Annotated in this window: 50 protein-coding genes, 1 tRNA gene and 1 other RNA gene (2 of these 52 cut by a window edge); 28 read left to right on the forward strand and 24 right to left on the reverse strand. The window is 69.6% G+C overall.

All coding sequences use genetic code 11. The features are described 5' to 3' along the window. Positions 1-156: the 5' end (the start) of a transporter substrate-binding domain-containing protein gene (locus IE069_RS01325; protein ID WP_189348295.1), read on the reverse strand. 771 nt of this gene lie to the left of the window's left edge; the window shows 156 of its 927 coding nt (coding positions 1-156); the start codon lies at positions 154-156; the stop codon falls past the left edge of the window. Positions 157-448: 292 nt separating this feature from the next. Here IE069_RS01325 and IE069_RS01330 point away from each other — a divergent pair, with 292 nt between their 5' ends. Together IE069_RS01330 and IE069_RS01335 are read left to right on the forward strand one after the other, a co-directional pair. Further along, on the forward strand, positions 449-1,219 hold the full coding sequence (locus IE069_RS01330) for a GntR family transcriptional regulator (protein WP_189348296.1): 771 nt from the start codon (positions 449-451) through the stop codon (positions 1,217-1,219). A 55-nt stretch (positions 1,220-1,274) separates the two neighbouring features. Next, positions 1,275-1,853: a DinB family protein gene (locus tag IE069_RS01335; protein ID WP_229790866.1), complete on the forward strand. Its 579-nt coding sequence runs from the start codon at positions 1,275-1,277 to the stop codon at positions 1,851-1,853. Here IE069_RS01335 and recR read toward each other — a convergent pair. The 4 genes from recR to ffs form a co-directional block, all read right to left on the reverse strand. Further along, positions 1,850-2,449, reverse strand: coding sequence for a recombination mediator RecR (recR, locus tag IE069_RS01340; protein WP_189348297.1), 600 nt, complete (start codon positions 2,447-2,449; stop codon positions 1,850-1,852). The genes IE069_RS01335 and recR overlap by 4 nt on opposite strands. Positions 2,450-2,498: 49 nt before the next feature. Continuing rightward, the gene (locus IE069_RS01345) at positions 2,499-6,140 is read right to left on the reverse strand and encodes a DNA polymerase III subunit gamma and tau (protein WP_189348298.1); all 3,642 of its coding nucleotides are present in this window, start codon (positions 6,138-6,140) and stop codon (positions 2,499-2,501) included. 28 nt (positions 6,141-6,168) lie between these two features. Continuing rightward, on the reverse strand, positions 6,169-7,119 hold the full coding sequence (gluQRS, locus tag IE069_RS01350) for a tRNA glutamyl-Q(34) synthetase GluQRS (RefSeq protein WP_189348299.1): 951 nt from the start codon (positions 7,117-7,119) through the stop codon (positions 6,169-6,171). A 36-nt stretch (positions 7,120-7,155) separates the two neighbouring features. Next, an RNA gene (ffs, locus tag IE069_RS01355) (signal recognition particle sRNA small type) lies at positions 7,156-7,252 on the reverse strand. 149 nt (positions 7,253-7,401) lie between these two features. Between ffs and IE069_RS01360 the strand changes: the two genes are divergently transcribed. The 4 genes from IE069_RS01360 to IE069_RS01375 all read left to right on the forward strand — a co-directional run bounded on the left by IE069_RS01360 (position 7,402) and on the right by IE069_RS01375 (position 10,089). After that, a tRNA-Ser gene (locus tag IE069_RS01360) sits at positions 7,402-7,486 on the forward strand. Between the two features lie 234 nt (positions 7,487-7,720). After that, positions 7,721-8,560 (forward strand): Rieske (2Fe-2S) protein, encoded by an 840-nt coding sequence (locus tag IE069_RS01365; RefSeq protein WP_229790867.1) that lies wholly within the window; start codon positions 7,721-7,723, stop codon positions 8,558-8,560. Positions 8,561-8,671: 111 nt separating this feature from the next. Then, on the forward strand, positions 8,672-9,226 hold the full coding sequence (locus IE069_RS01370; protein WP_189348300.1) for a hypothetical protein: 555 nt from the start codon (positions 8,672-8,674) through the stop codon (positions 9,224-9,226). Continuing rightward, positions 9,226-10,089, forward strand: a complete 864-nt coding sequence (locus tag IE069_RS01375) for an SDR family oxidoreductase (protein WP_189348301.1) — start codon at positions 9,226-9,228, stop codon at positions 10,087-10,089. Before IE069_RS01370 ends, IE069_RS01375 begins: the two co-directional genes overlap by 1 nt. On the opposite strand, the gene IE069_RS01380 is transcribed toward IE069_RS01375, so the two are convergent. The 3 genes from IE069_RS01380 to IE069_RS01390 form a co-directional block, all read right to left on the reverse strand. After that, entirely contained in the window at positions 10,086-10,583 is a 498-nt protein-coding gene (locus IE069_RS01380; protein WP_189348302.1) for an SRPBCC family protein, read from the reverse strand. The two genes, IE069_RS01375 and IE069_RS01380, sit on opposite strands and share 4 nt — an antisense overlap. Beyond that, positions 10,580-10,924, reverse strand: coding sequence for an ArsR/SmtB family transcription factor (locus tag IE069_RS01385; protein ID WP_189348303.1), 345 nt, complete (start codon positions 10,922-10,924; stop codon positions 10,580-10,582). Before IE069_RS01385 ends, IE069_RS01380 begins: the two co-directional genes overlap by 4 nt. A 64-nt stretch (positions 10,925-10,988) precedes the next feature. Beyond that, complete coding sequence (locus tag IE069_RS01390; RefSeq protein WP_189348304.1) at positions 10,989-12,014, reverse strand: isopenicillin N synthase family dioxygenase; 1,026 nt, start codon at positions 12,012-12,014, stop codon at positions 10,989-10,991. A 265-nt stretch (positions 12,015-12,279) separates the two neighbouring features. Between IE069_RS01390 and IE069_RS01395 the strand changes: the two genes are divergently transcribed. Further along, the gene (locus IE069_RS01395; protein ID WP_189348305.1) at positions 12,280-12,915 is read left to right on the forward strand and encodes a LytR C-terminal domain-containing protein; all 636 of its coding nucleotides are present in this window, start codon (positions 12,280-12,282) and stop codon (positions 12,913-12,915) included. Positions 12,916-13,082: 167 nt separating this feature from the next. Continuing rightward, positions 13,083-14,519 carry a sugar porter family MFS transporter gene (locus IE069_RS01400; protein WP_189348306.1) on the forward strand — a complete coding sequence of 479 codons (1,437 nt, stop codon included), beginning with the start codon at positions 13,083-13,085 and terminating at the stop codon, positions 14,517-14,519. A gap of 65 nt (positions 14,520-14,584) precedes the next feature. Here the strand turns inward: IE069_RS01400 and IE069_RS01405 are convergent, their stop codons facing one another. Continuing rightward, on the reverse strand, positions 14,585-15,316 hold the full coding sequence (locus IE069_RS01405; RefSeq protein ID WP_189348307.1) for a DsbA family oxidoreductase: 732 nt from the start codon (positions 15,314-15,316) through the stop codon (positions 14,585-14,587). A gap of 322 nt (positions 15,317-15,638) precedes the next feature. On the opposite strand from IE069_RS01405, the gene IE069_RS01410 reads away from it, so the two are divergent. Next, positions 15,639-17,810: a S1 family peptidase gene (locus IE069_RS01410; protein WP_189348308.1), complete on the forward strand. Its 2,172-nt coding sequence runs from the start codon at positions 15,639-15,641 to the stop codon at positions 17,808-17,810. Between the two features lie 74 nt (positions 17,811-17,884). Next, complete coding sequence (locus IE069_RS01415; protein ID WP_189348309.1) at positions 17,885-18,454, forward strand: hypothetical protein; 570 nt, start codon at positions 17,885-17,887, stop codon at positions 18,452-18,454. A 93-nt stretch (positions 18,455-18,547) separates the two neighbouring features. On the opposite strand, the gene aceB is transcribed toward IE069_RS01415, so the two are convergent. Both aceB and aceA read right to left on the reverse strand, forming a co-directional pair. Then, positions 18,548-20,185, reverse strand: coding sequence for a malate synthase A (aceB, locus tag IE069_RS01420; protein ID WP_189348310.1), 1,638 nt, complete (start codon positions 20,183-20,185; stop codon positions 18,548-18,550). A 76-nt stretch (positions 20,186-20,261) separates the two neighbouring features. Further along, a complete protein-coding gene (aceA, locus tag IE069_RS01425; RefSeq protein WP_189348311.1) occupies positions 20,262-21,566 on the reverse strand; it encodes an isocitrate lyase in 1,305 nt (434 codons plus the stop codon). A gap of 141 nt (positions 21,567-21,707) precedes the next feature. Here aceA and IE069_RS01430 point away from each other — a divergent pair, with 141 nt between their 5' ends. Next, positions 21,708-23,189, forward strand: coding sequence for a helix-turn-helix domain-containing protein (locus tag IE069_RS01430; protein WP_229790868.1), 1,482 nt, complete (start codon positions 21,708-21,710; stop codon positions 23,187-23,189). Here IE069_RS01430 and IE069_RS01435 read toward each other — a convergent pair. Further along, positions 23,186-24,106, reverse strand: coding sequence for a LysR family transcriptional regulator (locus IE069_RS01435; RefSeq protein WP_189348312.1), 921 nt, complete (start codon positions 24,104-24,106; stop codon positions 23,186-23,188). The genes IE069_RS01430 and IE069_RS01435 overlap by 4 nt on opposite strands. 237 nt (positions 24,107-24,343) lie before the next feature. Between IE069_RS01435 and hisD (IE069_RS01440) the strand changes: the two genes are divergently transcribed. The 5 genes from hisD (IE069_RS01440) (at position 24,344) to IE069_RS01460 (ending at position 29,801) form a co-directional block, all read left to right on the forward strand. After that, positions 24,344-25,663: a histidinol dehydrogenase gene (gene hisD, locus IE069_RS01440; protein ID WP_189348313.1), complete on the forward strand. Its 1,320-nt coding sequence runs from the start codon at positions 24,344-24,346 to the stop codon at positions 25,661-25,663. A gap of 287 nt (positions 25,664-25,950) precedes the next feature. After that, positions 25,951-27,261 (forward strand): ABC transporter substrate-binding protein, encoded by a 1,311-nt coding sequence (locus tag IE069_RS01445; protein ID WP_189348314.1) that lies wholly within the window; start codon positions 25,951-25,953, stop codon positions 27,259-27,261. 64 nt (positions 27,262-27,325) lie between these two features. Further along, the gene (locus IE069_RS01450; RefSeq protein ID WP_189348315.1) at positions 27,326-28,195 is read left to right on the forward strand and encodes a carbohydrate ABC transporter permease; all 870 of its coding nucleotides are present in this window, start codon (positions 27,326-27,328) and stop codon (positions 28,193-28,195) included. Then, positions 28,192-29,076, forward strand: a complete 885-nt coding sequence (locus tag IE069_RS01455) for a carbohydrate ABC transporter permease (RefSeq protein WP_189348316.1) — start codon at positions 28,192-28,194, stop codon at positions 29,074-29,076. The genes IE069_RS01450 and IE069_RS01455 overlap by 4 nt, the downstream gene beginning before the upstream one ends. Further along, positions 29,076-29,801 (forward strand): alpha/beta fold hydrolase, encoded by a 726-nt coding sequence (locus IE069_RS01460; protein WP_189348317.1) that lies wholly within the window; start codon positions 29,076-29,078, stop codon positions 29,799-29,801. The genes IE069_RS01455 and IE069_RS01460 overlap by 1 nt, the downstream gene beginning before the upstream one ends. 129 nt (positions 29,802-29,930) lie before the next feature. Here the strand turns inward: IE069_RS01460 and IE069_RS01465 are convergent, their stop codons facing one another. From IE069_RS01465 to hisD (IE069_RS01475), 3 genes are read right to left on the reverse strand one after another with little or no spacing between them, the layout of a single operon-like run. Beyond that, complete coding sequence (locus tag IE069_RS01465; RefSeq protein ID WP_189348318.1) at positions 29,931-30,701, reverse strand: HpcH/HpaI aldolase family protein; 771 nt, start codon at positions 30,699-30,701, stop codon at positions 29,931-29,933. Next, on the reverse strand, positions 30,701-31,459 hold the full coding sequence (locus IE069_RS01470) for an SDR family NAD(P)-dependent oxidoreductase (protein ID WP_189348319.1): 759 nt from the start codon (positions 31,457-31,459) through the stop codon (positions 30,701-30,703). The genes IE069_RS01465 and IE069_RS01470 overlap by 1 nt, the downstream gene beginning before the upstream one ends. Then, a complete protein-coding gene (hisD, locus tag IE069_RS01475; protein WP_189348320.1) occupies positions 31,456-32,781 on the reverse strand; it encodes a histidinol dehydrogenase in 1,326 nt (441 codons plus the stop codon). Before hisD (IE069_RS01475) ends, IE069_RS01470 begins: the two co-directional genes overlap by 4 nt. Positions 32,782-32,977: 196 nt before the next feature. Here hisD (IE069_RS01475) and IE069_RS01480 point away from each other — a divergent pair, with 196 nt between their 5' ends. The 5 genes from IE069_RS01480 (at position 32,978) to IE069_RS01500 (ending at position 38,606) form a co-directional block, all read left to right on the forward strand. Next, entirely contained in the window at positions 32,978-33,973 is a 996-nt protein-coding gene (locus IE069_RS01480; protein ID WP_189348321.1) for a nuclear transport factor 2 family protein, read from the forward strand. 27 nt (positions 33,974-34,000) lie between these two features. After that, on the forward strand, positions 34,001-35,200 hold the full coding sequence (locus tag IE069_RS01485; protein WP_189348322.1) for a cupin domain-containing protein: 1,200 nt from the start codon (positions 34,001-34,003) through the stop codon (positions 35,198-35,200). 7 nt (positions 35,201-35,207) lie between these two features. After that, positions 35,208-36,041 (forward strand): nitrilase-related carbon-nitrogen hydrolase, encoded by an 834-nt coding sequence (locus IE069_RS01490; RefSeq protein ID WP_189348323.1) that lies wholly within the window; start codon positions 35,208-35,210, stop codon positions 36,039-36,041. Positions 36,042-36,174: 133 nt separating this feature from the next. After that, positions 36,175-37,191, forward strand: coding sequence for a LacI family DNA-binding transcriptional regulator (locus IE069_RS01495; RefSeq protein ID WP_189348324.1), 1,017 nt, complete (start codon positions 36,175-36,177; stop codon positions 37,189-37,191). A 527-nt stretch (positions 37,192-37,718) separates the two neighbouring features. After that, on the forward strand, positions 37,719-38,606 hold the full coding sequence (locus tag IE069_RS01500) for a hypothetical protein (protein WP_189348325.1): 888 nt from the start codon (positions 37,719-37,721) through the stop codon (positions 38,604-38,606). Positions 38,607-38,745: 139 nt separating this feature from the next. On the opposite strand, the gene IE069_RS01505 is transcribed toward IE069_RS01500, so the two are convergent. After that, positions 38,746-39,681, reverse strand: coding sequence for a LysR family transcriptional regulator (locus IE069_RS01505; RefSeq protein WP_268245162.1), 936 nt, complete (start codon positions 39,679-39,681; stop codon positions 38,746-38,748). A gap of 277 nt (positions 39,682-39,958) precedes the next feature. Between IE069_RS01505 and IE069_RS01510 the strand changes: the two genes are divergently transcribed. The 3 genes from IE069_RS01510 (at position 39,959) to IE069_RS01520 (ending at position 43,018) form a co-directional block, all read left to right on the forward strand. Continuing rightward, positions 39,959-41,287, forward strand: a complete 1,329-nt coding sequence (locus tag IE069_RS01510; RefSeq protein WP_189348462.1) for an MFS transporter — start codon at positions 39,959-39,961, stop codon at positions 41,285-41,287. A gap of 149 nt (positions 41,288-41,436) precedes the next feature. Beyond that, positions 41,437-41,658, forward strand: coding sequence for a PLDc N-terminal domain-containing protein (locus IE069_RS01515; RefSeq protein WP_189348327.1), 222 nt, complete (start codon positions 41,437-41,439; stop codon positions 41,656-41,658). A gap of 88 nt (positions 41,659-41,746) precedes the next feature. Beyond that, complete coding sequence (locus IE069_RS01520) at positions 41,747-43,018, forward strand: M20 metallopeptidase family protein (RefSeq protein ID WP_189348328.1); 1,272 nt, start codon at positions 41,747-41,749, stop codon at positions 43,016-43,018. A 36-nt stretch (positions 43,019-43,054) separates the two neighbouring features. On the opposite strand, the gene IE069_RS01525 is transcribed toward IE069_RS01520, so the two are convergent. After that, the gene (locus tag IE069_RS01525; RefSeq protein WP_229790893.1) at positions 43,055-44,059 is read right to left on the reverse strand and encodes a LacI family DNA-binding transcriptional regulator; all 1,005 of its coding nucleotides are present in this window, start codon (positions 44,057-44,059) and stop codon (positions 43,055-43,057) included. A 214-nt stretch (positions 44,060-44,273) separates the two neighbouring features. Here IE069_RS01525 and rhaI point away from each other — a divergent pair, with 214 nt between their 5' ends. Genes rhaI through IE069_RS01540 form a run of 3 tightly spaced genes read left to right on the forward strand, consistent with a single transcriptional unit; the run spans position 44,274 to position 49,034 of the window. Then, positions 44,274-45,440 carry an L-rhamnose isomerase gene (gene rhaI / locus IE069_RS01530; RefSeq protein ID WP_189348330.1) on the forward strand — a complete coding sequence of 389 codons (1,167 nt, stop codon included), beginning with the start codon at positions 44,274-44,276 and terminating at the stop codon, positions 45,438-45,440. A gap of 44 nt (positions 45,441-45,484) precedes the next feature. Continuing rightward, entirely contained in the window at positions 45,485-47,521 is a 2,037-nt protein-coding gene (locus IE069_RS01535) for a bifunctional aldolase/short-chain dehydrogenase (protein WP_189348331.1), read from the forward strand. A gap of 10 nt (positions 47,522-47,531) precedes the next feature. Beyond that, a complete protein-coding gene (locus IE069_RS01540) occupies positions 47,532-49,034 on the forward strand; it encodes a rhamnulokinase (RefSeq protein ID WP_373287778.1) in 1,503 nt (500 codons plus the stop codon). Positions 49,035-49,138: 104 nt separating this feature from the next. Here IE069_RS01540 and IE069_RS01545 read toward each other — a convergent pair whose 3' ends face one another. From IE069_RS01545 to IE069_RS01555, 3 genes are all read right to left on the reverse strand, one after another. After that, positions 49,139-49,966 (reverse strand): endonuclease domain-containing protein, encoded by an 828-nt coding sequence (locus tag IE069_RS01545; RefSeq protein ID WP_189348333.1) that lies wholly within the window; start codon positions 49,964-49,966, stop codon positions 49,139-49,141. A gap of 231 nt (positions 49,967-50,197) precedes the next feature. Then, positions 50,198-50,794, reverse strand: a complete 597-nt coding sequence (locus IE069_RS01550) for a DinB family protein (protein ID WP_189348334.1) — start codon at positions 50,792-50,794, stop codon at positions 50,198-50,200. A gap of 22 nt (positions 50,795-50,816) precedes the next feature. Further along, positions 50,817-51,419 (reverse strand): DinB family protein, encoded by a 603-nt coding sequence (locus IE069_RS01555; RefSeq protein ID WP_189348335.1) that lies wholly within the window; start codon positions 51,417-51,419, stop codon positions 50,817-50,819. Between the two features lie 61 nt (positions 51,420-51,480). Here IE069_RS01555 and IE069_RS01560 point away from each other — a divergent pair, with 61 nt between their 5' ends. Beyond that, the gene (locus IE069_RS01560; protein ID WP_189348336.1) at positions 51,481-52,482 is read left to right on the forward strand and encodes a helix-turn-helix transcriptional regulator; all 1,002 of its coding nucleotides are present in this window, start codon (positions 51,481-51,483) and stop codon (positions 52,480-52,482) included. Between the two features lie 44 nt (positions 52,483-52,526). On the opposite strand, the gene IE069_RS01565 is transcribed toward IE069_RS01560, so the two are convergent. The 4 genes from IE069_RS01565 to IE069_RS01580 form a co-directional block, all read right to left on the reverse strand. Beyond that, positions 52,527-53,858, reverse strand: a complete 1,332-nt coding sequence (locus IE069_RS01565) for an MFS transporter (RefSeq protein ID WP_189348337.1) — start codon at positions 53,856-53,858, stop codon at positions 52,527-52,529. 60 nt (positions 53,859-53,918) lie between these two features. Further along, entirely contained in the window at positions 53,919-54,284 is a 366-nt protein-coding gene (locus IE069_RS01570; RefSeq protein ID WP_189348338.1) for an L-rhamnose mutarotase, read from the reverse strand. A 249-nt stretch (positions 54,285-54,533) separates the two neighbouring features. Next, positions 54,534-55,166: a LutC/YkgG family protein gene (locus IE069_RS01575; RefSeq protein WP_189348339.1), complete on the reverse strand. Its 633-nt coding sequence runs from the start codon at positions 55,164-55,166 to the stop codon at positions 54,534-54,536. Then, positions 55,163-56,393, reverse strand: the 3' portion of a protein-coding gene (locus tag IE069_RS01580) for a LutB/LldF family L-lactate oxidation iron-sulfur protein (RefSeq protein WP_189348340.1). 254 nt of this gene lie beyond the right edge of the window; only the last 1,231 of its 1,485 coding nucleotides appear in the window; its start codon lies beyond the right edge, outside the window; the stop codon is at positions 55,163-55,165. Before IE069_RS01580 ends, IE069_RS01575 begins: the two co-directional genes overlap by 4 nt.

Here is a 56,393-nt window from a genome sequence, read left to right on the forward strand (position 1 = left end):
CTGCAGGGCGGCGAGCTTGCCCTCGCCCGCAGGCGCGACGCTCTCGCCGGCAGGTGCCTCGTCGGTGGTGGTTACGCCGCAGGCGGTCAGGGCCAGTGCCCCGGCGGCCAGGGTGGCGCTCAGAGTGATTGCACGGCGCTTCATCAAGGTACTCATGCGATTCCTCGTCTCAGTTGTTCCGTCGGGCCGGACCACTCGAGATGCCGGAGGGCGCCGGCCGACCGTGTTGTCCAGCTCACACTAGCGAGCTGGAGAACATCCCACAATCCGATTGTCCGCTCGTCTTCTTGTCGACAATCCCTGCTGATAGCATCTGATGTCACTGCACGGCCGGTGGGGCGGACCGGTCGATCTCCCGGTGCGACGCCCGTGTCCACCGGTTTGCGAAGCGGAGTCGGGGGACGAGCGGGCAGCCGGTGCGGGCTGCCGACGAAAGGTGGAGACGGCCATGGAGTGGGCTGGGCAGGCGAAGGCCCCCGTCGTCGGACGGGTGCAGCGTTCCTCGACGGTCGACCTGATCGCGATCGAGCTGCGCAACGCGATCTACAACGGCCTGATCAAGCCGGGCGCCCCGCTCCGGGAGGTCGAGATCGCCGGGCAGCTCGGCGTCAGCCGCGGCCCGTTCCGCGAGGCGGCGCAGCGGCTCGTCCAGGAGGGCCTCCTCCATGCCAGCCCCGGGCAGGGCCTGCGCACGGTCGCCATCGGGGTCGACGACCTCGAGGATCTCTACCGGGCGCGCCTCGCCGTCGAATCCGCCGCCATCCGGCGGCTCGTGGCCCAGTTCGACGGCGCCGCCCGCGCCGCCGCACTGTCCGGGGCCGCGGAGATCCTCGCCCGCCTGCGCGACCTGGCGGACCGGGACGACACGGACGCGGTCGCCCGGGCCATCGGCGACACCGACCTCGACTTCCACTTCGAGGTGGTCCGGGCGGCCGGGGCGCCGCGGTTGGGCCGCTACATGTCGACTCTCGTGATCGAGACCCGCATCGCCAGCCTGAGCCACCCGGCCGGCTACGTCGTCCGGACCGACACCTTCGACACGCACCGCAGGCGGCTCGACCTCATCCTCGCCGGGGAGGCCGAGGAGGCCGTCGAAGAGCTGAGCGGCCACTTCGACGAGACCATGGAGCGTCTGCGCGGGCAGCCGTCCGCCGGCGTGCAGACGACGACGGTCGACCGCGTCGAGGGCACCTACGCGATCGAGCCCATCCGGATCTGACGGTCTCCGTCGGCGGGCCCTTCCTCGGCCTCATGCGCCGCACTAGTCTTGGCACATGATGTCTGAAATGGAGATGCTCACCCGTTATCTGCGAGACCAGCGCAACGCGCTGCTGTGGAAACTGGAGGGGGTCGGCGACTACGACTCCCGCCGGCCGATGACCGGCACCGGGACCAACCTGCTCGGCCTGGTCAAGCACGTGGCCAGCATGGAGATCGGCTACTTCGGTGAGGTGTGCGGACGCCCGAACGCCGTCGAGATGCCGTGGCTCGGCGATTCCGCCGAGGACAACGACGACATGTACGCGACGGCGGATGAGAGCCGCGAGTGGGTGGTCGGCCTCTACCGGACGGCGTGGGCGGATACCGACGCCGCGATCGCGGAGCTGGGTCTGGAGGCCGAGGCGGTCGTCCCGTGGTGGGGCGAGCGGACCCGGCGGACGAACGTCCGCCGGCTGATCGTGCACATGATCGCGGAGACTGCCCGGCACGCCGGGCACGCGGACATCATCCGCGAGCAGATCGACGGCTTCGCGGGGCTGTACGACGGCAACGGGAATCTGCCGGACGGCGAACGCGGGTGGTGGGACGCCTACCGGGCGAAAGTGCAGGCGGCGGCCGACGCGTTCGCCTAGCCGATCGCGCTGCGGCGCCCCTCGAACGCGCGGCCGAGCGTGACCTCGTCGGCGTACTCGAGGTCTCCGCCGACCGGCAGGCCGGAGGCGAGCCGGGTGATCTTGATCCCGAGCGACTTGAGCATCCGCGCGAGGTAGGTCGACGTCGCCTCGCCCTCGAGGTTCGGGTCGGTCGCGATGATGACCTCTTCGATCGTGTCGTCGTGCAGCCGGTTCAGCAGCTCGCGGATGTGCAGCTGCTCCGGCCCGATGCCGGCGATCGGATTGATGGAGCCTCCGAGGACGTGGTAGCGGCCGCGGAAGCTGCGGGTCCGCTCGACCGCCATGACGTCCTTGGACTCTTCCACGACGCAGAGCACGGTCTCGTCCCGCTTGGGGTCCCGGCAGATGTTGCACAGCTCCTGCTCCGAGACGTTGAAGCAGACCGCGCAGAACTTCACCTTGTCTTTGACCGCGCGGATGGCGTCGGCGAGCCGGTCCATGTCCGCGCGGTCGGCCTCCAGCACGTGGAACGCGATGCGCTGCGCGGACTTCGGGCCGATGCCCGGAAGCCGACCGAACTCGTCGATCAGATCTTGAACTGCGCCTTCGTACACGAAACCTCACACTCGATTCGGATGCCGTCCGGCACCGTTGCGGCGGGCCCTAGCTGATGGGGGTCCCGTCGTTGTTGCGTTCCTCGATCAGCCGCCCGTTCAGGATGTGCTCGATCGCGGCGCGGCCGATCACGGTGGAGTCCTCGATCGCGATGTCGTCGTCGCTGGGAACGAAGTCCGCGTCGGTGCCGGCACCGTAGGACGAGTTTACGGGTTGCCCGCCCTGGTTTGGGTTCGCACCCGCGGGCCGAGCGTTCTGCGGGTACGACGGCGGCGCGCCCGCACCCGGTGCGTCCCGGTCTGCGGCCGGACCCGGCGCGGGTGCGGTCGGCGCCGCTCCCGGCGCGGCCCCGCCGCCCTGCGCCTGGGCGAGCAGCTGCTGGTACCGGCTGAGCTTCTTCGCGGGGTCCTGGCGCTCGGGCGCCGGGGCTGCCGGGCGCTCCTTGGCCGGATCCGGCCGCATGGTCGCCGGCAGGGCCGATCCGGCCCACGACGGCGGCGGGGGAGTCGGCCCGGCCGGTGCCGGCGGCACGACGCGGGCCGGAGCGGGCGCGGGAGCGGCCGCCGCCTGCTGGTGCTCCGGCTCGGGGCCGGGGTCGTCGAAGGGCGGGGGCTCCTCGGGCGGGACCCACCCGTCGTCCGGTTCGTCCCAGTGCTGGTCGTCCCACTCGGATGCGGGCTTCTGCACGGCGGAGCCGGCGGGCGCGGAAGCAGAGGCGGGCGACGGATCCGGTGCCGGGGACGCGGTCGGCGTCTCAGCGGCGGGTTCGGCATCTGGCGCCGAGGCTGCGGACGGAGCGGAATCGGCCGAGCCCGCCGACGGGGCCGAGGCCGCGGAACCGGCGGTGTTCGCGGACGGCGACGAGGCCGCGGAGTGGGCGGAGTGGGCCGAATCGGCGGAGACGGCCGAACGCGAGGAGTGGCCGCGGGGGCCGGCTGCTTCGACCGGGGACACGGCGGAGCCGCGGTCCCCCTCGAAAGCGGGCGGCGCCGGGGCGGCGGCCTGTGCGGTTCCCTGCTCCGCGACCGGCACCGGTGCGCCGGCCGTCGGCACCGGTCCCGCCGGTCCCGCCGAACCCGCCGAACCCGCCGGGGTCCCGGAGGATGCGGTGGTTCGTCCGGTTGCATCGCCCGGTTCAGCCGGTTTGTCCGATGCGGCGTTCTTGGAGCCGGCGGTCTCGGCGGGCGGGAATTCGCTCCACTCGGGCGCGGCGGGACGCTCGTAGTGCTCTTGTCGCTGGGGCGCCGGGCGGAAGGGTCCCGGAGCCTGCTGCGGGGCTACGGGAGCGGGGCCTGCGGACGCCGGCTGGGGCCGGCGTTCAGCTTTTGGGCCGGAACCACCCGCCGGGGCGGAACCTCCCGCGACGATGTCCACGTTGACCTGCATGCCGAGGACCTGGTTGATCGCCCACTGGAGCATGGCCACGTTGTCCGGGCGGTTCAGGAAGTTCGTCTGCGCTCCCGGGTTCGAGAAGGAGACCGCCAGGGACCTGCCGTCGAATCCGGCCAGCGTGGCGTTCTGCTGCAGGTTCATCCAGACGGCCTTGCGCTCGTTCTTGACGAGCTCGAGGACCTCTGGCCAGGCGCGGCGGAACATCTCGATGGATCCGGTGCCGCCACCGGTTTCCGGTGCGGCGGGTGCCGGAGCCGGAGACTCCTGCGGCGGAGGCGTCGGAGCTTCCGGCCGGGCCTGCGGCCGCTCCGGCTGCGACGGTTGCGCCTGGTCCCGGGCCGGGGCCGGTGCCGCCGGGCGGTCGGCGCCGGGCGCCGGGGGAGCGGGCTGCTGCGTGGCGGGCGTTGCCGGGCCGTCCGCTTCCGAACGCGCGGGGGCCGTCGGCTGGGCGTGCTCTGTGGTCGGCGGTCCCGCCTGCTGCTGCGGTGGCTGCGGTCGGGCCTGTTGCGGCTCATTCGCCAGTGCCGGACCTGGCTGCGGTTGCGGCGCAGGGGCGGCACCCTGCTGGGGCGGTCCCGCCAGCGGCGCGTCGGCGGGGGACGATGGCTGCTGGGATCCTGCCGGCTGCGCGGTGCCCGACTCGTCCGGATCGGGAACGGTCCACGTTCCGCCCCAGTCGGCGGTCGGGTCCTCGCCCGGGGTGGCCGGCTTTCGGGCCGCCGAGGGCAGACGCGCGGCGAGTTCGGCCGCGGTCTTCGGGAAGGCGGGACCGTCCTTCGGCGCGTCTCCGGCCGGCTGCTCCGCGTCCGCGGCAGTGCTCGCTGCGGCAGGCTCGGGCGCAGCGGCGACCTCGGGCGCGGGGTGCTCGGCCGGGGCGGGGGCCGGCGCCGCCGAAACGGGCTCGGCCTGCGGCGCCTGCGCCTGGGAGGCGGGTGCGGGCTCAGCCGGTTCGGCCGGCTGCGGCTGGGGTTCCGGGTCGCCGTGGCGGGCCTTGCGCAGGGCCTCCCGGACGGCGGCGGCTCCGGAGGCGCCGTTGGCGTCGATTCCGCCCATGCCCGGATCGGCGGCGGGTGCCGCACCGGTGCCGGCGTCGTGGTCCGCGGGGGCGGGGCCGGCGGCCAGCGGGGCATCGCCGCCGTGGGTGAGGCGCCGTTCGATGCGGTCGACGCGGGCGCCGATGCCGCGCTCGGTGGTGTCCGACGCCGGCAGCAGCAGCCGGGCGCACAGCAGCTCGAGGTGCAGTCGCGGGCTCGTCGCCCCGGTCATCTCGGTCAGCGCCTGGTTGGTCACATCGGCCGAGCGGCTCAGCTCGGCCTGTCCCAGGAGGACGGCCTGCTGCTGCATGCGGGCCAGCTGGTCGGCCGGGAGGCCGCGGATGATCTGCGCGGCGTTGTCCGGCATCGCCTTGACGATGATCAGGTCGCGCAGGCGCTCGAGCAGGTCCTCGACGAAACGGCGCGGGTCGTGGCCCGTCTGGATGACCCGGTCGACGACGCCGAAGACGGTCGCGGCGTCCTGGGCGGCGAGCGCATCGACGACGTCGTCCAGGAGCGTGGCGTGGGTGTAGCCGAGCAGGGAGACCGCGAGCTCGTAGTCGAGGCCCTCGGCGCCGGCGCCGGCCATGAGCTGGTCGAGGACGGAGAGCGTGTCGCGGACGGAGCCGCCGCCGGCGCGCAGGACGAGCGAGAGGACGCCCGGGGCGACCGGGACGTTCTCCTGCTGGCAGAGGCGCTCGAGGTACTCGATCAGCGTCTCCGGCGGGACGAGCCGGAAAGGGTAGTGGTGGGTGCGGGAGCGGATGGTGCCGATGACCTTGTCCGGCTCCGTCGTCGCGAAGATGAACTTGATGTGCTCCGGCGGCTCCTCGACGATCTTGAGCAGCGCGTTGAAGCCGGCCGACGTGACCATGTGGGCCTCGTCGATGATGAAGATCTTGTAGCGGTCGCGGGTCGGGGCGAACGTGGCGCGCTCCCGGAGGTCGCGCGCGTCGTCGACGCCGCCGTGGCTGGCCGCATCGATCTCGATGACGTCGAGGGAGCCGGGTCCGCCCGTCGCCAGGTCCGTGCAGCTGGCGCAGGTCCCGCACGGGTTCGCGGTGGGGCCCTGCTCGCAGTTCAGGCAGCGGGCCAGGATGCGCGCGCTGGTGGTCTTGCCGCAGCCGCGCGGCCCGGAGAAGAGGTAGGCGTGGTTGACGCGGTTCTTCTCGAGAGCCGCCATCAAGGGCGTGGTGACATGCTCCTGTCCGATGACGTCCGCAAAGGTGTCCGGCCGGTATCGGCGATAAAGGGCTGTACTCACGGGACAACCCTACCCAACGCGGCCAACCTTACGCATGCCGGGGCGTGGTGCCTGTGGAGGAATCCCAGTGTGTGGACGGAGAGTCGAAAATCCACGGCTCGCGGGGCAGTGCGGCCGGCTCGAAAACCTCGAGGGCCTGCTCGAGCGGCCCGGCCGGAAGGCCCAGCGATGCCAGGAGGACATCGCGCACCGCGGCCGGCGCGACGGCGTCGTACTGGTTGCCGTCTGCCGCGAAACCTGTCGACAAGTCGCCCAGCGTTACGGCCCCGTCGCGCTTGGCCAGGCGCTTGCCCATCGGATTCAGGACGAGCGGGACGTGCGCGTACCCGGGCAACTGCGCCCCCAGAAGTGCCGCCAGATGCGCCTGTCGCGGAGTGGAGGACAGGAGGTCGTCGCCCCGGACGACCTGGTCGATCCCCTGCAGGTCGTCGTCGACGACGACGGCGAAGTTGTAGGCGGGGACGCCGTCGTTGCGCCGGATCACGAAGTCGTCGACGACGCCCGTGTAGTCGCCGGCGAGGGCGTCGGCGACCGTGAGCTCGTCCACCGCCGACCGGAGCCGCAGGGCGGCCGGGCGCTCGGACCGGCGCCGGGCGCGCTCTCCCTCGGTGAGGTCGCGGCAGGTGCCCGGGTAGGCGCCCGGGGCCGCGTGCGGGGCGCGGGGTGCGTCGGCGATGTCGCGGCGCGTGCAGAAGCACTCGTACAGCAGCCCGTCCGCGCGCAGCTGCTCGAGCGCCCGGTCGTATCCGGCCGTCCGCTCGGTCTGCCGCTCGACGATGCCGTCCCACGAGAGGCCGACGGCCTCTAGATCGCGCAACTGGACCTCTTCGGCTCCGGCGCGGGCGCGGTCGAGATCCTCGACGCGGAGCAGGAAATCGCGGCCGGTCGAGCGCGCGAAGAGCCAGGCCAGGATCGCGGTGCGGAGGTTGCCCAGATGGAGTTCGCCGGACGGGCTCGGGGCGAAGCGACCTGCTCCCATGAGGGGCCCTCCTGCACGAAGATTCGGGGCGGGAAAGTAGAAGACCCCTCATGCACCTGCCAGAGCCCGCCTACCCTTGCTACCTTCCGGTCCTGGGGGAGTTCGGCGAGATGACACCACATGAGGGGCCGAGAAATAAGTGTAGCCCAGAACCGGCCGCCGTCCAGAATCGGGGCGGGCCGGCGGTGGGCGGATGTGGCGGGCACCACGTGGCGAGGCGCCGATTGGCGCAATGGTCGAAACGTCGGGTATGGTGAAACCTGCTCAATTCTGAGCTTGCATGGAGGATTCGCCTAGCGGCCTATGGCGCACGCCTGGAACGCGTGTTGGGTTAACGCCCTCAGGGGTTCAAATCCCCTATCCTCCGCCGATCCGATGTCCCGGTTCGTGGCTTGCGCCACGGCCGGGACATCGTCGTTTAACGAGCTCGCGGCTCGGGTCGCGGGTTGGGCCGCAGTCCGTTGGCGTGTGTCAGGCCCGGCCCGCCGACTGTGTGCTTGCCGCGCATTTGCGCCGAACCATTGCCTTCCGCGCCGTCAGCGGAGAAACTCACAGGTGACGGCCCTTTCCGAGGGCGCGCCTGCGAGAAAGGACGACGTTCGTGGCAAGCATCGAATCCCTCCTGTCCAAGCTGGAGCAGTGGAAGGAGCTCGACCGCTGGTCGGGCCCCCTGGCCGCCAAGGTCGAGGCCGCTGTCTCCCCGAAGCCCGTCCGCAACCTCCTCGGCGGCAAGTCGCTCGGGCATCCGCTCCATCCCGCCCTCGTCGCCGTGCCGATCGGTGCGTGGGGCACCGCCGCCGTCCTGGACGTCTGCGGCTACGACGACGCCGCGGACGCGGCCGTGGCGACCGGCATCCTCGGCGCGCTGCCCACTGCGGCGGCCGGCCTGCACGACTGGTCCTACACCATGGGCGCCGAGCGCCGCGTCGGGTTCGTGCACGCCGCCGCGAATTCGGCGGCGACGCTCCTATACGTCGGATCGCTGGTCAGCCGGTGGGCCGGCCACCGGGGCCTCGGCCGCTGCCTCTCCTTCGCCGGGCTCGGGCTCGTGGGCGCCGCCGGTTTCCTCGGCGGCCACCTGTCCTACGTCCAGGGTGTGGGGGTGAACCGCGCCGGCTGGCGGGAGCCCGCCGAGGCGTGGGTCGACGTCGGCCACCTCGACGACTACGACGACGGCGCGCCCACCGTGGTGGAGGTCGACGGCGAGCCCGTCATGGTCCTGCGGGACGGCGACGAGATCCGGGCGCTCCACAACACGTGCAGCCATCTGGGCGGACCGCTGGCCGAGGGCGAGCTGCGCGACGGGTGCGTCGTCTGCCCGTGGCACGGCAGCGAGTTCGATCTCCGCACGGGAGCGGTGCAGGCCGGGCCGGCGAGCGTCCCGCAGCCGCGGTACGAGGCCGAGGTCTCCGACGGCCACGTCCGACTCCGCGCGGCCTGACCCGGCGCCGTCGCGCGTACGCACTTCGGCTGAGGCCGTCGGCGCGGCCGGGCCCGGGAGTCACCCCGCAGGGGGACGCGCCGGGGCCCGGCACCTCCTAGCGTGGAGAGCATGAACCGCACTCCGAGCCCCGCATCCCGTTTCGATCCCTACTCGCCGCTCTCCGGCGTGGTCCAGACCGTGGCGACCGGCGTGTTCACGCTCATCGACCCGGCCGCCTTGAAGCCGTGCACAAGGCAGGTGCTGCGCACCTCGATGGCCGTCGCCACCGGTGCGTTCACCGCGGCCGTCTTGAGGTACGGCATGAGCAGGGGTTTCGCCGAACAGCCCGCAGAAGCGCTCGACACGTCGGATGCGGTGTCGGATTCGGGCGCACCGGCACCCGCGGCTGCGGCCGAGGAGCCGGAGAGCGCACGGCGTGCCAGCACCACCATGGCCATCGGCATCGGCGGCGGTATGGCCGCGGTGACGTACGGGTGGCTCGTCGTCGGCGAGAAGATCGACGCCGGCATCCACCGGGCGCTGGCCGGTCGCGGGGTCGAGCGCCCGCGCGTCGTCATGGCGCTCGGCGCCGCCGGCCTCACGTGGGTCCTCTTCGAGATCGACCGCCGCACCCGGGACGAGAACGGCGACGTGCCCGCCGCGGGCGACGAGACGCCGTCGTAGTGGAGACCGTCCTCGTCGCCGGCGCGACCGGATACGCGGGCCGGCACCTCGCGGCCGCGCTGCACGCCGGCGGGTACCGGGTCCGGGCCGTCGTCCGCGACGTCGAACGCGCCCGGGGGCCCGGGGCGTACGGGGCGCCGGCGCTCGCCGGACTGGTCGACGAGTGGGTCGAGGCCGACGTCGCACGCGTGGGGCCCGGCGTGATGGAGGGCGTGGAGAGGGTGGTCTCCGCGCTCGGGGTGACGCGGCAGAAGGCCGACCCGTGGGACATCGACTACGCCGCGAACCTGCGCCTGCTCGAGCTGGCGGAGGCCGCCGGGGCCGCCTCGTTCCTCTACGTGGGCGTCATGAACGCCCAGGACGGCACCTCCGCCCTGATGCGGGCGAAGGCCGCGTTCGAGCAGGCGCTGCGGCGCAGCGACCTCGAGGCCCAGATCGTGAATCCCTCCGCGTACTTCTCCGACCTGACCGCGGTCCTCGACCTCGCCCGCCGCCGCATCGCCGTGCGTGTGGGCGCGGGGGACACCCGGATCCGGCCGATCCACGGGGCCGATCTCGCCGGATTCTGCGTGGACCGGATGGGCGCCCGCGGCACGTGGGACGTCGGCGGGCCCGACGTGTTCACGTATCGCGAGGTCGTCGAGCTGGCCTTCGACGCGCTCGGAGCCGACCCGCGCTGGATCGTGGTGCCGCCGGGGGTTCTGCGCGCCGGGGTCTGGGCCGCCGACCGCATGGGGCCGCGAGTGTCCTCGCTCACCCGCTTCTTCGCCGAGGGCCTCCAGCACGACGGCGTCGGCGCCGCCACCGGGACGCGGCGCCTGCGCGACTACTTCGGTGAGCTCGCGGGGCCGGGCGGAGGCTAGGCGCGGCCCCCGGGTTCGTGCCTCGACTCGACGAGGTCGGCGAGCTGTGCCACGACCGTGCCCCATCCGTCGTGGAAGCCGAGCCGCACGTGCCGGTCGCGGTCGGCCGCGTTGCGGTGCATCGCCGTCGCCGTGTACTCGGTGCCCTCCGGGTGGTCCGCCATGGTGATGATCGAGGTGACGAACGGCGCCTCGGCGGGCCGCCACCCGGCGACGAGCGCGTCGGTGAACACGAGCCGCTGCTGCGGGTCGACGGCGAGAAAGCACCCCGTGATGTGCGGGCCGAATCCGCCGTCGGGCTGGAGGAGCTCGGTCCGGAACGAGCCACCGGGGCGCAGCTCCATATCGCGGACGCGGCACACCTCCGGTGCAGGGACCCACCACTGCTCGAAGCTGGCCGGATCCGCCCACGCGTCCCAGACCGCCGACCGCGGCGCTTTGATGACCCGCGAGACCGTCAGGTCGAACTTGTCGTGAACTGCTGATGCGTTCATGCGGGTGACTCCTCGTTGCTGGTAGCGGTCACGAAGCGCTCGAGCCGGTCCGTGCGCTCCTCCCAGATTCTCCGCTGCTCGTCGAGCCAGGATTCGACGACGTCGAACCGGTCCCTCTCGAGCGTGCACGTCCGGACCCGGCCCGTTTTGCAGGTGCTGATCCAGCCGGCGTTCTCGAGATGGTGGATGTGTTTCATGAACGACGGCAGCGCCATGGCGAACGGTGCTGCCAGTTCGCCGACGCTCGTCGGCCCCTGCCCGAGCCGTGCCAGCACCGCGCGGCGGGTTGGGTCGGCGAGGGCCTGGAAGGCATCGTCGAGGGGCGTCGAATACTGAGCCATACGCCTAAGTATAGGTCGCGCGCCGGCGGGTCTCAAGGGGAGCGGGCGGGGGCCGCGGGTCTCGTCAGCCGGCGGCGAGCTCGGGGTAGTGCTTGGCCGCGGTCTCCGGGTGCGCGCGCAGGAAGCCCTTGAGGACGTTGGCCCCGTACGAGGAGAGCATCGGGTTCGCCGGGTCGTCGGAGACGCCCCGGGCGTCGGCGGCCAGCTCCGCCGGCAGGTCCACCTCGTCGATGACCGCGTCCAGGCGCGGGGACCAGAAGAAGGGGACCGAGTAGCGGTCGACGCCGGGCGGCGGCGCGGTGACGCGGTGGATGGTCGCCATCAGGTAGCCGTTCGTAGCGACCTCGAGCATCTCGCCCAGGTTCACCACGAGCGCTCCCTCGATCGGCTCGACCGTGATCCACTCGTCCTGGCCGTACGGCTGGACCTCGAGTCCGCCGATCGCGTCCTGCAGCAGCATGGTGACGAATCCGTAGTCGGCGTGCGCTCCCACGCCCTGGGTGCCGGCCTCGGGGACCTGCCCGCCCACGTAGTGCACGAGCTTGCCCATCCAGGCAGGGGTGCCGGCGAACGGCTCGTCGAAGTAGTCCTCGGGCAGGCCGAGGGCCACCCCGATCGCGGAGAGCAGCTCGGCGCCGACACGGCTCATCAGGTCCGACCACTCCATGGCCGCGCGCTCCAGCTGCGGGAACGACTCCGGCCACTGGTTCGGACCCTGGAGCTTCATGAAGGACCGGCCTTCGGCGGCGGAGCCGACGGCGGTGCGCTCGGGTCCGTAGTCGATCTGCTCCCGGGAGTCCGCCCGGCCCTGCGTCATCTCCTTGCCCAGGCGGGTGTAGCCGCGGAACTGGGCGGAGTTGCGGTTGTCGAGCTCGAGGCGCTGTTCGAGCGGCAGCCGGAAGAACCGGGCGACCGTGTCGAGGAGCTCGGCGGCCTGGCCGTCGCGGGCGCCGTACCCGGTGATCTGGAAGAATCCCACGTGGTGCGCGGCGTCGCGCAGGGCGTCGATGAAGTCCGGGTTGAAGCGGCCGTCCGCTGTCCGGGCGGCGGAGAGGTCGAGGACCGGGACGGACGTGCGAACTGTTGTCATAAAAGACACGCTAAGACGGATTGTTTCGTCGCCGCGAACGAATGTGACGCTCGATTGACGGATGTTACCCCCGGTTTCGGCGGCCTTGACTCGAATGCGTTATGGGGATTCGTGCGGCGGGGTGCGGGCCTGTGGCCCGCGACACGTCACGATTGCGGTCATCGTCTGGCGCTCGACCTAAACTGGCGCGCAGCGGCAGGCGCCTTGAAACGGCCTGCTGCGCGACGACGTCGTACGCCGCGGCTTGCGAGCGCTAGGGGAGTGAATGAAGAGCGAGGACCCACACCGGTGGCAGGGTCAGCGGATCGTCACCGAGGACGAGCTGTTGGAACTGAAGGCCGAGACGAACGACCCGGAGCTGGTCGACAGCCCCGAGCACTTCCGTCGCCGGCTGTGGCACGGCATCGTCCTGACCTTCGTCCTGCTCCTCGTGGCCGCGGTGGGGGTCACCGCCTACCTCGTGCTCGCGCGCAAGATCGAGCTGCCGTTCCTGCCGATGGGGCCCGAGGAGACGGTGGCCGCCGAGGACGACACGGCGTGCCCGGCCGGCGACTTCGCCTACCTCGACCCGGCCGAGGTGACGGTCGACGTCTACAACGGCACCCTGCGGCCGGGGCTGGCCGGCGATGTGCGCGACGACCTGATGGCGCGCGGCTTCGTGGAGGGGCGCGTGGGCAACCAGCAGCTCAGCAACCGCGGAGCCGTGACGGCGCTGGTCGTCAGCGGCAGCGAGGGGCACGACGAGGCGCTCACCGTGCAGCGCCACTTCCCGGGGGCCGGGTACGCGTTCGAGCCGCGGCTCGGCGACGGGCACATCGTCGTCCTGCTCGGCGAGGGATACGAATCCCTCACACCCGACGGCGACCTCGTGCAGGAAGCCGGCCCGCTGACGTGCGATTAGAACGTTTCAGACCCTCGAATGCGTCGAGGTTGCGACATGATGACGCCGGCGATGGCGTCGCCGGCGCGCCCCGGCTCCCCCGCAGCCCCTAGTCGGAGCGAGACCGGCCGTCGAATGGCGAGGTGGAGCCATTCTCAGGGCGGCAAAACATCGGTAGCATTGCCGCCATGTCTGACGCATTAGTTTCGAGCCCTAACAAAACGCCGAAGAAGGTGATCGGCGTCGCGATCGCGGCCGCCATCGGCGGTTTCCTCTTCGGCTTCGACAGTTCCGTGATCAACGGTGCCGTCGATGCCATCGAGGGCGAATTCGCCCTCAGTCCCGTCCTGTTGGGCTTCGCCGTGTCCTGCGCGCTGCTCGGCGCGATGACCGGCGCCTGGATCGCCGGCCCGTTCGCCGACCGCCAGGGCCGCGTGCGCGCGATGGTCCTCGCCTCCATCCTCTTCGCTGTCTCCGCGGTCGGCTCCGGCTTCGCTTTCGGCGTGACCGACCTGATCATCTGGCGCTTCATCGGCGGTGTCGGCGTCGGCATGGCCTCCGTGCTCGCCCCCGCCTACATCGCCGAGGTCTCGCCGGCGCACAGCCGTGGCCGCCTGGCATCGCTCCAGCAGCTGGCCATCGTGACGGGCATCTTCGCGGCGCTGCTCAGCGACACCGTGATCGCCAACGCCGCCGGCGGCGCCTCCGAGGCCAGCTGGTTCGGCCTCGAGGCCTGGCGCTGGATGTTCCTCGCCGAGACCGTCCCCGCCGTCGTCTACGGCATCCTCGCGCTCCGCCTGCCCGAGTCCCCGCGCTACCTCGTCGCCAAGAGCGACTACGCGAAGGCCGGCAAGGCGCTCGTGGAGGTCGTCGGCATCCAGACCCAGGAGGGCGTCGACAAGAAGATCGCCGAGATCAAGGAGACCATCAACGTCGAGACCAAGCAGGGCCTCCACACTCTCGTGGGCGGCCGCCGGTGGCTGCTGCCGGTCGTCTGGGTCGGCATTCTGCTCTCGGTGTTCCAGCAGTTCGTGGGCATCAACGTGATCTTCTACTACTCCACGACCCTGTGGCAGTCGGTGGGCTTCGCGGAGGACGATTCCTTCACGATCTCCGTGGGCACGTCCATCCTCAACATCGTCGTCACGATCATCGCGATCCTGCTGGTCGACAAGATCGGCCGGAAGCCGCTGCTGCTGATGGGATCCGCCGGCATGGCGGTCGGCCTGCTGGCCATGGCCATCACCTTCGCGCAGGCCATCGTCACGCCGGCCGCGGAGCCCGGCGGCGACCCGGTCGTGAGCCTGCCGGACGGCTGGGGCGTCGTCGCGCTGATCGCGGCCAACCTCTTCGTCATCGCGTTCGGCATGTCCTGGGGCCCCGTCGTCTGGGTCCTGCTCGGCGAGATGTTCCCGAACCGCATGCGCGCGGTCGCCCTGTCGGTCGCCGCGGCCGCCCAGTGGCTGGCGAACTTCCTCATCACGACGTCGTTCCCGCCGCTCGCCGATGTCAGCCTGGTTCTGGCGTACGGCATCTACGCGGGCTTCGCCGTCTTGTCCTTCCTCTTCGTCTGGCGCTTCGTCGAGGAGACCAAGGGCAGGGAACTGGAATCCATGCACGCCTAGGCGGACAGGCGAAAGGCCGGTCGACGCAACTCGCGTCGGCCGGCCTTTTTCGATTCCCGCCTCCGTCAGCTGCAGCCGTCGGGGCCGCACGCGGCCCCGTCCTCGCCGCCGCCGGCCTCGGCGCCGACCATGGTCAGCGGCGAGAGCTCGTCGTGGGCCCGGGTCAGGGCCTGGGCGAACACCTCGACCGGCTGCGCCCCGGAGACCCCGTACTTCATGTTCAGCACGAAGAACGGCACCCCCGTGACGCCGATCCGCTGGGCCGCCGCGACGTCCTGGCGGACGGACTCGGCGTGCTCGTCGGAATCGAGGACGCGGACGACGTCGTCGCGCGCCACGCCGGCGCGTGTCGCCAGGTCGACGAGCACCTCGCGCTCGCCGATGTCCCGCCCGTGCTCGAAGTGCGCGGAGAGCAGCGCCTCCTTCAGCTCGCCGGCACGGCCGTGCTCGGCCGCCAGGTGCAGGACTCGGTGCGCGGTGAACGAGTTGGCGACCTTGAGGGAGTCGAAGTCGTAGTGCAGCCCCTCGGCGGCGGCCTGGCCGGCAACGTGCTCGAACATCTGCGCGACCTGCTCGCGGGCCATGCCCTTGCGTTCGGCCAGGTAGTCCAGCTCGGTGCCTTCGTAGTGCGCGGGCAGATTCGGGTCCAGCTGGTAGCTGTGCCAGGTGATGTCGACCCGGTCCTTGAAGGGGAGCGAGTCGAGCGCGGATTCGAAGCGGCGCTTGCCGATGTAGCACCACGGGCAGGCGATGTCGCTCCAGATGTCGACGGAGAGGCGGTCGGGGGTTTCGGTCATGACGTCTACAACCCGCGGGGGTGGCGGCGCATTCCCCGCTGTCCTGGAGGTGAACTCCAGATGAACGGAGAATCCGACCCGTACACATGGTGTCGTGCGGTTCCGGGAGCCGGCCCGCGGTTCTTCCCCGGTGGGCGGAGAACCGGTCCGTGATCAGGCCTTGCTTGGATGCGCAAGGAAGCGAAAAGTAGCGTCAATGTCTTGCTGTGCGGCCTATATTTCCAATAGGGTGCAAAACGCAGGGACGATCATCACTCGCAGGCCCGCACGCACAGGTGGCCACCGACTGTGCCGCGAGACGACACGGAAAGAGACAGTGCCGATGCACGCCTCACGCAATACCTGGAAGCGCGCCAGCGCCGCCTGTGCCGCCACCGCGCTCGTCCTCGGGGCCGCCTTCACGGCTGCCCCGGCAGGGGCGGTCGTGCTCGAAGACTCGAAGGGGGTCTCGGCTCCCTCCGATCACGACCCGGGTGTCACCCCGGAGCTGGTGCAGATCTCCCCGGAGGCCGGCGACGGCGCCGCGCTGCCGGATCCCGAGGGGCTCGAGGACGCGGTCGAGCGGGACCTGGGCAAGTCGCTGGACGCCTTCCTGGCGGCCGGCGACCTCGTCAAGGTGGCGTCGACGCTCAAGGCCCAGCTCGCCGAACAGGACCTGACGGCGGCGATCGTCGTCGAGGGCGGGGGGCTGCTGGCGTTGACCGGAGCAGACCAGGTCGAGGCGGTCGAGGTCGCCTTGGCGGAGACGACTGCCGATCTCGACGTCGTCGTCGAAGTGAAGAGCGCCGAGCAGGCCGCTGACGCCGCGGGGGCCGAACCGGAGCCGGTCGAGACCGAATCCGCCGACGCCGAGCCGAGCGACGCCGAAACCGCTGAGGACGACGCGGCCGAGGTCGACGCCGAGGCTGCGGAGGCGGCTCAACAGGCCTCCGCCGCGGACTCCGTCGAGTCGCTGCTCGCCGCGTACACCGCCGATTTCGGCCTCGAGAACCTCCAGTCCGTCACGACCGACGGCAGCCGGTTCGTGATTCGAACCGGCGACGACGCGTCCGGTCCCGCCGAGATGTCGGCGAAAGAAACGGACGGCTCGGAGGGCCCCTCCCTCCAGGACTTCGTCGAGCAGTACACGAACGTGGCGACCGAGACCGCGACCGGTCCGGCCGAACCGTTCGCCGCCGACGACCTCGTCGGCGGCATGCCCTACGGCTGGTCCTCCGACGGCGGCACGACGTGGGACGTCTGCTCGACCGGCTTCACCGGATTCGACGCCGACGGCAACGACGCGGTCGTCTCCGCGGGACACTGCACGCAGGACGGCGACATCGTCGGTCCGCTGCAGCTGCTCGACCAGCAGGGCGAGCCCGACACCCTCCAGGACGTTGCGCAGGAGCTCGGCAGCTTCGGCTTCTCCCAGTTCGGCGGGACCGGCAACACCCCGTCCTCCCAGCCGGAGCCGGACAACGTGGGCACCGACATCTCGGTGATCGACGACATCAACCCGCAGCTGAACCCGCTCCCGATGGTCTCGGACTGGATGACCGCCCCGGACATCACCGAAGCCGGGCCCAGCGTCACCGACGTCGCCGAGCCGGTGGTGGGAGCCGACGTCTGCAAATCCGGCCGGACCACGGGGTGGACCTGCGCGCAGGTCGACGAGACGGGGGTCTTCTTCGTCGGGGGCCACAACTACGTGGAGGACGAGAACGATGTCCGCGCCGTCGCGGGCTTCGTGTCGGAGGGCCTCGAATCCGCGCAGGGCGATTCGGGAGGATCGATGGTCTCCGGCAGTGTCGCCATCGGCGTGCTCAGCGCTGGAAGCGATGGCACGACGTTCGGAACGGGCCTCGTCGACGCACTGGGCTACACGGACGGCTACACGGTGCGCATCCACCTCGAGGCGCCGGAGATCACCTCCGTCGACGACGCAGGCGACGTGGAGTCGGGCGGGGACATCTCGGGTGTCGTCGACGGCGCGGCGTCCGGAACCGAGATCGTTCTCCGTTCCACGGGTCAGGCTCCGGTTGCGTACCCCGTGGGAGACGACGGGACGTTCACCTTCCCGGCCCCCGACGAGGAGGGCGCCTACCGCTTCTCCGTGCAGGCGCGCAACGGATTCAGCACCTCGGCGATGACCGCGCACTCCGTGGTCGTCGTGCCGGCGCCGGCCACGCCGACGCCGACGCCGACGCCGACGGACGAGCCCTCCGTGACGCCGACCCCGACGCAGACGCCGACCTCGTCGCCGAGCCCGACGGATGAGCCGACGGAGTCCGCACTGCCGACCGAGAAGCCGGCGGCGTCCCCGACGCCGTCCGACGACCCGGGCACCGCGGCTCCCGCGCCGGAGCCGACCGAAGACGACGACGCCGGAGCAGGACGACTGCCCGACACCGGTGCCTCGAACGGACTCAAGGCGGCCGCATCGGTCGGCGCCTCGATGGCCGTCGTCGGCGCGCTGCTGCTGTTGCTGCGCCGCCCGGCGCGACGTCACTGACAACTGAATCCGCCGCCTCGGCGCCCGGCAGCTACGAGCCGTCGCACCCGGGACGCCAGCCGAGGAGGACGAGCATGAGACGCTCCGCCGCCACCGGGGCCGTTGCCCTGGTGGCCGTGATCCTGACCGCGGCGGTGTCCGGGTGCGGCGGCTCCGCTGCTGCCGGCGAGAGCCCGCTTCATCTGCCGGCCGCCGACGTGCCGCCCGCAGAATCCGGGGAGGCAGGCATGGAGGAGTCGCACGAGCGCAGCGGCGAGCTCACCGTGTTGAGCAGCCGGATCACGGAGGCCGTCGGCGTCGAGGACTTCGGGCAGAGCTGGATCGAGGACGGCGCCCTGCACGTCGCCGTCACGACGGAGGCTGCCGCCGCGACCGCCACGGAGGCCGGCGCGATCGCGCACGTCGTACGCTTCAGCGAGGCGGACCTCATGGAGGCGGCCCGCTCCGTCGTGGCGTGGACCGCCGCCCACCGGACGGCCACTGGAGGGCTCGGCAGGATCACCCTCGATGCCCTGGGCGAACGGATCGTGGTGGGCGTCGACCCCGGGCGCAGGGACCAGGTCGCCACGGCGTTCGACGCGACCGTCGCCGGCGGCGTGGAGGTCGTCTTCGAAGCCACCGGCGGCCCGGCCGGCACCCGCTGAGTCCCGTACTGCGCCGGACACACTGATGGCGGCGGGTCCCCGGCTCTGCCAGAAGAGGGGACCCGCCGCCACGTTCGTGTCGTGCGGTGCGCGTCAGGCGTTCTGCCACTGCTGCTTGCGCGACCGGCACAGGTACTTGTTGTACGCGGGCAGGGTCAGGAAGTCCGGGAAGTCCTCCGCCAGGGCGGAGGCTTCGAAGATCTCCCGTGCCTCGCCGAAGCGGTCGCCCTCGAAGCGCTCGATGCGTGAGAACTCCTCCTCGGTCCGCTCCTCAACGTACTCCCGGGTGACAACGTCGCCGTCGTCGGTCACGGCACCCTGCTGGATCCACTGCCACAGCTGGGAGCGCGAGATCTCCGCCGTCGCGGCGTCCTCCATCAGGTTCTGCAGGGCCACGGCGCCGTTGCCGCGCAGCCAGGACTCGATGTAGCGGATGCCGATCTCGATGTTGCTGCGGACGCCGTGCTCCGTGATCAGGCCGGGAGTGCTGGCCACGTCCAGCAGGGCCACGTCGTCCGGGGTCACGTCCTCGCGCTGGCGGGACCCCTGGTTCGGCGCCGAGCCGAGCACGCCGTCGAACACCTCGCGGGCCACGGGCACCAGGTCCGGGTGCGCCACCCAGGAGCCGTCGAAGCCGTCGTTGGCCTCGCGGGTCTTGTCGGCGGTCACCTTCTCGAGGGCGACGGCGTTCGCCGCCTCGTCCCGGCGGTTCGGGATGAAGGCGGCCATGCCGCCGATGGCCAGCGCACCGCGGCGGTGGCAGGCCCGCACCAGCTGCTCGGTGTAGGCACGCATGAACGGGGCCGTCATCGTCACCATCGACCGGTCCGGGAGCACGAAGCGCGGGCCGCGCTCACGGAAGTTCTTGATCACCGAGAAGATGTAGTCCCAGCGTCCGGCGTTCAGGCCGGCCGCGTGGTCGCGCAGCTCGTAGAGGATCTCCTCCATCTCGAACGCCGCCGTGATGGTCTCGATCAGCACGGTCGCGCGGATGGTGCCCTGCTCGATGCCGACGTAGTCCTGGGCGAACACGAACACGTCGTTCCAGAGGCGCGCCTCCTGGTGGCTCTCCAGCTTCGGCAGGTAGAAGTACGGGCCGCGGCCCAGCTCGATCAGCCGCTTGGCGTTGTGGAAGAAGTGCAGGCCGAAGTCCACCAGCGCACCCGCCAGCGGGGCGTCGTCGACCGACAGGTGCTTCTCCGGCAGGTGCCAGCCGCGCGGGCGGACCACGATCGTCGGCAGGTCCGTCAGCCGCTCGCCGGAGAGCTTGTACTCCTTGCCGGCCTCCGTGGTGAAGTCGATCTCGCGGTCGAGCACGCGGCGCAGGTTCAGCTGGCCCTTCATCATGTTCTTCCACGTCGGCGTCGAGGAGTCCTCCATGTCGGCCAGCCAGACCTTGGCGCCCGAGTTCAGGGCGTTGATGGTCATCTTGCGGTCGGTCGGTCCGGTGATCTCGACGCGGCGGTCCTCGAGGCCCGGGGCGATCGGGGCGACCTGCCAGGAGGCGTCCTCGCGGATGTGCTTCGTCTCGGGCAGGAACTTCGGGTCCCGGCCGCGGGAGATCGCGCGGCGGCGCTCCTCACGGGTCTGGAGCAGCTCCAGGCGCCGGCCGTCGAACCGGGTGTGCAGCTCCCTGAGGAAGTCGATGGCCTCCGGGGTCATGATGCGCTCCTGGTCGCACACCGGGGGGCCGGACAGGGTCATTCCGTTGATGGTGATGGGGGAGTTCATGATGAAAGTCCTTTGAAAGAAACGGGGGAGACGACGGCGGCGGCCGCGGCGCCGCCGTCGTGCTCGGGGAGAAAGATCAGTGGAACTGGCCCTCTTCGGTGGATCCCACCAGGGCGAGGGTGGACGCTTCGGGGTTGAGCGCCGTGGAGATGGCGTCGAAGTAGCCGGTGCCGACTTCGCGCTGGTGCTTGGTCGCGGTGTAGCCGCGGGCCTCGGATGCGAACTCGCGCTCCTGCAGGTCGACGTAGGCCGTCATGCCGTTGCGGGCGTAGCCGTGGGCCAGGTCGAACATCTCGTGGTTGAGGGCGTGGAAGCCGGCCAGGGTGATGAACTGGAACGTGAAGCCCATCGCCCCGAGTTCGCGCTGGAACTTGGCGATCGTCGCGTCGTCGAGGTGCTTGCGCCAGTTGAAGCTCGGCGAGCAGTTGTACGCGAGCATCTGGTCCGGGTGCTCGGCCTTGACCGCCTCCGCGAACTTCCGGGCCAGCTCCAGGTCCGGCGTCCCGGTCTCCATCCAGATGAGGTCGGAGTACGGGGCGTAGGCCTTGGCGCGGGCGATGCACGGTTCGATGCCGTTGCGGACCTTGTAGAAGCCCTCGGCCGTGCGCTCGCCGGTGAGGAACTCCTGGTCCCGCTCGTCGACGTCGGAGGTGATCAGGGTGGCGGCCTCCGCGTCGGTGCGGGCGACGATGACGCTCGGGGTGTCGGCGACGTCGGCCGCGAGCCGTGCCGCGTTCAGTGTGCGGATGTGCTGCTGGGTGGGGATCAGCACCTTGCCGCCCAGGTGGCCGCACTTCTTCTCGCTGGCCAGCTGGTCCTCCCAGTGGACGCCGGCGGCGCCCGCGCCGATCATCGACTTCATCAGCTCGTAGGCGTTGAGCGGGCCGCCGAAGCCGGCCTCGGCGTCGGCGACGATCGGGACCAGCCAGTCGTCGACGCTCGTCGCCCCTTCGGCGTGCTCGATCTGGTCGGCCCGCAGCAGCGCGTTGTTGATGCGGCGGACCACCTGCGGCACCGAGTTCGCCGGGTAGAGCGACTGGTCCGGGTAGGTGTGGCCGGAGAGGTTGGCGTCGGCGGCGACCTGCCAGCCGGAGAGGTAGATGGCGCGCAGGCCGGCCTTGACCTGCTGGACGGCCTGGTTGCCGGTCAGGGCGCCGAGAGCGTTGGTGTAGCCGCCGGTCGGGGCCTCGGTGGTGAGCTGGTTCCACAGCTTCTCGGAGCCGCGGCGGGCCAGCGTGTGCTCCTCGCGGACGGTTCCCTGGAGCTTGACGACGTCGGCGGCCGTGTAGTCGCGGGTGATGGTGTCCCAACGGGGGTTGGCGTTCCATTCGACCTGCAGCTGCTCGGCGCGGCTGGTGGCGTCTGCGGTGTTCTCGGTCATCGTGTGCTCCTTTGCTTCGACCCGGAAAGACTTCGCCGTCTTCCGGTGTTCTCGTCGTGGGAACTACTTTTCTGCAGAAGCAACCCCGAAACTAGAGGTAGCTGATGGAAATATCTGCATTTCTTCTTGTATTCTCAATATGTGACTTCTACTACACCTCATGCGCCCCCGCGGGGCGATTCCGGAACGCAGGACGACGGCGTCGATGTGATCTCCCTCGGCCGGCGCCTGCGGCACGCGCGCAAAGCCAAGGGTTTGACGTTGAGTGCGCTCGGCGAGTTGTGCGGCACCGCCCCCAGCCAGCTGAGCCTCATCGAGAACGGCCGGCGCGAGCCCAAGCTGAGCCTGCTCAAGCAGCTGGCGGCCGCCGTCGACTCGACGACGGACGAGCTGCTCGGTTCTGCCCCGCCGACGCGGCGCGCGGCGCTGGAGATCGCCCTCGAGCGCGCCCAGCGGGGGCCGCTCTACGAATCGCTGGGACTGCCTCGGGTCCGGGTGTCCTCGCGGCTGCCGACCGACGTGCTCGAGTCGCTGGTGGGGCTCCAGGGGGAGCTCGAGCGCCGGATGGAGGAGCAGGCGGCCACCCCCGAGGAGGCCCGCCGTGCGAACACCGAACTGCGGGCCGAGATGCGGGACTGCAACAACTACTACCCGGAGCTCGAGGGGCAGGCGCAGGAGCTGCTCGACGCCGTCGGGCACCGGGACGGCCCGCTGTCCCACCACGTGGCCGCAGACCTCGCCGACCACCTCGGCTTCCGCCTGCGGTTCGTGTCGAACCTGCCGCATTCGACCCGGTCGTTGACGGACCTGAAGAACCGCAGGATTTTCCTCACGCACGGCGGGCAGGTCGAGCACGACCCCCGGTCCGTCCTGCTGCAGGCGCTCGGGCACTACGTGTTGGGGCACCAGACGCCGCGCGACTACTCGGAGTTCCTGCGCCAGCGCGTGTACACGAACTACTTCGCGGCGGCCCTGCTCATGCCCCAGCGGCAGACCGTGGACTTCCTGCAGCGTGCCAAGGCGGCCAGACAGCTGGCCATCGAGGACCTGCGCGACGCGTTCGCCGTCTCCTACGAGTCCGCGGCGCACCGCTTCACGAACCTCGCCACCGAGCACCTGGGGCTCACGACCCATTTCCAGAAGGTGCACGCCTCCGGCATCATCCACAAGGCCTACGAGAACGACGGCGTGAATTTCCCGTCCGACCATCTGGGTGCCATCGAGGGGCAGACGATCTGCCGCTCGTGGACCAGCCGGGTGGTCTTCGACGTGCCGGACAAATTCCGCGCCTACGAGCAGTACACGGACACCGTGGCCGGCACGTTCTGGTGCACCGCGCGCACGGAGCGCCACTCCGCAGGACTCTTCTCGCTGTCGATCGGCGTGCCGTTCGAACACGTCAGGTGGTTCCGCGGCCGCGATACCACCGAGCGCAACCAGTCCAGATGCCCGGACGACTCCTGCTGCCGCCGCCCGCCGGAGGGCCTGGCGGCAGCGTGGGAGGGGCAGGCCTGGCCGGCTGCGCGCGCGAACACGCACCTGCTCGCGGCCATGCCGTCAGGGGCGTTCCCGGGAGTGGACGAGACCGAGATGTACCGCTTCCTCGAAGCGCACCCGGACTAGGTCCTATTTGCCCGGCTTTCCGTGGCGCGCCCGACGAGCGAATGCTCGGCGATCTCCACGATCTTTCGGGCGGCGGGGGAGAGGACGGTCGACTCGCGCTGGATCAGGGCGAGCGTGTCGTAGAGCGGGTCTGCGAAGGGGACGCTCTTGAGGTTGTTGGGAAAACTGGGGCTGTCCAGGATCGACCGGGAGACGATGGTGTTCGCCGCACCCGTGGCGGCGAGCCGCAGCGCTGTTTCCACGTGCTCGACCTCGATGTCCGGCTCGACGGTCAACCCCTGGTGCCGCGCACGCTCGAGGAGCTGCATCCGGGTGGGGTCCCGCCATCCGGCATACGCGTCGTAGAGGACGAGTTTGTTCCGGGTCAGCTCCTCGACGGTCGCCGGCCCCCGGCGAGGGCTGCGGTTGGCGGAGACGTAGAAGACCTCGTCCCTGAAGAGCGGGCGGATGCGCAGGCCAGGCTCGTCGACCGGGAGGATCACGAGACCGGCCTCGAGTTCGCCGTTGGCCACGGATTCGGCGACGAGGGACGAGTTCAGGCCGACCAGGCGCACTTTCACTTTGGGGTAGCGGCTGTGGAACCGCTCGACGAGGTCGGAGAGGTCGTAGTAGCCGGCGTTCCGGAGGACTCCGAACGTGCACACCCCGCCTTCGAGCGATGAAATCGAGTTGAGGGCGTTGATTCCGTTGTCGCAGGAGGTCACGGCCTGCCGGGCGTGCACGAGAAGTTCGTCGGCCGCCGTCGTCGGCACGAGGCGCCGCCCGCCCCGGATGAAGAGGGTGAGCCCGACCTCGTCCTCGAGCCGGGAGATCAGCTCCGACATCGAGGCCTGGCTGATGTGGAGCTGCTTGGCGGCCGCCGTGAACGAGCCGAGATCGCATGCTGCCAAGAAGGCCCTGAGCTGAGCGATGGTCATAGGTCAACCCTATGCGCAGGGCCGCAACATCGGGCGACCCTCTGGAAATTTTCCGTGCCGGACCGCAGGTCGGCGGGTTTTCGCGTCATCGCGCATCAGGCCGCATTCGCCCCGGAATACGGGGCATTCCGGGGCGTCCGAGGGTGCTGGGATCTCAACTGCTACAGGTTTTCCCTATGGAGAATTTCGTTTCTCACCGCCTTGTCCTAAGTCACTTCACTACCTACGGTCGTACTCATGCAGATCAATGACACAGATCACAAGTACATCGAAGGCTCCTACGCCACCCTGAAGTCCCCGCAGGTCGGCGGTGTTCCGGCGCAGCGTCTCCCCGAGGTGGTGGAGACCGTCTCCGCCATGCTCTCCGACATCGAGAAGAACGGCATCGATGCGGTCATCAAGTACTCCCGGAAGCTCGACGGCTGGGAGGGCGACGACATCGAGATCTCGGAGAAGGCACTGGCCCGGACGGGAGATGAGCTGTCCCCGGAGCTGCGGGAGGCCCTGGCCGCCGGTGCGGAGCGGACGAGGATCTTCGCGGTCGAGCAGCGGGAGCACCTGGTCGACTTCGAGAAGGAGCTGCTGCCGGGCGTCTTCGTCGGACAGCGGTACGTCCCCGTCCCGCGCGTCGGCGCCTATCTCCCGGCAGGTCGCTTCCCCATCCTCTCCAGTGCTTTCATGACCGTGGGCGTGGCCAAGGCCGCGGGCGTGCCCAGCGCGATCGCGTGCACGCCGCCGACCACCCCCACGGGCGGGCATCCCGCTGTCCTGCACTCGGCGTACCTGGCCGGAGTGGATCGCGCGTTCGCGGTCGGCGGCGTCCAGGGGCTGGCGGCGATGGCCTTCGGGCTGCTGGGGGAGCGCCCGGCCGATATCCTCGTCGGCGCTGGGAACGCGTACGTCACCGAAGCCAAGCGCCAGCTCTTCGGCCGCGCCGGCATCGACCTGCTGGCGGGCCCCTCCGAGGTTGCCGTGATAGCCGATGAAACCGCCGATCCGGAGATCGTCGCGGCGGACCTCCTGGGGCAGGCCGAGCACGGGCCGCAGTCGCCCGCCTCCCTGGTCACCACCTCCCGGTCGTTCGGCGAGGCCGTGATCCGGCAGGTCGAGAAGCAGCTCGAGTCGCTGTCGACGAACTACATCGCAGGCCCCGCTTGGCGGGACTACGGCACGGTCTACGTGGCCGAGGACCGCGAAACCGCGGTCGAGCTGATGGATGCGCTGGCCCCGGAGCACCTCGAGATCCAGACCGCCGACGACGCCTACTACCACGACAATCTGAAGAACTACGGTTCGATCTTCCTGGGCCCGTGGTCCACCGTCGCGTACTCGGACAAGGGCATCTCCGGCACGAACCACGTGCTGCCGACGGGCGGCGGGGCGCGGTCCAGCGCCGGCCTCTCCGTGTCGCGCTTCCTCAAGCCGTTGACCTACCAGCGCGTCGAGAAGGAGGCCACGCCCCGCCTGGCCAAGTACGTGGAGACCATCTCCGACTACGAGGGCATGGAGGCGCACCGGGCCACGGCTTCGCTGCGTCTCCGCGACTACAGCCGCTGATCCGATCCGCGGTTCCCGGGTGGTGGCGGGGTGCGCCCGCCATCATCCGCGGCGCGCGCGCCCGCTGCCCGCACCCCGTTCCGGAGTGCGCGCCGGGCGCGACGTCAACTTCCCGGAAACCTGTGGCGTATACGTATGCATTGCGGTACGCTTCTGGTGTGGCGCAGCTCACACGGCGCCCCTGACCTTTTTCGGCTGGCGGATTCTCATCGGACTCGCAGGCCAGACCTTGTAGGTATACGTATAAATGGACCGCATCTTGAATGTGGTCGAACAGGAGTATCGACATGATTCGCCGACCATCCAAGAAGGCCGCCCTCGCAGTTGGCATCGGTGCCGCTCTGCTGCTCAGCGGCTGCGGTGCCGGATCCCGGACCCAGGACAAGAACGCCGCCGAGGTGCCCTGCGAGTTCGAGGCGCCGGGGAGCGCGACCACGGTCAACGTGCTGGCGTACAACTCGTCCGCCATCGATCCGTTCACCAACACCCTGGTGGCCAACTGCACGACCGACGAGGTGGACGTGGTCCACGAGCCGGTCGACTTCGCGGGACAGGTCCAGCGGACGACGACGACCCTGGCCGGTGCCGAGGGGACGTACGACATCCTCGAGACCTACGGCTACATCATTCCGGAGAACGCCGAGTCGGAGAAGATCCTCCCGCTGAACGACCTCATCGACAAGTACGGCGACACCTACGGACTGGACGAGCTCAGCCCCTCCATGGTCGAGGCCATGAGCTACAACGGTGACGTCTACGCGGTCCCGATGCAGGCGCAGATGTACATCATGGCCTACCGCAAGGACATCTTCGACGAGCTCGGCCTCGAGCCGCCGACAACCTTCGACGAGTTGCGCGACGTCGCCCAGAAGATCCAGGACTCGGGCGAGTACCAGTACCCCCTGGCCCTGCCGCTGCTCGCGAGCTCCGACATCGCGACGGCGTACGACTCCGCGCTCGGCTCCCTGGGCGTCGACCTCGTCGACCACGAGGCCGGCAAGCCGAACTTCGACCAGCCCGAGGCCATCCAGGCCTTCGAAGAACTGAAGAGCCTGGCTCCCTACATGGACCCGCAGGTGACCACCTTCGATCAGCCGAAGGTGCAGCAGCAGATGTACAACGGCGACGCGGCCATCTCCATCATGTTCTCGGGTCGGATGAACGACTTGGTGCAGGAGAGCAACAGCCCGAACTTCGACAAGATCGCCTTCGCAGCACCGCCGGCGGTCGTGGAGGGGGGCAAGCAGTACAGCACGCTCTCCGTGGATGGATGGTCGATTCCGGCCAACACCAGCCTCGACGAGGACATGCTCTTCAACATGATCGGATCCTCGGTCAGTGAGAAGGCCTCACTCGCGGCCATCCCCGCCGCCTACCCGGCACGACAGGGACTGGTGACCGCGGAGAACAGCCCCTACGGTGCCGCCGCGAACGACGCTATCGAGAACGCGCCAGCCGCCGAGCCGTTCCCGTACACCGCCAAGGTCAGCAACGCCGTACGCCCCGTCATCGCGGAGGTCTTCACCGGCGCCCTGACCCCCGAGGAGGGCACCGCGCAGATGCAGACGATCGCGCAGAAGGTCCTCGACGCAGAGTAATCGATCCAGTCGGGAGGGCTCCTGAGGGGCCCTCCCGAACCCCTTCTATTTTCGAGAGGCAAGGATGCGCAGACGCGAATACTGGATCCTGATCCTGCCGAGTATCTTCGTGATGTTCGGTCTCCTGCTGATCCCGATCTACCGCACCATCGAGTGGAGCCTCAAGGACGTCAACTACGGCGAGGCCGGAACTTTCGTGGGGCTGGACAACTACGTCCGGGCGCTCACGGATCCGCGATTCGGATCGTCCGTGCTCTTTACCGTGGGGCTGACGCTCTCGGTCATGGTCGTCGTCATCGTCCTCGGCTACATCCTGGCCGTGCTGGTGAACAACCTCGGCAAGATGCGGCCACTGGTTCTGGGGATCATCCTCATCTCCTATGTGATCCCCAACGTCGTCGGCGCCACGATGTTCTCCTGGCTGTTCGACGGGAACTTCGGCGGCGTAGCCAATGTGGTGATCGGCTGGTTTACCGATCACGACGTCCTGTGGTTCACCGAGACGTGGCCAAACCGCATCATGGTCGGCCTCAACATCGTCTGGGCCATGCTCCCCTTCTCCATGCTGATCCTCCTGGCGGGGCTCCAGGGAGTGCCGCGGGAGATCATCGAGGCGGCCAAGATCGACGGCGCGGGAACGATGGGTCGACACCTGCACATCATCCTGCCCAGCATCAGGGGCATGGTCGGCTTCGTCGCGATCATCACGATCATGGACGTGCTGCGGGTCTTCGACAACCTGATCCCGCTGGCACCCAACGCCGTGCTGAACGGCAACGAGACGATAGCCCTCTACACCTACAACATGGCCTTCCAAGACGGCGGCCAGGAACTGGGGCTGGGAAGTGTGATCAACGTGCTGACGATTCTCATCATGCTCGTCATGCTCATCCCCTTCATTCGCAACACCATGAAGGAGGCGAAGAGCGCATGACGGCTGCAGCCGAAGCAATCATCAAGGGGCCACGGCAGCTCCGGGAGAAGCGGCGCAGGAACGCGCGCCCGAAGGCCCAGCCGATGATGAGCGGGCTCTTCCTCGCCATCGTGTGCGTAGCCATGCTGGCCCCGTTCATCTGGACGCTCTTGTCCGTGACCAAGCCGACGGACGTCGCCTTCGCCAATCCTCCTGTGCTGGCCTACGAACCAACCGCGCAGGCATTCGTCGATCTCTGGCAGACCACGAACTTCTACCAGTATCTGATCAACACCGGGATCGTCGCCGTCGGCAGCACCATCGTGGCCCTCGTGATCGGGCTCCCCGCCGCGTACGCACTGGCCCGTGCTCCAGGATACGTTTCGGCGATCCTGCTCATCCTGGCGCTGGTTTTCCGTTCGCTGCCGCGTTTCGCGGTGGTCCTGCCGATGTACGAGTTGTCGCGGCAGCTCGGCATCCACGACACGACGTTCGCACTCGGGGCGGCCCTCGTGGCCATCAACCAGCCGTTCAGTATCTGGCTGCTCCGGAACTTCTTCGTCAAACTGCCCGAGCAGATCGACGAGGCCGCCATGATCGACGGGTGCTCCCGATTCCAGGCATTGCGCAGGGTCATCATCCCCATGATGGGCCCAGGCATCCTCACGGCCGGCGTCTTCATGTTCCTGTTCGCGTTCCAGGAGTACCTGACCCCGTTGATCCTCACGGATACGAAGGCCCAGACGGTGCCGCTGTTCATCGCAACGCAGCTTGGACAGACCCTGCCGATGCTGCAGCAGGCGGGCGCGGCGGCCATCCTGTTGACCGGACTGGTCGTCCTGTTCGCCTTCATCGCCCAGAAGTACCTCGTAGCGGGCCTCTCAGATGGAGCCGGCAAGTAGTGGGGGACGGAGCCCCATGGGAGGAGCCTCTCGTCCTGCTGCCCGGGATGAGCTGCTCGCGCCGCCTCTGGGAGGGCGTGGAGGACGAGTTGCGCTCGGCCTCGGGGCATTCCGAGATTCTGGCCGAGCCGCTGCGCGGAGCCACGCTCGAGGAATGCGTGTCCGGCCTCCTGCGCCGGCTGCCGGACCGGTTCGCCCTGGCGGGCCTGAGCCTCGGCGGAATCGTCGCGATGGCGATGGCCCGCACGGCGCCGGAGCGGATCTCGCGGCTGTGCCTGATGTCGACCAATTCCCACGCTCCGACCCCGGCGCAGGTCGAGTTCTGGCGGGACTCGAGCCATCGTCTGGCCGCGGGCCGGACGGCGCGGGATCTCCAGCGTGATCTCCTGCCTGTCCTGCTCTCTGACGGTGCCAGGACGGAGGAGCTCGACTCCTCCGTCCTGCAGATGGCCGACGAGGTCGGAGACCGCGAATTGGCCGACCAGCTCGCCCTGCAGGAGTCGCGCGTCGATGAACGCGCTGGTCTGACCCGAGTCGAGGTGCCGACTCGCATCATCGCGGGAGAGCTGGATGCCCTCTGCCCGGTCTCGCGGCACGAGGAGATGCACGAGCTCATCCCGGGCTCGCGATTGGCCGTCCTCCCGAAGCGGGGGCACCTGACCCCGATGGAGGACCCGGCGGCCGTCGCCGAGCAGATCGACGACTGGATGCGGGAGATTCGCTAGAAAGAACGGGAAGCGGCCGTCCGGATACGGGCGGCCGCTTCGTCGTACCTGCGTCCCCGGCACGTCGAAAGGCTTCGGCCCGATCGCCACCAATGCGATCGGGCCGAAGCCTCTGTGCGTGCGTTCGCGTCAGCTGTTCCCGGCGGACCCGCGCGCATCGGGCACGAGGTCTGCGAACAGAGCCATCATGATGTGTGCCAGGTTGTAGACGATGAGCTGGGCGCCGTCGTCGAACGACTCCTCCGCGCCGGACAGGGACGACGCCAGATCGGCCCGGTAGCCCCCGGCGGCGACAGCCTGCCGGTGGATCTCCGCGACCGATTCCTTGAAGGAGAGGTCCCCGTCGCCGAGTGACGCGTTGAGATCGGCTGTCCCGATGAGGTAGCCGTCGATCCCCGGGCAGCTCAGGATCTCGCCCGCGTTCCGGGTCGCCTCGGGAGATTCCAGCATCGCCAGGGTCAGGGTGCCGTTGAGGGACTTCTCCCGGTGCGTGTCCGCCGGGACCGTGCCGAAGCCGCCGGCCCGCGAGTACGTCGCGAATCCGCGGTGGCCCAGTGGCGGGTAGTGCACCGCCTGAACCAGATCCTCGGCGTCGTGCGCGGAATCGATGTGCGGGGCGACGATGCCCTCCGCCCCCTGGTCCAGGGCGCGGAGGATCAGCTGGTGTTCGTTCAGCCCGACCCTGACCAGCGGCGTCATCCCGTGGAGCTGGATGAGGGCGATGTGCTGGCGGAGGTCGATCAGGTCGGCCGGGCCGTGTTCGCAGTCGATGAGCACGAAGTCGAACCCGGTGACGGCGAGCATCTCCACCGTCTCCTCGGCCGGCATCCGCAGCAGGCAGCCTGTCAGACGTTCGCCGTCCTGGAGGCGCTGCTTGATCTTGAATTCGGGTACCGGCATCAGGCCACCATCCCGGCGGAGAGGTCGACGTCGGCCCCGGTCATCCCGGGCATGCCCAGCATGGCTACGACCGCTTGCGCCACCTCGTCCTGGCCGACCAGGCGGCCGAGGGCCGAGCGTCCCGCGAAGGCCGCACGCGCGGCCTCGGGGTCCGTGCCGGTCCGCTCGGCTTCCAGCCTGAAGTTCCGGTCCATCCGCTCGCTCTCCACCGGTCCCGGCGAGAGGCTGTTGACGTTGATGCCGTATTCGCCGACCTCGAAGGCCAGCGTCGAGGTGAGCCCGATGACGGCCATCTTCGATGCGCAGTAGGGTGTGCGCCGGGCCAGCGGGCGTTTGCCGGAAACCGAGGCGAGGTTGATGATGTCGCCCGCGTTCCGGCTCATCATCCCCGGAAGGAACGCGCGGCAGACGAGGTACGTGCCGCGCACATTGGCGCCGAAGACCTCGTCCCACTCTTCGGGCTCGATGTCGACGAGCGAGGCCACCGGGCCGCCGATGCCGGCGTTGTTGATCAGGATGGAGATCTCCTCGTCGGCGATCTGCTCGGCCAGGGCGCGGACGCTGGCCGGGTCGCTGACGTCGCACGTCGCGGCGCGCCCCGGGGTCTCGAGGCTCCGGCACACGTCGTCGATCGGCTGCTGCCGCCGGCCGACGACGACGACGCGGCAGCCCTGCGCTGCCAGGGCGCGGGCGATGCCCGCGCCGAGGCCGCTGCCGCCGCCGGTCACCAGGGCCGTGCGCCCTTCGAGCCCGCTCACGTGCGTGCCTCGGCGTTCACGACCTGCTCGATCCAGTCGAACTTCTCGCCGCCGTGGCGCCACGCGCGGACGTCGCCGGAGCGCGCGTGGCCCTCGAAGAGTTCCACGCGGGCCGCGCGGCCGCAGACGCGGCCGAGCTCCGCGCTGCTCTCCGGGTTGGAGATGCTCTGGTAGGTCGCGGTCTTGAGGAACTTGCCGACCCAGAGCCCGCCCGTGTAGCGCGCCGCGCCGAGGGTCGGGAGGACGTGGTTGGTGCCGATGACCTTGTCGCCGTAGGAGACGCAGGTCTCCTCGCCCAGGAAGAGGGCGCCGTAGTTGGACATCCGCTCGATCGCCTCGCGCGGCTCCGCGGTGAAGACCTGGACGTGCTCGAACGCCATCGCGTCGGCGACCTCCCACAGCTCGTCCATGTCGTCGCAGATGACGATCCGGCCGTGGTCGCGCCAAGCGGGCCCGGCGAAGTCCTTGGTCTGCATGCCGGGCAGGATCTTGTCGACCAGTGCCTCGACCTCGCGGCCGAGCTCCTCGCTGGTGGTGGCGAGGACGGCGGGGGAGTCCGGGCCGTGCTCGGCCTGGGACAGGAGATCGACAGCAACGGTGAACGGGTCCGCGGTCTCGTCCGCGACGATGAGGATTTCGGTGGGACCGGCGAACAGGTCGATTCCGACCTCGCCGAACAGCTGTCGCTTGGCCTCGGCCACGTAGGCGTTGCCGGGGCCCGCGATCAGGTTGACGCGGTCCATGTCCTCGGTGCCGACGGCCATCGACGCCACGGCCTGCACTCCGCCGAGGATGTAGATCTCGTCGGCGCCGGCCATGTGCATCGCCGCAACTGTCGCGGCGGGGATCTCGCCCCGGATCGGAGGGGTGCAGGCGACGACCCTGGGCACACCGGCGACCTTCGCCGTCACGATGGTCATGTGCGCCGACGCTGTGAGCGGGTACCGCCCGCCCGGGATGTAGGCCCCGACCGCGTCGATGGGGATGTGGTGGTGGCCGAGGGTGACACCGGGCAGGGTTTCGATCTCGACGTCCTGCATCGAGTCCCGCTGTGCCTGGGCGAACCGGCGGACCTGGCTCTGCACGAAGGCGATGTCTTCGACGACCTGTTCCGGCAGGGAGGCGATGAGGCCGTCGATCGTCTCCTGATCAAGCTGGAACCGTTCCGGGGTCCAGCTGTCGAAACGTTCCGAGTACCGCTGCACAGCGGCGGTACCCTCACTGCGGATTTCGTCGATGATCGTCCGGACGCGCGTGGACACCTCGTCCTGCGATCGGTCCGCGAACGACGAGGTCGGGGCTGATTTGAGCTGGAAAGCCATGAGAATACCTTTCTGAATACGTATACATCATCTAATCTGCTGCCCGCGTCCCCGTCAAGGGCTTGCGCGAATCTGCCTATATTTCTACTCAAACCCTTGCGTGCGACCCACGACTCTCATAGAGTGCATACGCATACACCGATTTTTTCGGTGGATCAGTTGGGTACAGGACGACGAGCACGAGGAGAACAAGAGCATGCTGGACAAGGTTGCCTACGAACCCTGGGCGGATCCGGACGACTTCATCCGCGAGGTCACGGACCACATCTGGGTGGAACGGAACATCGGCTTCATCGAGGACAACTACGAGCCCGATTCGATCGTCCACGCTTCCCTGGGCACCGTGGTGTGCCGCGACGGCGTCGTCGAGGGTTCGCTGATGCGGATCGCCGCGACGCCTCAGCATGTCGGCGTGGCCGAGGACGTCATCTGGGAGGCGCGCGGCGACGACGCGTTCCTCAGCTCGCACCTCGTGTTCTCCGCCGACGCCGTCTCCATCGGGGCCGAGCCCAAGGAGATCCGCACGCGCACGATCGCCAACTGCCTGTACCGCCGCGGCCGGATGGTCGAGGAGTGGGTCGCCCGCGACGAGCTGGCCAGGGTGCTGCAGTCGGGAGAGGACCCGGACGAGGCGGCGCGCAAGCAGACCTTCCAGGGCTACGTCGGCTCGTGGCTCGAGCCGGCGCCCAAGGACGTTCTGAGCGTCGGCGACAGCGGGCCCCGGCCGGACGAGTTCCGCAGCGAGTGCGAGATGGTGCTGGAATTCATCGAGAAGGTCTGGAACAAGCGGGACCTCAGCAAGCTGAGCGACTACATGGTCCGCGACCTCTTCCTCCACACCGTCGGCGACCGGACGGTCGTCCGCCCGGACGGGTACCAGCGGGAACTTCTCCGGCTCCTGGCGCCGTTCCCTAACGCCCAGTTCGAGGTCCGCGACGTCCAGACCAACTTCGCGGACCGCTATGCCGGCCTGCGCGTGGCCGTGACGTGGAAGATGACCGGCACCTACAACGGCGCGGCGCACTTCGGCCCGCCCACGGACAAGCCCATCGACCTGTTGGGCATCTCCCAGTTCCTCATCCGGGACGGCCGCATCGAGCGGGAGGTGCGCGTCTACGACGAGATCGCACTCCGCTCGCAGATCAACAGCACCCGGGGCGACGGCGACGAGCCCGTCGCGAACATCTACTAACGAACCTAGACGACGAGGAGTCGAATCATGACTGACACTGCTGTCTCCGCCACGGAGCGCGACACTGAAACCACGGTCTCCGCCGCGGAGCTCGAAAAACACACCATCCTTCGCAAGGACTGGGTCCCCTGCAAGGCGGCGTTCATCGACTGCCGCACGCCGGGCTCCGACAAGAAGGACAACTACTCCTTCATCGGCGTCGGCGTCTCCCAGAACTCGGACCAGTTCATCAACCTGCAGGAGAACCACGGGTTCAACCTGGGTGCTGCCGGCATGCCCAACGGCGTGACGAACAACCTCCACCTCCACTTCACCGCGGAGGTCTTCATCAACTTCGGCGGCGAGTTCCGCACCCGTTGGGGCGCCGACGGCAAGCAGGGCGAATACGTCTCCACGGACGGCGACGTCATCTCGGTCCCGTCGTGGATCTTCCGGGGATTCACCAACATCGGCGCCGACGAGGGGATCCTGCTCACCGTCCTGGGCCAGAACGACACCGGCGGCATCATCTGGGGCCCGTCGGTCCTCCGCGAAGCGGAGTCGCACGGTCTCCACCTGACCGCCGACAACCAGCTGATCGACACCGTGGCCGGTGACACCGTGCCGGAAGGCGTCGAACTCATCACGCCGATGGAGCAGTCGCAGATCGACGCCCTCGACGTCTACACGGTGGAGCAGATGCGCACGCGGGTCACCCAGGAGGGGGACCGCCAGTGGCTGGCCAAGCCGTTCCTGTGCTCGGACCTGCCGGGCGGACGAGCCGAACTCAGCCTGGTCATCGGCTACGGCATGAGCGAGGACCGCCGGGCCGTGCCGCGACTGACCGAGCCGCACAGCTTCAACCTGGCCTGGCTGCGCGCCGTGCCGGGCGAGGGCCTCCTGAAGCACCGCCACGACCACGTCTCCGTCATCACCGCGAAGGCCGGGCACTGGCGCATCACCCTCAACGACGGCGCCGAGGAGCGCACCGTCGACCTCGGCCCGATGGACACGCTCTCGATTCCCGAGGGCGCGTGGCGCACCTTCGAGCTGCTCGACGCCGACGGCGGACGGGCTGCGGACGCGGGGACCGGTGAGCTGCTGGTCGTCAACGGCGGCGACGGGCGGGTCCAGCTCGAGTGGTCGGAAGAGACCGTGCGCGCGGCAGCCCAGGTCGGTTCCGTGCTCGACCCGAACCACTACCTGGCTCCCGCATCCGTGATGCGGACCGCCACCGACGACGACTGATCCGTCCATGGTCATCAGGGCAGCAGCCTGCCAGATACCCGCCAGCGTGGAGCACCCGGGTACTGCCGACGTCGACGCCGCCGTCCGTGAGGCGGCGTCGGCGGGTGCCCGTCTGGTCGTCCTTCCGGAGCTGGCGTTCAGCGGGTACGTGTTCCGCTCTGCGCAGGAAGCGCGCGACGCCGCGGAAGGATTGGACGGGCCGACGGCCGGTTATCTCAAGCGGCTCTCGCTCGAGACGGGATGCGTGATCGTCGCCGGATTCTGCGAGCTCGGCGCCGACGGCCTCGTCTACAACAGCGCGTTGACCGTTGAAAGCGGAGAGCTGCTCGACTGCTACCGGAAGGCCCACCTCTGGGGGCAGGAGCCCGAGTTCTTCACGCCGGGCGACGCCGCGCCGCGGGTGGTCGAAACATCGGCGGGCAGGATTGCGGCGCTGATCTGCTACGACCTGGAGATGGCCGAATGGGTGCGGCTGGCCGCCCAGGAGGGTGCGGAGATCATCGCCGCTCCGTGCAACTGGCCGCTGCTGCCCCGGCCGCGCGGCGAGCGGCCGCTGGAGGTCGTCAAACTCCAGGCAGCGGCGGGCTCCTACCGCGTGCACATCGTCGCCGCGGACCGCTGCGGAACCGAGCGGGGAGTCGAGTGGATCGGAGGCAGTGCGATCTGCGAGAACTCCGGGTACCTCGCCGCCGGGCCGGCGACCGGAGACGAGGGGCCGGCCCGCCGGGTCATCCTGACCGCCGATCTGGACCCGGGCACGTCCGGGAACAAAGCTCTGGGTCCCTACAACGACGTGTGGCGGGACCGCCGTCCGGGACTGTACTCGATAGGGTATTCGTGAACGGGCCCGGATTCCGCGCCCGGAGGGCTGGCCGGAATCCAGTACTTGTTGCCGAGGCGGGAACAGGGCCGGGGGACGGGACCAGTTGTGATGTCGAATGCACGGCCGCAGGGTGCGTGGGATAGGGATGGCGATGACTGTCACCAGTCGAGACGTGGCCAAGCTGGCTGGCGTTTCCCAGCCCACGGTGTCGCGTGCCCTGCGCGGGGACCCCAAGGTCTCGGAGCGCACCAAGGATGTGGTGCTCAAGGCCGCCGAGGCGCTGGGGTACGTGCCCAGTGAGGCCGGCAGGAGCCTGGTCACGCGCGTGAGCAAGCGGATCGGCGTCGTCGTCAGCGACCTGACCAATCCGTTCTACCCCTACGTCATCGCGCCGCTGCACGACGAGCTCGATGCCCACGGGTACCGCATGATGGTCTTCACCGAACGATCCGACCGTCAGATGGCCGCATCCCAGCTCCTCACCGGGTCCATCGACGGCGTCGTGCTGCTGACGAGCATCATCGGATCTCCGCTTCCCGCAGAACTCAGCCGCCGGGGCCTGCCGTTCGTCTTCCTGAACCGCGAGAGCGGCGACGGCCGGGGCGACGCTGCGGTCGTGGACAACGTCGCCGGCGGGCGGATTGCGGCCCGCCGATTGACTGAGCTCGGCCACCGGAGGATCGCCGGGATCTTCGGGCCCGAGGACACCAGCACGGGCCGGGAGCGGAAGCTCGGGTTCGTCATGGGACTCGCAGACGCCGGCATCGGCCTCGCGGACGGGAACATCCACGAGGGCCCTTTCGAGTTCGAGACCGGCGTCAGGGGCCTCCGGGCACTTCTCGACCAGACGCCTCAGAACCGGCCGACGGCGGTCTTCTGCGGCAACGACGTCATCGCGATCGGCGTGCTCAACGCGGCGATCGCGGCCGGGCTGCGGGTTCCGCAGGACCTGAGCGTGATCGGATTCGACAACATTCCGCTTGCGTCCTGGGAATCGTTCCAGCTCACCACCATCGGCCACGATCTGAACGCCATGGCCGCGAATGCAGCCACACTGCTCGTCCGCCGGCTCAGCCCCGAGGGGCAGGACGCCCCGCCGCAGCGCATCGTCCTCGAGCCCGAGCTCATCGAAAGGCAGACGCTCCGCGATTTACGCGCGGGTGACTAGCCCCGTCCCCGGAATGCGTGGGCGCTCTGCTCTCCGAGTGCGACGAATTGCATTTCCTGGGCCTGCGTCGCGTCGAGTTCGCCAGAGAACAGGGTGGGCAGAATTGGGCCCATGAGACTGATGCCCGTGAATGCGGTCACGGCTGCGAAAGCGACGGCTCAGGCGGCTTCGGACTAGTTGAGAATCGAGTTCTACTGGACTGAAGGTGCACGGGTCATGTTGTATCTGGTCCTCGATCGCCGCCCCCGGCGACGATCATGTTGGTGGCCGAAGTGCGCCCATCATAGGAAGCGTTACCTCGGGCGACGAGTTCCTGGGCCTCGAGACCGCGACGATCTTGGTGGCGCAGGCGGGCGGATGACCTCGCGGGCGGAAAAGCTGCTGATGCGCAGGCTCTCGAGTTGTCAATAGACGTACCGCGGACTGAGTTCTATCGGGAACACTGAAGGCATCCCGCGAGTTTAACGGGGGAGAGGCGCGGCGCGAGCCGTGCCGCAACCCGAGAACGAGGAGGCCGCACTGTGGCGATGTTCGACAAGTTGATCCGCAAGGGCAAGAAGATGGCGGGCGACTATGTCCGCGAGCAGCTGGGTCAGGGCAGCGGCAACGGCGGGCAGCGCGGCGGGCAGCAGGGCTACGGCGCGGACAGCACCGGCTACGGCAACCGCGGCTACGGCGATCAGCCGCAGCGCGGGTCCGCACCCGGCTACGGGAACCAGCAACAGGGCTACGGCAACCAGCCGCAAGGCTATGGCCAGGGCCAGCCGTCCAACCGGAACGCGGCACCCGCGGGGCAGGACGGGGTGTCCCGTGAGGACCAGGCGGCAGTCGCGAAATACAAGTACATGCTGCGGACCGCGCCGCCGGAGGATATGGAGCGAGCGCACACCGAGGCGTTCTCCAGGCTGACGCCGCAGCAGCGCTCGCTGCTGCAGTCGGAACTCGCCGAAGAGCTCCCGGCCACCGAGCGGCCCGCGACCGACCAGCCGAAGGATCTCGCGAGGGCGGCCACGCGCGCCGAGGTCTCACGCCCCGGATTTATGGAGAAGATGCTCGGCAACGGACGCTCCGGCCGGCCGGGGATGGGCGGCCTGGCAGCAGGCGCGGCCGGCGGGCTGGGGGCCGGCCTATTGGGCGGTGTCGCAGGCGCCTTCATCGGCACTGCCGTCGCCGGGCCGCTTCTGGACGGCTTCGCGGGCATGGGTGAGGATGTCGCCGGCGCGGCCGAGGGCCTCACCGACGGTGTCGCGGGAGCCGGAGAAGAGATCTCTGCAGCCGGAGAGGGACTGACGGATCAGGCCGGAGGCCTCCTGGGCGGTCTGTTCGGCGGCGACGGCGGCGGATTCGGCGGCGAGGGTGGCGGATTTGGAGGATTCGGCGGCGACGGCGGAGGATACGGCGACTTCGAGGTCTAGCGTTTCCCGGCCGGTTCCCGAACCCGGTTCAGGTGGGGAAAGCGCAGAAGGAGCGGTCGGTGCCAGCGGCACCGGCCGCTCCTACTTCAGCGGGGGGAGGTCCGCGGGCCCGCCGGTTTGCGCGGCGCCCACCTGGTGGTCAGAAGATGCTGGTCTCGGCGGCGATGTCGAGCACAGCGCTTGCGCGCGGAGTCAGGCGCATGCCCATCGGCCAGACGGCGACGACTGCGGTCGACCCGGCCGTGGGCTCGATGGGGCGGATCGCGAACGGGCGGCCCTCGAGGCTGAGCTGGTGCTCGCGCGGCCTCGACATCTGGACGGTGTAGCCGACGCCGCGGGCGACGAGCTCGCGGGCAAGGATCATCTGCGGCACGGTCATGACGACCTTGGGTTTCAGGCCGGCCGCCTCGAACGCCGTGTGCACGGTCGCGGTGCTCGGGTTGGTGCCGTACAGCATCAGGTCCTCGTCGGCGAGATCGGCCAGGGACACCGACTTCTGCCCGGTCAGTGGGTGGTCCTGCGGGAGGACGGCCTCGAGTTGCGTGGAGTAGAGGTGGCGCTTGGTGAATCCGCCCGGCAGGTGCAGATCGTAGGCGAGGATCGCGTCCAGGTGGCCGGCCTCCAGCTGCGGCAGCAGTTCGTCGTGCGTGCCGGCGGTCAGCTGCAGGTCGATCTCGGGGTAGAGCGAGCGGACCTCGCTGAGGATCGGCGGCAGGAGATGCGGCGCGAGGGATGCGAAGCACCCGAGGTGCACCGGGCCGCGCAAGGACGTTCTGCCCTGCGAGGGGTTCAGAATCAGCTCCTCGGAGGCGTGCACGATCTTCTTCGCCTGCGCGGCGAAATGCCGTCCGGCCGGCGTGAGCTGGAGGCCGCGGCCCTTGCGGCGGACGCACAGGTGCTCGCCGACCGCCTTCTCCACCTGGGTGATGGCCTGGGAGAGGGCCGACTCCGAGATCCGGAGGTCGGCGGCGGCTGATGACAGCGTCGAATGCGACGGCAGCTCGCTGATCATCTCCAGCTGCCGCAGCGTGACGCGAAGATTGCCGACCGTTCGGTCGTTTTTGTCTGGAAGGATCGCCCGCTCACCTCTTTCTTCAGTTCAGCTTCAGTATTATTCCTGATCTATCCAATTTACCCGATGTGGTGAGCTGTGCCACACTCAATTGACGACGAGTTGAGGGACGGCCGCCCCGGGGAACGGGGCCGGTGGTTCGACCCGGGGGACCGGGGCAATTCGCTACTGATCACTTCATCCGTCAAGGACGACGGCCGGCCGCGTGGCCGGCACCGAGGAGCAACCCGTGAAAAAAGCGACCCATCATTCGGAGAGGGCCAACCAGCGCCGCGTGGCGATGGCCACCCTCGTCGGCACCACGGTCGAGTGGTACGACTACTTCATCTACGCGATGGCCGCGGGCCTTGTCTTCTCCGGCGCGTTCTTCGAGCCGGTCGGCGAAGAGCTCGGGCTCCTGATCGCCTTCGCCTCTGTCGGCATCAGCTTCCTTTTCCGCCCGCTGGGCGCGTTCCTCGCCGGCCACTACGGCGACAAGATCGGCCGCCGCGCGATGCTGGTCCTCACGCTCGTCGTCATGGGCGGCGCGACGACCGCCGTCGGACTCCTGCCGACGTATGCTGACGCGGGCATCATCGCGCCGATCATCCTGCTGTTGCTGCGCATCCTGCAGGGCCTCTCCGCCGGCGGCGAGTGGGGCGGCGCCGTCCTCATGGCCGTCGAGCACGCGCCGAAGGGCCGCCGCGGCCGCGCCGGGTCCTTCCCGCAGCTGGGCGCACCCCTGGGCCTCGTGCTGGCCTCCGCCATGATGGCGCTCATGTCGGGTGTCATCGCTCCCGGCGACGCTTTCGTCGAGTGGGGCTGGCGCATCCCGTTCCTGTTCTCCTTCGTCCTGATCATCCTCGGCTACATCATCCGCCGGGCCGTGGACGAGTCCCCGGTCTTCCAGGAGATCGCCGAGCACAAGCAGCAGTCCTCCGTCCCGGTTGTGGAGCTCTTCCGCAAGCACGCCCCGCTGGTCGTCGTCGCGGCCCTCGTCTTCGCCGCGTGCAACGCCGCCGGCTACATGGCCACGGGCGGTTTCATCCAGAGCTACGCCGTCACGGAGGTCGGTCTCGACCGCACCGACGTGCTCAACGCCGTCACCTACGGCGCGGTGATCTGGGCGATCGCCACCTACCTGACCGCGATCGCGTCCGACAAGTTCGGCCGCGTCCGGGTCTACCAGCTCGGCCACCTCGTCCTCGGGGTGGCGATCTTCCCGCTCTTCTGGCTGCTGAACACCGGCGACATCGCGATGTTCTACGTCGGCCTGACGTTCTTCGCGATCGGCCTCGGCGGCACGTACGGAGCCCAGGCGGCCCTGTACTCGGAGATGTTCCCGGCGTCGATCCGCTTCTCCGGAGTCTCGATCTCCTACGCGATCGGCTCCATCGTCGGAGGTGCCTTCGCCCCGACGATCGCGGTCTTCCTGGTCCAGCAGACCGGGACCACGAACTCGGTCGGAGCCTACCTGCTGGCGCTGACGGTCATCTCGCTGATCGCTGTTTCGCTCATCCGCGACCGCAGCGGCATCAACCTGTCGATCAGCAACGAGGCCGAGCAGGCCATCGGCGCCCTCGTCACCGACAAGCGCCAGATCCCGGCGGCGGTGGAGGAGAAGGCCTGACCGCCTCCATCCGTACGACGACGCGGCTCGCCTGAGCTGCCCGCGCGGGCCCGGCCGTTCGGCCGGGCCCGCGCTGCGTCGTCGGGTCTTTCCGCATAGGGTTGGGGGAGAAACCAGCGACGCGAACGACGAATGAGGAGATGGCGCCCATGGCACGCAAGAAGACGTGGTCCGAGTTGACCGGCTGCGAGAAGTGGCGCATGTTCGTCCTCGGGACCGCGCAGGTGGCGCTCCAGTTCGTCGCGCTGCGGGACCTGTCCGAGCGCCCGCAGTCGGAGGTGCGGGGCCCGAAGGCCGCCTGGGTCGCCGGAAGCTTCGCGAACTTCGTCGGACCACTGGCGTATCTCGCCTTCGGGCGCCTGAAGAAGTAGGCCCCGCGGCGAGCTGTTCAGCCGCTTGTCAGGGAGGAGGGGTAGCGTTTTCCGCCGGCAGATAGTTGCCTAAGGAAAGGAAAATGCGATGTCGCAGACCGCGACCGTCCCCCAGCATCCCGCCCGTACGGCCTCCGGGCGCACCCCTGAACCGTCCGCCCTCCTGGCGGAGGCCCGTGCGTTGGCCGGGGACCTGACCGAGCTGCGGCACGCGCTGCACCGGGAGCCCGAACTCGGCCTCGACCTGCCCCGCACGCAGCGGAAGGTCCTGGACGCCCTCGGCGGGCTGGGATTCGAACTCGCGACCGGAACGGAGACCACGTCCGTCACCGCGGTCCTGCGCGGAACGGGCGCGGGCCCGCGACGCACCGTCCTGCTGCGGGCGGACATGGACGCCCTGCCCGTGCAGGAGGAGACCGGACTCGACTACGCGTCCCGGATCGACGGTGCGATGCACGCCTGCGGACACGACCTGCACACCGCCATGCTTCTCGGCGCCGCACGCCTGCTCGCCGGCCGCCGAGCGGACCTGTCGGGCGACGTCGTCCTCATGTTCCAGCCGGGCGAGGAGGGGCACGACGGCGCCGGCGTCATGATCCGCGAGGGCGTCCTCGGCGCCGCCGGCCGCCGCCCCGACGCCGCGTTCGCGATGCACGTCGTCACCGGGATGCTTCCGGGCGGGATGACGGCCTCACGGCCCGGTCCCGTCATGAGCGCCTCGGACAACCTCGAGGTCACCTTGCACGGAACCGGGGGCCACGGCTCGGCGCCGCACGCCGCCCTCGACCCCGTGCCGGCGGCGGCCGAGACCGTCACGGCCCTGCAGAACATGGTCACCCGCCGCTTCGACGTGTTCGACCCGGTAGTCCTCACCGTCGGCGTCCTCCAGGCCGGAACCCGCCCGAATGTCATTCCCGAGACCGCGCGGATCGAGGCGACGGTCCGCTCCTTCTCGGCCGTCGCCCGCGAACGCCTGTCCCGCGAGACCGTCCGCGTGGTCGAGGGGGTCGCCGCAGCCCACGGGCTGGAGGCGGAAGCGGTGTACCGGCAGCAGTACCCGGCCACCGTCAACGACCCGGGGTGCGAGGCGGCTGCGCGCGAGTCCGTGGGGGCCGTCCTGGGGGAGGGGCGGCACGTCGAGCTGCCCCGGCCCGTGCCCGGCTCCGAGGACTTCTCCCGGGTGCTCGCGGAGGTCCCCGGAGCCTACCTGTTCCTCTCGGCCTGCCCGGCCGGCGCCGATCCGCAGGCGGTGGCGGCGAACCACTCCGCCCGCGCCGTGTTCAGCGACGACGTCCTGCCGGACGGGGCGGCGCTCTACGCGCAGCTGGCTCTCGACGCGATCGCCCGCGGCGGGGTGTGAGCGGCCGGCCCGGCGGGAGCGGTCCCGCCCGGGGTGCTACCGGGAGCCGGTCGAGGCGCGGGCGATGAGCTCCGGCCGGAAGACGGTGTGCTCGCTGGCCGTGTCGCCGAGGAGCATGCGCACCGCCGTCCGGCCGAGCTCCTCGGCCGGACGGCGGATCGTCGTCAACGGCACGATCGCGCTCGAGGCGAACTCGATGTCGTCGTAGCCGACCAGCGCCACGTCGTCGGGAACGCGGTAGCGCCCGTCCATGATGAACGCCTGCAGGGCGCCGGTGGCGAGCAGGTCGTTCGCGCAGAAGATCGCGTCGGGGATGTCGGCCGGCTCGCGCTCGAGCAGCGACAGCGTGGCCGCGCGCCCGCCGAGGGTCGTCAGGGAGTGGGCCTCCACCAGCTCGATGGAGGCGCCCGCCGACGGCTCCTGCGCGACGGCGTCCCGGGCGCCCCGCCAGCGGTCCGCGACCTGGCGCAGCTCCGTCTCGGCTGCCACGAACGCGATCCGCCGCCGCCCGGTCTCCAGGAGGTGCTCGACGGCGATGCGGCCGCCGTGGACGTCGTCGACGGAGACGGAGCCGTACGTCTCTGCCTCGGCGTCGCGGTCCACGAGGACCGTGCTGACGCCGTGGCCGGCCAGGTCCGCGACGCGGGCCGCGGTCTCTCCCACGGGGCTGAGCAGCAGGCCCTGGACGCGCTGCTCCTCGAAGAGGTCGATGTAGCGGTGCTCGCGGTCGGCGTCCTGCAGGCTGCTGGCCAGCAGCAGGGAGAAGTTGTGGCGGGTCGCCTCCTCCTCGGCGCCCCGGGCCAGAGCCGCGTAGAACGGGTTGGCGGCATCGAGGACGACCAGGCCGATCGTGCGGCTGTGCCCGGCGCGGAGCTGCCGGGCGGCGTCGTTCCGCACGAACCCGAGGTCCGCGATGGCCGACTGGACGCGCTCGCGGGTGCGCTCGGCGACCCGGTCCGGGTTGTTGAGCACGTTGGAGACCGTGCCGACGGAGACTCCGGCGCGGTCCGCTACGTCCTTGACGCTGGCTGTCCTCACGATGCTCCTTGAGTGGGGTTCTCCTTGACAGTACCTGTGGTCCATCCTACATTTGAATCGTAGCAATGAAACGATTCAAAGCTGAGACCTGCCAGCCTTCCGGGGCCCGCGGCGGCCAGGGGCGAATCGCTCAGCCGAATCAACCGCAAACAGACGTGGGCGGGGCGTCGCGACGACGACTGTCGCCGGCGCCCGCGCACATCAGGAGGCACACGCCATGACCGACCTGTCCGCCATCGAGAAGCAGCTGGACCGCCTGGCCATCGAGGTCCCGTCGTGGGCCTACGGGAACTCCGGCACCCGGTTCAAGGTGTTCGCCACCGAGGGCACGCCCCGCACCGTCGAGGAGAAGATCTCCGACGCCGCCCAGGTGAACAAGAGCACGGGCCTGGCCCCCGCCGTCGCACTGCACATCCCGTGGGACAAGGTGGACGACTACGCGGCGCTGCGCCGCTACGCCGCCGACCAGGGGGTGGAGATCGGGACGATCAACTCCAACACCTTCCAGGCCGACACCTACAAGTTCGGCTCGCTGACCCACCACGACCCGGCCGTCCGCCGCGCCGCGGTCGAGCACCACCTCGAGTGCGTCGACATCATGACCGCCACCGGTTCCAGGGATCTGAAGATCTGGCTCGCGGACGGCACCAACTACCCGGGCCAGCAGGACATGCGCCAGCGCCAGGACGCGCTGGCCGAGTCCCTCGCGCAGATCTACGCCGGCCTCGGCGACGACCAGCGCATGGTGCTCGAGTACAAGTTCTTCGAGCCCGCTTTCTACCACACCGACGTTCCGGACTGGGGCACGTCCTACGCCCAGGTGGCGGCCCTCGGCGACAAGGCCAAGGTCTGCCTGGACACCGGCCACCACGCGCCGGGCACCAACATCGAGTTCATCGTCATGCAGCTGCTGCGCCTCGGCAAGCTCGGCTCATTCGACTTCAACTCGCGCTTCTACGCCGACGACGACCTGATCGTCGGTGCCGCCGATCCATTCCAGCTCTTCCGCATCATGACCGAGGTCGTCCGCGGCGGCGGTCTCGACGAGGGCACCGACCTGGGCCTGATGCTGGACCAGTGCCACAACGTCGAGGAGAAGATCCCCGGCCAGATCCGGTCCGTGCTCAACGTCCAGGAGATGACGGCCCGCGCGCTGCTCGTCGACCAGGAGGCGCTCGCCGCCGCCCGCACGTCCAACGACGTCCTCGGCGCCAACCAGATCTTCATGGACGCCTTCTACACCGACGTCCGCCCGGCGCTGGCCGCCTGGCGCGAGTCCCGCGGGCTGCCCGGGGACCCGATGGCCGCGTATGCCGCTTCCGGGTACCAGGAGAAGATCAACACCGACCGCCAGGGCGGCCAGCAGGCCAGCTGGGGCGCCTGAGTCCTCCTGCCGCGACGACTATCCGAACGAATACGAGAGAAGTCATGACCAACGAAACTGTCGAATCGCTGATCGCCCGCTCCAACCGGCTGGGCGCCGACAAGCGCAATACCAACTACGCCGGCGGCAACACGTCCGCCAAGGGAACCGAACAGGACCCGGTGACGGGGGAGAACGTGGAGCTGCTGTGGGTCAAGGGCTCCGGCGGCGACCTCGGCACCCTGCAGGAGAAGGGGCTGGCCGTGCTGCGGCTGGACCGGATGCGCGCGCTGGTGGACGTCTACCCGGGGCTGGAGCGCGAGGACGAGATGGTGGCGGCGTTCGACTACTGCCTGCACGGCAAGGGTGGTGCGGCGCCGTCGATCGACACGGCCATGCACGGCCTGGTTGACGCTGCGCACGTGGATCACCTGCACCCGGACTCGGGCATCGCGATCGCCACCGCCGTGGACGGCGAGAAACTGACCGCCGAGATCTTCGGTGACCAGGTGGTGTGGGTGCCGTGGCGCCGCCCGGGCTTCCAGCTGGGCCTGGACATCGCGGAGATCAAGAAGGCTAACCCGCAGGCGATCGGCTGCATCCTGGGTGGCCACGGCATCACCGCGTGGGGTGAGACGGCCGAGGAGTCCGAGGCGAACTCGCTGCACATCATCCGTACCGCGGAGCAGTACATCGCGCAAAACGGCCGCAAGGACCCGTTTGGTGCCGCGAAGGCCGGCTTCGGTGCGCTGAGCGAGTCCGAGCGCCGCGCCAAGGCCGCCGCGCTGGCCCCGGTGATTCGCGGATTGGCCTCTACTGATAAGCCGCAGGTCGGCCACTTCACCGACTCGGAAGAGGTGCTCGAGTTCCTGGGCTCGGAGCGCCTGGAGGAGCTCGCCGCGTTGGGCACCAGCTGCCCGGATCACTTCCTGCGCACCAAGGTGAAGCCGATGGTGCTGGACCTGCCGGCCGACGCTTCGATCGAGGACGCCAAGGCCCGCCTGGCCGAGCTGCACGCCGCGTACCGCGAGGATTACGCGGCCTATTACAACCGCTACGCGGACGCCGAGTCGCCGGCCATGCGCGGCGCGGACCCGGCGATCGTGCTGGTGCCCGGCGTCGGCATGTTCAGCTTCGGCAAGGACAAGCAGACCGCCCGCGTGGCCGGTGAGTTCTACGTGAACGCCATCAACGTGATGCGCGGCGCCGAGGCGATCTCCACGTACGCCCCGATCGACGAGTCGGAGAAGTTCCGCATCGAGTACTGGGCGTTGGAGGAGGCCAAGCTGGCCCGCATGCCGAAGCCGAAGCCGCTGGCCACGCGCATCGCGCTGGTCACCGGTGCCGCGTCCGGCATCGGCAAGGCCATCGCCGAGCGGCTCGCCGCCGAGGGTGCCTGCGTGGTCATCGCCGACCTAGACCTAGAGAAGGCTCAGGCCGTCGCCGCCGAGATCGGCAGCACCGACGTCGCCGTGGGCGTCCGTGCGGACGTCACCAACGAGGACGAGGTCGAGGCCGCGGTCAACGAGGCCGTTCTGGCCTTCGGCGGCCTGGATCTGGTGGTCAACAACGCCGGCCTCTCCCTCTCCAAGGCGCTGCTGGAAACCTCCGTGAAGGACTGGGACCTGCAGCACAACGTCATGGCCAAGGGCTCCTTCCTGGTCTCCCGCGCGGCCGCCCGCGTGCTGATCGACCAGCAGATGGGCGGCGACGTCGTCTACATCTCCTCCAAGAACTCCGTGTTTGCCGGCCCCAACAACATCGCCTACTCCGCCACCAAGGCCGACCAGGCACACCAGGTGCGCCTGCTGGCCGCCGAGCTCGGCGAGCACGGCGTCAAGGTCAACGGCATCAACCCCGACGGCGTCGTCCGCGGCTCCGGCATCTTCGCCGGCGGCTGGGGCGCCAAGCGCGCCGCCGTGTACGGCGTCGAGGAGGAGGACCTGGGCAAGTTCTACGCCCAGCGCACCCTGCTCAAGCGCGAGGTGCTCCCGGAGAATGTGGCGAACGCGGTGTTCGCGCTCTGCAGCGCGGACCTCTCGCACACCACCGGCCTGCACATCCCCGTCGACGCCGGCGTCGCCGCCGCGTTCCTGCGCTAAGGGGCAGCGCGTGAGCACCACGACGCCGACTCCCGTGCCCGGGACCGCGTCACCGTCCGTGATGATCGCCGTGGACATCGGCGCCTCCTCCGGCCGCGTCATCATCGGCCGCCTGCCCGCCGCGAGCGGGCAGGCGCCAGGCACGCTCGAGATGGAGGTCGTGCACCGTTTCCCGAACGGTGTCACCGAGATCGACGGTTCCCTGCATTGGGACGCCGAGGCGATCTACGCACAGGTGAAGTCCGGGCTGGAAGCGGCTGCCGCCGTCGTGCGCCAGAGCGGCGAGCGCGTGGTGTCCATCGGGATCGACACGTGGGCCGTGGACTACGGACTGCTGGACGCGGAGGGCCAGCTGATTGCGCCCCCGCACGCATACCGCGACGCGCGCACCGACGCCGTGATTCCGACGGTGCACGGCGCGCTGAGCCCGGAGCGGCTGTACGCGATCGGAGGGCTGCAGTTCCTGCCGTTCAACACCGTGTACCAGCTGGCGGCCGAGGAGGATCTGGCGGGCAAGCGTGCGCTGATGATCCCGGACCTGCTGGCGTACTGGCTCACGGGGGCCGAACGCACGGAGGAGACCAACGCGTCGACCACCGCGCTGTTCGACGCCCGTGAGGTCGCTTGGTCGGACGTGGTGTTCGACGCGATCGGCGCTCCGCAGCTCTTCGCGGACCTGATCGCGCCGGGGGAGACCTACGGTGCCCTGCGGCCCGAGGTGGCAGCGGAAACGGGGCTGGATCCGGCGGTGACCGTGGTTGCCGTCGGGTCGCACGACACGGCCTCGGCCGTGGCCGCGGTGCCGGCCGGGGATGCCGAGTTCGCGTACGTGTCCTCCGGGACATGGTCGCTGGTCGGGCTCGAGCTGGACGAACCGGTGCTGACCGAGGCCAGCCGGGCCGCGAACTTCACCAATGAGCGCGGCGTGGACGGGACCATTCGCTACCTGCAGAACGTCGGCGGTCTCTGGCTGCTGCAGGAGTGCACGCGCACCTGGGCCGAGGAGGGGCGCGGGCGCGAGCTGGCCGATCTTCTGGGTGCTGCTGCCGCGCTGCCGGCCGGCGGGCCGGTGGTCGATGCCAACGCGTCCGGCTTCATCGCGCCCAACGACATGCCGCAGCGCCTTCGGGCCGCGGTCGAAGCGGGCGGTGGAGAGCTGCCGGCAGCACCCGCCGAGCTCGGTTCCGGTGTGGACGCCGACCAGGCTGCCACGGTGCGCTGCATCGTCGACAGTCTGGCCGCCGGCTACGCGGCCTCGCTCGCCCAGGCCTCGGAGCTGGCGGGGAAACACCCGGAGGTCATCCACATCGTCGGCGGCGGCTCGCAGAACACGCTGCTGTGCCAGCTGACGGCCGACGCGACCGGGCTGCCCGTAGTGGCCGGGCCGGTCGAGGCCACGGCGCAGGGCAACCTGCTGGTTCAGGCCCGGGCCGCGGGGCTGATCAAGGGCGGTCTCAACCGGCTACGCGCCGCGATCGCCGTGGACCCGGTCCGCTACGAGCCGCAGCGGTAGCCGGGCCTGGCCGGAAGTTCCAGCAACCCGTTTTCAAGCGTCATGGCGTTGTCATCCCGCGGATCTGCGTTCTGCGATCACGCTGAAAACGGGTTGTTGGTCACTCAGTTGTTCCGCAGCAGCCACCTGAAGCGCTCGAAGGCGCTGGTGATGCTGGTTCTCACGTACTCGGGAGCCTTCCAGACCTGCTCGGCGCGGAAGTGCAGGCTGACGTAGCCGTCTTTCAGGCTGGCAGCGTCCCGGTCCATGTCCCGCCGCCATTGCTCCCGATTGCCGTGCCACTGCCAGCCGTCGGTCTCGATGATGAGGAATCCCTCGACGAGGAAATCGACGCGGCCGACGCCCGGAATCAGTCTTTGGGTCTCATAGCGCAGTCCCATACTGTCCAGCACTCTGCGCAGGTGGACCTCGAGGATCGACCCCGCGTCGCCTCGGACTTCTTTCAGCGCGGACAGCGCGCCGGCGCCGTGGCGATGGCCGAGCAGGGCATGGACAGCTGACACGGACAGGCTGTGCAGCACGACTGCGGATTCGACCAGTGCTACTGAATCATTCGGTGGTAGGCAGGCGAGCGCGTGGGCGCAGACCTCCGCCAGGGGAAGTAGCGGATCGGCGGCCAGTGGCCGGTCGCCGAATCTGCGGTGCCTGATGATGCCCGAGGCCGATCGGCCTGGTCGACCTCCAGTGAAGGACAGGTGGAGGGCGGACGGTGTGTTTCTCAGCCAGAGCCCGAAATGCTCGGCGGCCGAGGCGCACGTCAGTGCGCCGCCGAGTGATGCTGCCGTGCGCAGCGCCGGTGTCGCCTCGCGGTGCACGACGATTCCTCGGCGAACCAGCAGGTGCTCGGCAGCGAGGCGGCGGTATTGCGCGATCGTGAATCCGGCGGCAAGAAACGACCGGCGGTAGACCACGCCTGGGGTGGTCAGGTACATGTCTGGGTCCATGCGGCCAGCTTCGCCCGCTCACGGGCGACGCGGGACCGGAAGTCCCGCGTTTGTGGAGTGCCGCGCTCGGGTACGCCGTTGTGGAGGACGAGTGACCCGTTCTGCCCACAGCGGCGCCGGTTGGAGTCGCGCGATGCCGCTAGAAATACGGTTGGAAACGGGTCACTCGTCGATGGGCGCGGCTGCCGCAGGGGTGGTGGCTCTGTGCTGAGCTACCCTTCAGGCCGCAGGCTGCCACGGCTTCAGCCAAGGAGTCTCCTCCATACCGTCGGCGGCGGCCATGAGCTCGAACCACGTGGCCCCGTCGATGCTCTCGCGGACGATGTCCGCGTGGCCGGCGTGCCGGGACAGCTCCTCGATCAGGTGGCCGAGCACCCAGCGGCCCGACCACGCCTCGATGTCGCTGGGGAACCACGGCGCGTTCCGGGGCACGGGCACGGGCGCCTCCAGGTCCGCCACGGCCACGACGGACTCCGTGATCCGCTCCTGCTCGTCGAGCCCCGCCAGCAGGGCGCCGAGGGTGTCCGCGTCGTCCATCCGGTACTGGTTCGCGTAGGAGGCGACGGACTCCTCGAAGGGAACCGAGTCTGCCGCCGGGTAGTCGGGCGCGGCGGCGATCCGCTCGACCCAGCTGCCTTCGCAGGCGGTGACGTGCTTGATGAGGGCGCCGACAGAGAGGGCCGAGGCAGTCGGCGTGAGGCGGGCCTGTTCGTCGGACAGGCCGTGGGCGATGGTGCGGAAGTTCTGGCGCTGCTGGGACAGGAAGGCGAGCAGGGAGGACTTCTCGTCGGCGACGGGGCCGGGCATGGCGGGCATGGTGGTTCCTTTCGTGGCGGATTCAGCTGGTCCGGTGGGCGTAGAGGTCGCGCAGCAGCGCGATCTCGGCTCCATGGTGGATGACTTCGCGGTTGATGTGCAGGACCAGGTCGGCGAGCGGGCTCTGTGCATACGGCCCCTCGGCCGGTCCGCACGGGCGGAACAGATTGTCCTCGCCGAGCCCGCGCACGCCGGCGGTCCACTGCTCGTAGACCGTGTCGATCTGTTCCAGGGCGCCGGCGGCGGTGCCCGCGTAGTCGTGGGTCGGATAGTCGATGGGTGGGCCGCCGAAGTGACTGGCGTTCCGCGCCCCGAGCACGCCGACGATCAGGTGCCCGAGCCGCCACGCGATGGTGGTGACGGGCGGCGGGGTCGGCTCCGGGAACGCGAAGTCGATGGCGAAATCGCCTGTTCCAGCGGTGACCGCGCCGTCGAAGGGTGGCCCGCTCTCGCCGCGCGGGCGGACGTTCCAGCAGTCCGGCACGGGCTCCCAGCGGTACTCGTGGTCGCTCAGGCCGTCGAGCCGGGGGCGCAGCGCGGCTCGCCAGTGGAAGTCGAGCTGCTCGACGAGCCGCTCGTTCCAGCCCCGGTCCGCCGTTTCCTGGGGTTCCTCGTTCTGTGTCATGACTCCACTCTGACGCGAATGGAGGACAGAATCTGTCCTCTACTTCTGGCATGCTGTGGACATGGCCGAAACGTTGCAGCGCGTCCTGCGCCTGCTCAATCTCCTGCAGTCCCGCCCCGTCTGGACGGGGACGGAGCTCGCGTCCGAGCTGGGCGTCACGACGCGGTCCGTCCGCCGCGACGTCCAGCGCCTGCGGGAACTCGGCTACCCGGTCAGCGCCGAACAGGGCGTGGGCGGCGGCTACATGCTCGAGGCCGGCCGCGCCCTGCCGCCGTTGCTGCTCGACGACGACGAGGCCATCGCGGTCGCCGTCGGCCTGCGCCTGGCGACGGGAGGCGGTGTCGAGGGCGTGGGGGAGGCCGCCGTCCGCGCGCTGGCCAAGCTCGACCAGGTCCTGCCCTCGCGACTGCGCGGCTCCGTTGACGCCGTGGTGCAGTCGACGGTCTCGCTGGACGGCGCCCGTGATGCCGCCGAGACCGTCTCCTCCGAGACCCTGGTGGAGGTCGCGCGGGCGATCCGGACGCCTGAGCGGATCGTGTTCGCCTACGAGAAGGCGTACGGAGTGAAGTCCGACCTCGCGGAGCGGCGCGCAGAGCCGTACCGTCTCGTCTCTGCCGGCCGCCGGTGGTACCTCATGGCGTACGACGTCGATCGCGAGGACTGGCGCACGTTCCGTCTGGACCGCATGGGGCCGGTCCGTCGGACGGGGTGGCGATTCGCGGCGCGCGACGCACCCGATCCGGTCGAATTCGTAGGCGAGGCCATCGCGCAGCGGCCCTACCCCGCGGTGACACGGATCCGGATCGAGGCGCCGGCCGAGACGGTCCGGGCGCAGGTGCCGGCGGCGGCCGCCACGGTCGAGCCCGACGGGCCGGACGCCTGCGTGCTCGCGGCCGGGGCGTCGTCGTCCGACTTCGTGGCCTTCCACGTCGCGCGGCTGGGCTATCCCGCGCGCATACTGGAACCGGAGGACGCGGGGGCGGGCCTGCAGCGCCTGGGCCAGCGGTTGCTGGACATGGCAGACGGCGTGGACGCGAAAAGCCCCGGCCCCGACCAGCCTTGAGGGGAATGGGGTGCTGGTCGGGACCGGGGCTTCGCCCCGCCGGTCTACTTGCTGCCGGCGGCGGCCTTGGTGTCGGCGTCGCCGTCGAGGCTTTCGCCCGGGGCGGCCCCGTAGCGCTCGGCCTCGATCTCCTGCAGCGAGCGGCCGCTGGTGTTCGGGGCGCCGATCCAGCCGATGATCATGGCGGCCACGAGCAGGCCGATCATGATGACGCCCACGAACGCGACGCCGTGCTCGGCCAGCATGGTCGGGAACCAGTAGCTGAGCACGCCGACCAGGATGCGGGCGACGAAGAAGAGCAGGCCCTGGGCGCTGGCCCGGTACTTGGTCGCGAACATCTCGGCCGCCCACAGGGCGTAGAACGCCTGCGCGCCGATGCCGGCGGAGACGCCCCACAGCACGGCGAAGAGGATCAGCATCGGTGTGGTGATGTTCGCGAAGACCAGCAGGACCCAGGCGGCGATGCCGAGGATCGCGCCGAGCACGTACAGTTTGCGGCGGTCCACCCGGTCGCCGTACTTCATGAAGCCGAAGTAGGTGGCGGCCACCGTGCACGTCCACAGCAGGACTTGGAGCAGGTTCTGGTTGGTCGCGGACTCGACGCCCGCGGACTCGTAGACGCGCGGCATGAAGATGCCCATCTGGCCGGCGACCAGGTTCCAGAGCGCGTAGACGCCGGTGAGGAACAGCAGGGCCTTGACGTTGCCCTTGTTCAGCAGCAGCTCGCGGTAGTTGCGGCGCTTGATGCCGGTCGAGGCCTCGGAGGCGAGGCGTTCGGCGTTCGACTTCTTCCACGTGTCGGATTCGCCGAGACCCCGGCGGACCCACCAGGTGACGAAGGCGACGACGAAGAGGTGCGCGAAGATGATGCGCGATCCCAGCAGGCCCAGCGGCACCACGAGCGTCGCGAAGAGGAAGACGAGCGCCGGGCCGAGCGACCAGGCCAGCTGCGCCGAGCCCACGTGCTTGGCGCGGTCGGTGGCGGGGGCCTCCTCGGCGATGTAGGTCCAGGCGACGGGCACGCCCGCGCCGACGGCGATGCCGGTGAGCACGACGCCGGTCAGCAGCATCGCCGGGTGCGTGGCGAAGACGACCAGCAGCGTGCCGAGCATGTAGACGACGAGGTCGTACGTGTAGATGAATTTGCGGCCGAACCGGTCGCCGGCCCAGCCGCCGAGCAGGGCGCCGATGGCGGCGCCGAACGCGTTGGCGCTGACCGCGGCGACGAGCCCGATCACCAGGTTGGAGAAGCCGAAGTACTCCTGCCAGAACGCGAGCGAGGTGGCCAGGGCGATGATCGAGCCGGCCTCGATGTAGTTGGACATGGCGACGGCGATCGTCGCCTTCCAGCCGGTGACCTTGGGTTTGGTGGACATCAAAATTCCTTTGGAGAGATTTTCGCGTGCGCCGGCCGCGTCGTCGCGGCGGCGGAAGGGTCAGGCGAGGCGGAAGTAGGGCAGGAGCGCCTCCTGGACGCTGCCCTCCACGAAGTACTGCGCCATCTCGGCCTGCCAGGCGGAGTTGACGGGGTCGGCGCCCATGGCCGCCTGCGCGGCGTCGACGTCGTCCGCTTCGAAGTAGCCGACCACCAGGCCGTCCTCCTCGCGCAGGAAGAGCGTGTAGTTGCGCCAGCCGTGGCGGCTGAGGGCTTCGAGCATCTCCGGCCAGACCCGCTGGTGGACCTCGACGTACTCGGCGAGGCGTTCGGGCTTGACGTGCAGCAGGAAGGCGGCGCGCGTGGACGTGACGTCCGCTCCCAGCTGGACCAGGCCGGCGATGCCGCTCGTGGCGTCCGCACCCATTTTGAACTCCTTCGATCAAATGGTGAATCGATTCAATTCGCGAGACCGGGAACACGCTGGATCTTGCTCACCAGGGGGTGTGATGCCAGTCTCGACGTCTCACATCCATGGTAACGCCAATTTGATACGTTTCAAGGCAATCGAGGTAGACCCGGGGGCCTTGGCTGGCGAACGACGTTCGGCCCCGCCGGCAGGGGTGCTGCTGACGAGGCCTGACGCGTTCCCGCGGCCGCGGGAAAGTTATCTGCCCTAGGCGTCCTCGAGGATCACCACGTCCAGGATGCGCGGCCCGTGCACGCCCTCGACGCGCTCCAGTTCGATGTCGCTCGTCGCGCTCGGCCCGGAGATCCAGGTCTGCGGGCGCGTGACGTCCATCCGGGGCAGGGCCTCGGGCAGCAGCTGAACGATCGTCGACGCCGGCACCACGCACACGTGCTGGTCCGGCACCAGCGAGATCGCCCGGCGCCCCTGCGTCGCGGACCCGTCGAGGATGATCGTCCCCGACTCGGAGACCGACACCGCCGACGCCGTGACCACGGCGTCGATCGCGTCCAGGTCGGCGACCGACGCCGGCTGCTCAGCCGAATCGACCACCCGGCGCGTGCCCGCGGGGACCTCGGCCAGCCAGGCCTCGTCGAGGCCGGCGGGCACCACGTACGACGTCGCCGCGGACAGTCGCGCGGCGATCGTCGCCGCCGCGTCGGCGGCCGGCACGACGTCGACGTTCGCCTTGTAGTCCACGAGGCGGTCGACGAGCTGCTCGATCAGCTGCTCGCGGCTCATCTCCGACGTCCGCCGGTAGGTGCGCTGCACCTCGGGCACGGCCGGGGCGTCGCTCAACGCGGTGCGGATGCGGCTCATGATCTCTTCGCGGGCGCTCATGCGCGTCCCTCCTTCTTCCACCAGTCGCGGAACGACTGGGCCGGCGGGGCGGGGATGTCGCGCGAGGAGGTCCAGGCCCCGGCGAGCTTGCCCGGCAGTTTCTTGATCTTCTTGTCGCGCCCGGCCACGAGGCGACCCAGGGGCAGGGCCTTCTCCATCAGATTCAGCACCTTGCCGGAGGAGAGGGCGATCTCGGCGCCCTTCATGAGCACGTCCATCTCGGTCGGCACGCGGCTGGCCTCGTGCTGGGCCTTCACGTCCTCGCCGCGCAGGTGCACCAGGATGTCCGGGATGTTGATCTTCACCGGGCAGGCGTCGTAGCAGGCGCCGCAGAGGCTGGACGCGTAGGGCAGCGAGCCGTTGTCCTCGGCCTCGATGCCGGTCATGAGCGGGGAGAGGATCGCGCCGATCGGGCCCGGGTAGGTGGAGCCGTAGGCGTGTCCGCCGGTCCGCTCGTACACCGGGCACACGTTCATGCACGCTGAGCAGCGGATGCAGTTCAGGGCGGTCCGGCCGTACTTGTCCGCCAGCGCGTTGGTGCGGCCGTTGTCCAACAGGACGATGTGCACGTTCTGCGGCCCGTCGCCCTCGGTGACGCCCGTCCAGAGGGACGTGTAGGGGTTCATGCGCTCGCCCGTGGAGGAGCGGGGGAGCAGCTGCATGAACACCTCGAGGTCCTGCGCGGTCGGCAGCACCTTCTCGATGCCCATGACCGTGATGAGCGTTTCCGGCAGTGTCAGGCACATGCGCCCGTTGCCCTCGGACTCGACGACGCCGAGCGTGCCGGTGTCCGCGAGGGCGAAATTCGCCCCGGAGATCGCGACCTTGGCGCCGAGGAACTTCTTGCGCAGGTGGGCGCGGGCGGCCATCGCCAGCTCGGCCGGGTTGTCCGTCAGGGCGGGATCGACCTCCGGCATCTCCTGCAGGAAGATGTCGCGGACCTCGGTGCGGTTCTTGTGGATCGCGGGCACCAGGATGTGGCTCGGCTTGTCGTCGCCCAGCTGGACGATCAGCTCCGCCAGGTCCGTCTCGAAGGCGGCGATGCCCTGCTCCTCGAGGTGCTCGTTGAGGCCGATCTCCTGGGTCGCCATCGACTTGACCTTGACGACCTCCTCCGAGCCCGTCTCGCGCACCAGGTCCGTGACGATCCGGTTGGCCTCCTCCGCGTCGCGCGCCCAGTGGACCACGCCGCCGCGGGCGGTGAAGTTCGCTTCGAACTCTTCCAGC

It is taken from the genome of Zhihengliuella salsuginis, assembly GCF_014651715.1.
GTDB lineage: Bacteria > Actinomycetota > Actinomycetes > Actinomycetales > Micrococcaceae > Zhihengliuella > Zhihengliuella salsuginis.

Excerpts from the sequence above, each read along its gene's own strand:
- IE069_RS01330 (WP_189348296.1), top strand. The coding sequence starts at position 449 with ATGGAGTGGGCTGGGCAGGCGAAGGCCCCCGTCGTCGGACGGGTGCAG.
- IE069_RS01335 (WP_229790866.1), top strand. The coding sequence starts at position 1,275 with ATGATGTCTGAAATGGAGATGCTCACCCGTTATCTGCGAGACCAGCGC.
- gluQRS (WP_189348299.1), bottom strand. The coding sequence starts at position 7,119 with ATGGGAGCAGGTCGCTTCGCCCCGAGCCCGTCCGGCGAACTCCATCTG.
- IE069_RS01370 (WP_189348300.1), top strand. The coding sequence starts at position 8,672 with ATGAACCGCACTCCGAGCCCCGCATCCCGTTTCGATCCCTACTCGCCG.
- IE069_RS01380 (WP_189348302.1), bottom strand. The coding sequence starts at position 10,583 with ATGAACGCATCAGCAGTTCACGACAAGTTCGACCTGACGGTCTCGCGG.
- IE069_RS01385 (WP_189348303.1), bottom strand. The coding sequence starts at position 10,924 with ATGGCTCAGTATTCGACGCCCCTCGACGATGCCTTCCAGGCCCTCGCC.
- IE069_RS01390 (WP_189348304.1), bottom strand. The coding sequence starts at position 12,014 with ATGACAACAGTTCGCACGTCCGTCCCGGTCCTCGACCTCTCCGCCGCC.
- IE069_RS01395 (WP_189348305.1), top strand. The coding sequence starts at position 12,280 with ATGAAGAGCGAGGACCCACACCGGTGGCAGGGTCAGCGGATCGTCACC.
- IE069_RS01400 (WP_189348306.1), top strand. The coding sequence starts at position 13,083 with ATGTCTGACGCATTAGTTTCGAGCCCTAACAAAACGCCGAAGAAGGTG.
- IE069_RS01405 (WP_189348307.1), bottom strand. The coding sequence starts at position 15,316 with ATGACCGAAACCCCCGACCGCCTCTCCGTCGACATCTGGAGCGACATC.
- IE069_RS01410 (WP_189348308.1), top strand. The coding sequence starts at position 15,639 with ATGCACGCCTCACGCAATACCTGGAAGCGCGCCAGCGCCGCCTGTGCC.
- IE069_RS01415 (WP_189348309.1), top strand. The coding sequence starts at position 17,885 with ATGAGACGCTCCGCCGCCACCGGGGCCGTTGCCCTGGTGGCCGTGATC.
- aceB (WP_189348310.1), bottom strand. The coding sequence starts at position 20,185 with ATGAACTCCCCCATCACCATCAACGGAATGACCCTGTCCGGCCCCCCG.
- aceA (WP_189348311.1), bottom strand. The coding sequence starts at position 21,566 with ATGACCGAGAACACCGCAGACGCCACCAGCCGCGCCGAGCAGCTGCAG.
- IE069_RS01435 (WP_189348312.1), bottom strand. The coding sequence starts at position 24,106 with ATGACCATCGCTCAGCTCAGGGCCTTCTTGGCAGCATGCGATCTCGGC.
- hisD (WP_189348313.1), top strand. The coding sequence starts at position 24,344 with ATGCAGATCAATGACACAGATCACAAGTACATCGAAGGCTCCTACGCC.
- IE069_RS01445 (WP_189348314.1), top strand. The coding sequence starts at position 25,951 with ATGATTCGCCGACCATCCAAGAAGGCCGCCCTCGCAGTTGGCATCGGT.
- IE069_RS01450 (WP_189348315.1), top strand. The coding sequence starts at position 27,326 with ATGCGCAGACGCGAATACTGGATCCTGATCCTGCCGAGTATCTTCGTG.
- IE069_RS01455 (WP_189348316.1), top strand. The coding sequence starts at position 28,192 with ATGACGGCTGCAGCCGAAGCAATCATCAAGGGGCCACGGCAGCTCCGG.
- IE069_RS01465 (WP_189348318.1), bottom strand. The coding sequence starts at position 30,701 with ATGCCGGTACCCGAATTCAAGATCAAGCAGCGCCTCCAGGACGGCGAA.
- hisD (WP_189348320.1), bottom strand. The coding sequence starts at position 32,781 with ATGGCTTTCCAGCTCAAATCAGCCCCGACCTCGTCGTTCGCGGACCGA.
- IE069_RS01480 (WP_189348321.1), top strand. The coding sequence starts at position 32,978 with ATGCTGGACAAGGTTGCCTACGAACCCTGGGCGGATCCGGACGACTTC.
- IE069_RS01485 (WP_189348322.1), top strand. The coding sequence starts at position 34,001 with ATGACTGACACTGCTGTCTCCGCCACGGAGCGCGACACTGAAACCACG.
- IE069_RS01490 (WP_189348323.1), top strand. The coding sequence starts at position 35,208 with ATGGTCATCAGGGCAGCAGCCTGCCAGATACCCGCCAGCGTGGAGCAC.
- IE069_RS01495 (WP_189348324.1), top strand. The coding sequence starts at position 36,175 with ATGACTGTCACCAGTCGAGACGTGGCCAAGCTGGCTGGCGTTTCCCAG.
- IE069_RS01500 (WP_189348325.1), top strand. The coding sequence starts at position 37,719 with ATGTTCGACAAGTTGATCCGCAAGGGCAAGAAGATGGCGGGCGACTAT.
- IE069_RS01510 (WP_189348462.1), top strand. The coding sequence starts at position 39,959 with ATGGCCACCCTCGTCGGCACCACGGTCGAGTGGTACGACTACTTCATC.
- IE069_RS01515 (WP_189348327.1), top strand. The coding sequence starts at position 41,437 with ATGGCACGCAAGAAGACGTGGTCCGAGTTGACCGGCTGCGAGAAGTGG.
- IE069_RS01520 (WP_189348328.1), top strand. The coding sequence starts at position 41,747 with ATGTCGCAGACCGCGACCGTCCCCCAGCATCCCGCCCGTACGGCCTCC.
- rhaI (WP_189348330.1), top strand. The coding sequence starts at position 44,274 with ATGACCGACCTGTCCGCCATCGAGAAGCAGCTGGACCGCCTGGCCATC.
- IE069_RS01535 (WP_189348331.1), top strand. The coding sequence starts at position 45,485 with ATGACCAACGAAACTGTCGAATCGCTGATCGCCCGCTCCAACCGGCTG.
- IE069_RS01545 (WP_189348333.1), bottom strand. The coding sequence starts at position 49,966 with ATGTACCTGACCACCCCAGGCGTGGTCTACCGCCGGTCGTTTCTTGCC.
- IE069_RS01550 (WP_189348334.1), bottom strand. The coding sequence starts at position 50,794 with ATGCCCGCCATGCCCGGCCCCGTCGCCGACGAGAAGTCCTCCCTGCTC.
- IE069_RS01555 (WP_189348335.1), bottom strand. The coding sequence starts at position 51,419 with ATGACACAGAACGAGGAACCCCAGGAAACGGCGGACCGGGGCTGGAAC.
- IE069_RS01560 (WP_189348336.1), top strand. The coding sequence starts at position 51,481 with ATGGCCGAAACGTTGCAGCGCGTCCTGCGCCTGCTCAATCTCCTGCAG.
- IE069_RS01565 (WP_189348337.1), bottom strand. The coding sequence starts at position 53,858 with ATGTCCACCAAACCCAAGGTCACCGGCTGGAAGGCGACGATCGCCGTC.
- IE069_RS01570 (WP_189348338.1), bottom strand. The coding sequence starts at position 54,284 with ATGGGTGCGGACGCCACGAGCGGCATCGCCGGCCTGGTCCAGCTGGGA.
- IE069_RS01575 (WP_189348339.1), bottom strand. The coding sequence starts at position 55,166 with ATGAGCGCCCGCGAAGAGATCATGAGCCGCATCCGCACCGCGTTGAGC.